Source organism: Bacillus sp. FSL R5-0593 (assembly GCF_038603755.1).
Taxonomy (GTDB): Bacteria; Bacillota; Bacilli; order Bacillales; family Bacillaceae; genus Bacillus; species Bacillus velezensis.
In genome coordinates this window covers 403,186-459,804 of sequence record NZ_CP152011.1, presented here as the reverse complement: position 1 = coordinate 459,804, position 56,619 = coordinate 403,186, and the positions used below count along the sequence as shown (strand labels likewise).

Sequence of the window (56,619 nt, the reverse complement as noted above, 5' to 3'; positions counted from 1 at the left end):
TGGGCTCCGTCTCCGTGAATGCAGACCGTGTCCGCTTTCAGGCTTACAGCTTGTCCCTTACGTGATGTCACCGTGCTGTCTTTCACCATTTGAATCACTTGACCGACCGCTTTTTTGTCATCCTGAATCAGCGCATCCGGCTCTGAACGCGGCGTCAGCGTGCCGTCTTCCTGATAGGTGCGGTCCGCAAACACTTCGCTTGCCGTCCTCAGTCCGATTCGATCTCCCGCTTTAATCAGTTCGCTTCCGGAAAGCCCGAAAAGAATAAGCCCGGGATCAAAATGACAGACCGCCTGAGCGATGGCTTCTGACAGGCCGGGATTGACGGCGGCCATATTATATAAAGCGCCGTGCGGCTTCACATGCTGCATCTCGACACCTTCTGCTTTTAAAAACCCTGACAGCGCGCCGATTTGGTACAGCGTCAGATCATACGCTTCCTCGGGTGTAATCGCGATCTGCCGCCGCCCGAATCCCTGCAGATCGAACAGCCCGGGATGAGCGCCGATTTTCACGCCTTTTTCCGCCGCAAGCGCAACCGTTTTGCGCATCACGCTGGGATCACCCGCATGAAAGCCGCAGGCGATGTTTGCAGATGTCACATAATCCAAAATCTCTTCATCCAGCCCGATTTTATAAGCACCGAAACTCTCTCCTAAATCACAATTGATGTCAATCTGAAACATAAGATCCCTCCTGTATTGTAAACGTTTTATATGATTATCATTCCGCTATTCGGAATGACTATTCCGAATTGTTGGATTTCTCTTCATTATATTTAATTCTGACAGGTTTGAACATCCTTTTGTCAGAAAACCTACCATGGACCTAGTCATAAATCTGACAAAACAAAAAAAAGAGAGCCTCATACTGAGACTCTCTCTTTTTTCTATTATAACACCCAGTGGCGGATCGCTTTGGCGACCCCGTTTTCCGTGTTGACATCAGTCACCCAGTCAGCTGTTTCTTTCACAATGTCCTGCGCATTCCCCATGGCGACGCCGACACCCGCTTTTTCAATCATGGCAATGTCATTCAGACTGTCACCCATGGCCATCACATTTTCCATCGTGAAGCCGAGTTTTTCCGATACCTTCGCCAGCGCAGCCGCTTTGTTGATACCGAGGGCATTGACTTCGATGTTGATCGGACTGGAGTTTGTGATCTCGAGCTCCTTGTATTCCTTGAGCTCTTTCAGCACCTCATTCCGCACTTCGTCATCCTCGATTTCGAATCCGAACTTGAGCCACTGATGATCCGTAATCGTTTCCGGGAATTCCCCTCTCCACACTCTATCGACGGTAGAGGCCCAGAAATTCGTGTTGTGCTTATTCCTCAGATCCCATAATTTTTGAATATGATCGGTATGAAGAAGCTTGCGCTCAACCAGCTCAAAGTCAGAATCCCAGATTTCGCTGCCGTTTGCCGTGATTAAAAAGGATGACAGCTCGAGAGACTCAGCCAGTTCGCGGCAGGTCATCAGCGTGCGTCCTGTGCTGATGACGACGTGAATTCCTTTCGCCTCCGCTTCCTTGATCGCCCGCCGGTTTTCCTCCGGGATGAGCTGCTCGTCATTGAGCAGGGTTCCGTCCATATCAATCGCGATCAGTTTAATATCTGCGTTTTCTCTTTGTATCGGCATATATGTACCTCACTTTTTATAATGTAGTCGTCTCTATTTTAATACATATGACCCACAGGAACAAAAAACCGCTTCCTGCGTTTGGCGGGGAGAACGTTGAGGAAAAGAAATATTGAGGTGATGGAGGATGAAAGAAAGAAAACAAAAGAACAAACCGAATGAAAATCCTGAACATCATGATTTAACCGATCCGATTCCGCTGGAAGAGCTGAAGGAAAACGCCAATGACGAAAAACACAAACATGACCAAAGGGACAATTCACAAAGTGAAAGAGATTATGATACAAAATAACAGGCTTGTCCGAAAGCCGCCGCTGGAGGCGGCTTTTTTTACGATGGCTGGATATATATGCTGAGCTCAGCTTCCGCCACAGGCTTCCCGGCAACGGACGCTTTCGCCCTGCCGAACACAAAACCGCGCCTGATTCGCGTGACCTCAAAAAAAAGATCCAGACGGTCTCCCGGCAAAGCGGCACCTAACCTTTCCGCTTTCTTCACCGCGGATAAGAGACCGAGGCCGTCACCGCCGGTAATTCCCGCGCAAGCCGCCGTTTGGGCCATTGCTTCAACGACGAGCGAAAATGGCATCTCTCTTTGGGATTCAGTTATAAACCAGTCATTTTCACTGATGTTTTTGTAAGCAGCCGCCCATTTTCCGGCTTCACTGTTCGTCGTGCCGTCAATCAAAAGAAACGGAAAACGATGGGGCAATAGCTTCTGACTCATCACGCAGCCTCCCTTCTCTCTCATTATAACGCAAGAAAAAACCCGCGTCCCCCGACGCGGGTTCATTTTTATTGATTGAGCTTTTTGAGCACGATGCCGTGCAGCGGTTCATGCGGCTGAATACCGCAAATGTCTTGAAGAACGCCGCTCGTGCCTTTTTCCGCGATAAGCTTTTGCAGCTCAACCGCTTCCGGATCATCCTGATAGTCAAAGCGCATGGCGGCGGCGATGCCTTCTGCCAGCGCGTTCGGTTCTTTTATTTTTTTGGCCGGCCCTACTAATCTATCATTCGCTCCGAGTTTTCTGAGCGGTGATCTGGCGACTCTTGTCACATCATCCGTGATGTATTCATTTTCAAAGCGGCCGATGATTTTCTTCATGTACTGCTCGTGTTCGGCTTGCTTAAAGCCGTACGCTTTCACCAAGTACTCGCCCGTTTCTGAAAGTGCATCGTACACGACACGCCGGATTTCCGGATGGCCGATGGCCTCTTTGACGGTTTTTAATCCGCGCTGATAGCCGACGTACGCCGTAACGGCATGACCGGTATTGACGGTAAACAGTTTCCGTTCAATGAACGGCGTAAGGTCATCCGTAAACAACGCACCTTCCAGTACCGGCTGGCCGCCGGCAAATCCGGTTCTGTCTATGACCCATTCAAAAAACGGTTCTACGGATACTTTCAGCGGATCTTCATGGTGCTGAATCGGCACGATCCGATCCACCGCAGAATCCGGGAAGCCGACCGTCCGGTTCACGAGTTCCCGTTCCGCTTCCGTCAAATGTCCGAAAACTTCTTTTTTCAGAAAACTGCTGCCGCCGATCATATTTTCACAGGCAATGATATTGAGAGGTTCAGAGGACGTTCTGCGCTTCAGCCCTTCCGCGATGGACGGGGCGATGAGTCTTAGAACGTTCGGGCCCACCGCCGTCGTAATGATCGCCGCTTCATTGATCAGCCTGTACAGCTCTTGTTCTTGCACCGCGCTGTTGATGGCTGAAACGGGGCCGATGATTTCGGTCTGCCGGCCGCCGTCGGCAAGCTCCACGGTATATTCCTTCTTTTCATTGAGAAGGCTGACCATCGTTTCATTCACATCAGCGAAAACTACGTCATAGCCGGAATGATGGAGCAGGGCGCCGATAAAGCCCCGCCCGATGTTTCCCGCTCCGAAATGAAGGGCAATCATGTCAGTTCACCTCGCTGAAAATAGCGGCCAGTTCTTCTTCCGTCTTTGCACTGATCAGCCGTTCGATGTTTTCTTCCTCAGAGCAGGTGATGGCGATGTTTGACAGGATGTCTAAGTGTTCATTGTTTTTTCCGGCAATACCGAAAACGACCTTTGCCGTATTGCCTTCACCGTATTCAACACCGTCCGGAATCTGGATGACGGAAATGCCTGAATGAAGCACCTCATCCTTCGCATCTTCCGTGCCGTGCGGGATCGCGATGAAATTCCCCATAAACGTCGATGATGTTTCTTCACGTTCGAACATTTTTTCCACATAGCCGTTCTTCACGTAGCCGTTATCAATCAATGTCTGTCCCGCGAGGCGGATGGCATCCTCTTTTGAGTTCACCGTCTGGTTCAGTTTGATGTTCGCTTTAGCCAATACTTCCATGATGAAGATCCCTCTTTCTGTTTGATTAGTTTTTAAGCTTTTCAATCAGTTCATCGTATTTCGGGCTGTTCAAGAAATTATCAACCGAAATGTGCACCGCCTGCGGCAGCTTCGCTTTCGCGCGGTCAGTCAGGTCCTTATGCGTAATGACGATATCCGCGTCATTCGGCAGATTATTGATCGACGTATTTGTCACATTAATATCCAGGTCTGCTTTTTTCACTTTGTTTCTTAAAATGGAGGCGCCCATTGCGCTCGATCCCATACCCGCGTCACACGCGAAGATAATGCGGCTGACTTGGTCGGCGGAAATATCAGCGGCGCTGTTTTCCGATTCTTCCTCTTTGTCCGCCAACGCGGCCGCCGCTTCACTTTTCCTGCCTTTCATTTCCTGCATTTTTTCCGCCGCGGCTGTCAAATCTTCTTCGCCCGCTTTAGACGATTTCAGAATAAGCGCCGAAACGATAAACGATACGGCCGCGGCAACGATGACGCCCGCCAGCACGCCGAGATAGCTTCCTTTCGGCGTCAGCGCTAAAATGGCGATGATGCTTCCCGGAGATGATGCGGCGACAAGACCCGCGTTAAAGATCGAGAATGTAAGCAGTCCGCTCGCTCCCCCGGCGATCGCCGCGAGGATCAGCATCGGTTTCATTAAAATGTAAGGGAAATAGATTTCATGAATCCCCCCGAAGAAATGAATGATCGCCGCTCCCGGAGCCGTCGATCTTGAAGAGCCTTTCCCAAAGAACATATATGCCAGTAAAATACCGAGTCCCGGCCCGGGGTTCGCTTCCACTAAGAACAGAATGGATTTACCCGCTTTGGCGGCCTGCTCGATTCCGATCGGACTTAAAATGCCGTGGTTGATCGCGTTATTCAGGAACAGGACTTTCGCCGGTTCTACGAAAACGCTTGCAATCGGCAGCAAATTCGCGTGGACAATGACTTCCACACCCGCCGCCAGCAATTTGTTAAGAGACAGGACGACCGGGCCGATCGCATAAAACGCGATAATCGTGAGCACAGCTCCGATAATTCCCGCCGTGAAGTTGTTGATCAGCATTTCAAAACCCTGTCTGACTTTATCTTTAAATACACGGTCTAATTGTTTAATGAGATAACCGCCCAAAGGCCCCATAATCATTGCCCCTAAGAACATCGGAATGTCCGCTCCGACAATGACTCCGATGGCCGCCGTCGCTCCGACGACTCCCCCGCGGTGATCGTAAATCATTTTTCCGCCCGTATATGCGATTAAAAGCGGCAGAAGATACGTAATCATCGGGGTTACCAATGTATTCAGCTGCGGATTCGGAAACCATCCCGCTGGAATAAACAGCGCGGTGATAATTCCCCATGCGATAAAAGCGCCGATATTCGGCATGATCATACCGCTTAAATAACTGCCGAACCGCTGTATCTTCACTTTCATGCCAGCTTGCTGTTCTTGCTGCATGTTCATTCCCTCCCTGTTTGCTTGCCTTCAGATGAAAATAAATAAGACACGGGGTTTCTCTCTCCCCTGTGTCTTCATCATAAAACGCTTACAATTCCCATTCAATGAAAAGTAAAGAGGAGTTTGGCACAGAGACTGTGACAACTCCTTAACAAAAAAAGACACCTCATCAAAGGTGTCTTACCGCTTTCTGTATATAATGTGTCCTTTTGTGACGACGAGTTTGGCAATGAGCCGCTCACTGACAATAAACACCGGATACGCACATACGAGCGCGAAAATGGCGGCCGGCACATACCGCGCTGCCGGAAACATCGGCATGACGGCGGTTCTGGCCATCTGCACAAGATAAATCAAAAGCACCGTGATCGCAATGGCCGCAGCCATAATCGGAGCTGATACTTTATATTCACGCAATTTCACATGGCAATGCCCGCACTGAAACTGGCACGGGATCATGGATGATCTGACCATGTCGCCTGTAATCGGCTTGCCGCAGTTCGGGCAGGTCGTTTCTTTCATGTTTATTCCTCCATTCAACTCTTCTATTATAACAGAGTCTGACTACGTCTTTTACATTTGTGATTGTTCAACATTTTTTCACATATTTTATCATCAGGCTCTTGTGTGCATTTGTGAAAACATCTACTCTTAGAGGGAGGTTCATCACTCATTCGCATAAAAAGGAGGATGCAGAATTGCTTCCGATTCACAGACAGCAAACCTTGCTTGAATGGCTGAAAGAAGAGGGCGCGCTGAAAATCTCTGACATAAGCGAGAGATTCGGCGTCTCCGAGATGACCGTGTACAGAGACGTCAATCAGCTGGCGGATGCAAACCGGATTATCCGGACACCCGGCGGCATTACGCTCCCTCCCGCTTCAGAACGAAGCGCCAATCAATGCGGCTATTGCCTGCGGCCGATTCAGCATTCGTATTCTGTTCAGCTTATTACCGTTTCACAAGCCGTTGAGCAGATGTGCTGCATTCATTGCGCGATTTTGCGGTATGAGGATAAAAAGGAAGAAGTGTCCCACGTCATTTGTAAAGATTTTCTTCTCCAGACGACGCTGACGGCCGCTTCCGCATACTATTTAGTCCATGCCGATATTGACCTTCACTGCTGCCGGCCTCAGGCGATTCCCTTCTCAACGCTTGATTACGCAGAACGGTTTCAAAAAGGATTCGGCGGGATCATTTGCACCTTTGACGAGGCGGCGGACATCATCTTACACGACAGGCAGAAGGGATGCACCTGCAGCAAGACATAACAACAACCAACCGGAAGGCGGTGTCATCATCCATGAGACAGAACAAACGCTGGCTCGTCTTTTTGCTGTTCCTTGTTTTGATTCCGAAAACAAGCTTCGCCCACGCCTACATCACAAACTCAAATCCGGGTGAGAACAGCGAATTAAAACAAGCGCCGAAGCAGATTGAAATTGAGTTTAATGAACAGATTGAAGAAGGCTTCCACTCCATTAAGGTCTATAATTCATCCGGTGAACGGGTTGACGCGGGCAAAACGGTGATTCAAAAAAATAATGCCCGCATCATGACCGCGGCATTGAAAAAAAATCTGCCGCATGATATTTACAGAGCGGAATGGAACGCGGTATCGGCCGACGGACATCCGGTATCCGGCGTCATCCCTTTCAGTGTCGGAAAAGCCGGCGGAGAACTTCAGGAGCAGACATCATCGCAAGCGGCGCTTCATCCCGAAGCGGCCATCGGCCGCGGTATTTTGTACACCGCTCTCTCCCTGTTTATCGGCACGGCTTTTTTCCATCTGTTTTGGTACAGAAATAATAAAGATTCATCAAAAGCAAAACGAACTGTAAAGCTGCTCGTGATTTCTTTATGTGTAACGGGGCTCGCGCTTATCTGCCAGCTCCCGATCCAGACGAAAGAAAACGCGGGCGGCGCTTGGAGCGCCGCGTTCCAGCCGGACTATGTAAAAGAAACGCTTCTGAAAACGGCAGGCGGGTACGTCTGGATGATCCAGATCAGCTTATTTATCCTGCTCGCCCTGTCCATGATCCCGCTGTTGAAGAAGAAAGCATTCCGGTCATTTGCGTACTGGACGGCGCCGCTGTTGTTCTTCTTCGCTTCGCTTTTGGCAAAAGCATTCGCCGGGCATGCGGCGGTTATCGACGAAAAAGCGGTCGGCATCGCGATGGACTTTCTCCATTTATCGGCCGCGTCTGTATGGATGGGCGGTATCGCCGCGCTTGTGCTGCTTCTTTCATCAGAGTGGAGAAAACCCGATAAAACCATCGCTTGGGAAACGGTCAGACGGTTTTCTCCTTGGGCGTTCGCCTCTGTCGGTGTGCTGTTATTTTCAGGTGTGCTGAACGGATTTTTCATTATCCGCACGTTTGATTCACTCTTTCACACCGCTTACGGTAAGACGCTCCTTTTGAAAATCGGACTGTTTGTCATCATGCTTGTGCTCGGCGCCGTTCACGTATGGATGACGAAGTTCAGCAGAAAAAGGAGCATCAGCGCAACGATAAAGGCCGAATGGGCACTAGGCATTGCGGTGTTATTTACAACCGCCGTCTTCACAAGCCTGCCCAGCCCGCCGCCGCCTGCGCCATTGCCTTTTAACGGCTCAGAAACGATCGGAAACGGGGAAACCCTGTCCTTGCACATTACGCCGAACCAGCCGGGTAAAAATGAATTTCAAGTCATTGTCACCGATCACAACGGCAGCTTGGTAAAAGACATTCAGCAATTTACGGTCACTGTTTACCAGACGGGCTTCAGCGGCAAACAGCATGAAAGCACCTTTGATTTGAAGAAGACGAAGGAAGGCACATTCGAAGCCGCTAACCTGTCCATCACCGAAAAGGGAAACTGGAAGATCAAAGTCCACGGGCTGACAAACGATTTTAATGAAATCAACCAAATATTCTCAACGACAAACTAAGGAGTGTATCTCATGTTGAAAAAAAAGGCTTTATTATTCATATCCGCCGTGACCCTGTCACTCGTCGGTTTTACGGCGACAGCAAGCGCCCACGTCTCAGTCAAACCCGCGGAATCCGCGGCCGGTTCCTGGGAAACCTACACGATGAAAGTGCCTGTAGAAAAGAATGAGCCGACAACGAAAGTCGTGCTGAAAATGCCCGCCGGCGTTGAATTTCAGCAGTATCAGCCGATTCCGGGCTGGAAAACATCCGTATCCAAACATGATGACAAAGCGGTCTCCGTCACTTGGGAAGCAAAGGACGGCGGCATTCAGCCCGGCCAATTCCAGCAGTTCACGTTCGTTGCGAAAAATCCTGAAAAGAGCGGAGATGCCGCTTGGGACGCTTACCAATATTACAAAGACGGCAGCATTGTAGAATGGACGGGTGATGAGAAAGCCGACACGCCTCACTCGATTACGAAAATCACGAAATCGGCCAGCGTGACGGATGCGCACGGAGCTGAACAGTCAAACGAAGAAAGCAAATCCGGCGTATCAGCGCTTGATATTGCAGCCATCGTTCTGTCAGCTGCGGCGATTATCCTTTCCATCGCGGCGCTTGTAAAGAAAAAACGCGCGTAAGCAAAAAGCGATCCGGCTCTAAAGAGCCTGCGATCGCTTTTTTTCTTATCCGCGGCCTGCCTGGAATGACGGATATTTGGTCATTCCCCCGTCAGCAAACAGCGTAATGCCGGTTACGTAGCTTGATTCCTTTGAAGCAAGCCAGACGGCGACAGCCGCGATTTCTTCCGGCTCACCGATATATCCCATCGGAATCATGCTTTCCACATCTTTTTTCTGAACGGGATCCGCAAATTTTTCCGCGTTGATCGGCGTATTGATGGCTCCCGGCCCGATGTTGTTGACACGGATGCGCTTCGGCGCGTACTCCAGCGCCAGCGTTTCCGTCATCAATTTGATGCCGCCTTTACTCGCCGCGTAGTGAACAAACAGAGGCCATGGAATCATTTCATGTACGCTTGACATGTTAATGACGTTTCCTTGAATATCATTCTCTACGTAATATTTAATGGCTTCGCGGCTTCCTAAGAAAGCGCCGGTCAGATTGGTATTGATGACTTTGTTCCAGTCTTTGAGCGGCATTTCATGCGACTGAACCGGATTTTCCATACCGGCGTTATTGATCATGACATCCAATGTGCCGAATTCCTTCACCGCGGTCTGCACGATGTTTTTGACATCTTCTTCTTTTGTGACGTCGCCTTGAATGATGACCGCTTCGCCTCCCGCTTTTTGAATCTCTTCTTTAACGGTTTGGGCGTCTTTTTCATTACTATAGTAGTTAACCACGACTTTCGCCTGCTCCTGTCCGAAGCGGATCGCCATCGCTTTTCCTAATCCTGATGAAGCTCCCGTAATGGCAACGACTTTTCCTTTTAAATCCGTGTACATGTTCAAACCTCCTGCATTTGTTATGAATTTGATTTCGCAACGCCTAAGAATACCGCGGCCACAATGATCAGGATAATCCCGATGGCAATGGCGACCAGCTGACGCTTCGTTTTGCTCTCACGGAGAATGAAGATTCCGCCGAGCGTGCTGATGACGATCCCCATTTGAGAGAGGGAAAAACTTGTCGCAACTCCGACGCGCGGCTGTGAGATGAACAGAAACATATTCCCGAGCGCCCAGATGATTCCCGGCAGAATGTTCTTGAGGGCGTACTTATTAAACGGTTTATGCTTGTACGTCAGGAGCAGTCCGCCGATGACCATCCCGATCGCCTGCGGCAGGAGCGCTGACCATCCGGATACGCCGAACAGCCGGGCCACAACGACATAGACCAAATAACCGAGCGTGGAGATCAGCAGGATGACAATGCCTTTTTTTAAGTTTCCCGGTTCTCCGTCCGCCCGCCCCTTTTTATCTTCTAAAGATGTGAGCACAATCCCGATGATGATAAAAATAAGGGCGAGAATACCCAGCGTAATCGCGATCGGGGTTGACCATTCTTTGAATACGATCACACCGAACAAAGAAGTCGAGACGAGCTGCATTCCCGTTGATATCGGCATCGTTTTTGAAACGCCCATCAGCTGTATGCTTTTAAGCTGATTGCTTTGGCCGAGTGACCAAAACAGCCCCGAGATGATGCCGACAATAAAAATGCGCCCAGACAGCACCGGGTGGACAAACAGATACAACACAAACGAAACGATGAGCGCCCCGATTGTCGTTCCCAGCGTCTGGCTGTAAGGCCCGCCGCCTAATTTGACGTTAAATAACACGATGCTCCCCCAAAATAAAGCCGGGAGAAGAGCCAATAATATATCCATGATGGCGACCTTCTTTCAATCGTATTTGCTGTTATTTTGTCTGGAATCGAACCGATTATTCCCGCAAGATCAAAAAAGCCTGCCGGCGATATTCACCGGCAGACTGCTCAATAAAAACAGCCCCGCTTAGAAGCGGGGCTTTCTTTTCGGCTCATTAAAGTCCGATAGACATGTATTTGGTTTCCAGGTACGGCTCAATGCCTTCCGTACCGCCTTCACGGCCGATGCCGCTTTCTTTCATTCCTCCGAACGGCGCTTGAACCGCGGACGGACCGCCGTCATTCCAGCCGATGATGCCGTATTCAAGCTGTTCAGAAATATAGATGCCGCGGCGGTAGTTTTCTGTGAAGAAATAAGCCGCAAGCCCGAACGGCGTATCGTTCGCAAGCTTGATCGCTTCATCAATATCTGAGAACGTAACGATCGGCGCAACCGGGCCGAATGTTTCTTCATGCATGATGTTCATGGATGTATCTACATTTGACAGCACGGTCGGTGTCACGAAATAGCAGCCTTTTTCATCGTTTTGGTCATACGTTCCGCCCGTCAGCACTTTTGCGCCTTTTTCCACGGCGTCATTAATTTGGCCGACGATTTTATCGAAGCCTTTTTTGTTGATGACAGGGCCGACGTTTACGCCTTTTTCAAGACCGTTTCCGACTTTGAGTTTCGCAGCTTCTTCACTCAGTTTTTTCGCAAACTCGTCTTTTACGGATTCGTGTACGATCAGCCGGTTCGCACAGACGCAGGTTTGGCCGGCATTTCTGAATTTAGAGGCCATTGTTTGGGCTACCGCCAGATCAAGATCAGCGTCTTCATCCACGATCAGCGGCGCATGTCCGCCAAGCTCCATTGACATATGTTTTACGGTGTCGGCGCTGTTTTTCATCAGGATTTTGCCGACAGGCGTTGAGCCGGTAAAGGTAATTTTGCGGATTTTCGGGCTGCTGGTGAAGACGTTTCCGATTTCGGCTCCGTCACCGATCACCACTTGCAGCACGTCCTTCGGAATTCCCGCTTCATATGCGAGACGCGCAAGGGCGTAAGCGGAAAGCGGCGTATCCTCCGCCGGTTTGATGATGAACGTACAGCCTGCCGCCAAAGCGGGCGCGGCTTTTCTTGTAATCATCGCATTCGGGAAATTCCACGGCGTGATCGCGGCTACCGGGCCGACCGCCTGACGGGTGACGACAATCCGTTTGCCCGTTGTCGGCGCAGGTACTGTTCTGCCGTAAATCCGTTTTGCTTCTTCGGCGAACCATTCAATATAGCCGGCGCCGTATAAAACTTCTCCGACCGCTTCTTCGTACGGTTTGCCGTTTTCTTTCGTAATTAATTCCGCAAGTTCTTCTTTATTTTCAACAATCAGCTCATACCATTTTCTCAAAAGTGAGGCACGTTCTCCCGCTGATGTTTTGGACCATGATTGAAACGCTTGATGTGAACGTTCAATCGCTTTTTCAACATCTTCAGCCGTCTGCTGGGGGATGCTTTCGATCGCCTCTCCCGTTGCCGGGTTGTACACTGTTAATTGTTCTGGCATATTGAACATTCCTTTCTTTCCTATAGTAAAGCCATTGAATGCTAGTTGATGTATCTCACACTTTCATGATAGCAGACACATCCGCCGGCATTCCAATAATTGAACTCACAGAGCTGCTTCGATAATGGAAAGGCCTTCTTTGAGCTGCTCATCCGTCACGACAAGCGGCGTCAGGAATCTGATAATGTTGCCGTTAATGCCGGCCGTCAGCAGCAGCAGTCCGTTCTCGTTCGCCGTTTTGGCGATCGCCGCGGCTTTTGCTTTGTCCGGTTCCCGCGTGTCCGGATCTTTGACAATTTCGATGGCCGCCATCGCGCCGAGTCTGCGCACTTCTCCGATACAGGCATGCTCTTTTTTCCACTCAAGCGCTTGATGCTCGATGATCCGGCCGATCACCTCGGAACGCTGATTCAGCCCTTCTTCTTCAATAATATCCAAGACCGCAAGCGCAGCCGCACAGCCGAGCGGGCTTCCCGCATATGTGCCCCCGAGTTCCCCCGGCGCGGCGGCATCAAGCATTTCCGCCCGGCCGATGACGCCGCTCAGCGGCAATCCGGCCGCAAGTGATTTGGAAACGGTGATCAAATCAGGAACGGCCCCGAAATGTTCAATCGCAAAATACGTTCCCGTTCTGGCAAAACCGGTCTGGATCTCATCCGCCACAAAAACGATGCCGTGTTTTTGACAAAAAGCGGCGACGTGCTGGACGAAACGTTTTGACGGAATGATGAAGCCTCCTTCTCCCTGAACCGGCTCCATGACGACACAGGCGACGGTTTCCGGTGCAACTGCGGCGATAAAGAAATCCTCAAAAGCGCTGATGATAAAGTCGTCATACTGCTCGTCGCTCATGCCGGCCGGCTTTTGATAATAGTAAGGAAACGGCGCCTGATACACCTCTGAGGCAAACGGGCCGAAACCGAATTTATAAGGCTTCACCTTGCTCGTCATGCTCATCGTCATGTTCGTGCGGCCGTGGAACCCTCTTGTAAATGACACGACAGCCTGGCGCTTCGTATATTTTCTGGCGATTTTCACGGCGTTTTCCACCGCTTCCGCCCCCGAATTAAGAAAAATCGCTTTTTTCGCATGATCTCCCGGCGCAAGGGCGCAAAGTTTTTCGGCCAGCTCAATATAAGACGGATACATCATGACGTTAAATCCCGGGTGAATCAGATCCTCCGCCTGTTTCTTCACGGCCTCCACCACTTTCGGATGGGAATGGCCGACATTCAGCGTTCCGATCGCTCCGGCAAAATCAATGAATCGTCTGCCGTCCAAATCGTACAAAAGCGCCCCTTCCCCTTTTACCGCCATGCTGCGGTTTCCATTGCCGACCCCCTTGGAAACGAATTGATCCCGTTTTTGCTGCCACTGGGCAGTTGTCACTTCCGATGATGCTGTTCGACTCATAGATTCCATCCCCCTGCATTGTTTTCTTATCATTCTGACTTCTTTTTGGTATGATGAAAAGTACCAAAATCAATTTATCCATGGTATCAGAAAGGGGCATGGTCTGGATGCTGACGATTTCCATTGATCATTCGGAAACGGCGGATTATATCTATCAGCAGATCTATCAGCACATAAAAGCGGCCGTTTTAAAGCGCAGCCTGATGCCTCATACAAAGGTGCCGTCTAAACGGGAGCTTGCCGAGACACTCAAGGTCAGCGTGAATTCAGTGAATTCAGCTTATCAGCAGCTGCTTTCGGAAGGTTATTTATATGCGGTTGAAAGAAAAGGCTTTTTCGTGGAGGAAATTGAAACGTTTGATCATGAAGAAACGCCTTCGCTCTCATTGCCTGAAGATTTAAAAGAGCGGGAGACGGATAAAAGCGGCTGGATTTCGTTTTCTCATATGAGCGTGGATACGGCGCATTTCCCCCTGAAAAGCTGGTTCCGCTGTGAGCATAAAGCAGCCGCCCGTTCATTTCATACACTCGGAGAACTCGTCCACCCGCAAGGTTTATATGAAGTCCGTGAAACAATTTCGCGGCTTATTTCTCTGACAAGGGGCGTTACATGCCGCCCGGAACAAATCGTGCTCGGAGCGGGCACGCAAATGCTGATGCAGCTGCTGACGGAACTGCTGCCAAAAGACGCGCTCTATGCCATGGAGAACCCGGGATATATGAGGATGTACCGGCTGCTGCAAAACCTCGGGAAAAAGGTTGCGACGATCAGCCTTGATGAAAAAGGCATGTCCATGAACGAAATCGAAAAACGCCGGCCCTCTGTATTGATCACCACGCCTTCCCATCAATTCCCCTCAGGCGTGATCATGCCCGCTTCCCGGCGGATTCAGCTTTTAAACTGGGCCGCCGAACAGAACGGCCGCTTCATCATTGAAGATGATTATGACAGTGAATTTAAATATGACGCCGATACGATACCGGCGCTTCAAAGCCTTGACCGGTTTCAAAATGTCATCTACATGGGGACCTTTTCAAAATCCCTTTTCCCAGGTCTGCGCATCAGCTACATGGTTCTGCCGCCCGGGCTTTTGCGGACGTTCAAAGAGAGAACGTATGACCTGCATACGTGCAGCACGCTTGCCCAGCTCGCGCTGAAAGAATTTATCGAATCAGGTGAATATCAGAAACATATTAAAAAGATGAAGCAGCATTATAAGAACATGCGGGAACGCCTCATTTCGGCTTTGGAAGAAACATTCGGAGAAAGAATCAGTGTAAAGGGCGCCAATGCGGGGCTTCATTTTGTCACTGAGTTTGACTGCGCCCGTTCAGAAAAAGAGATATTGGCACGGGCGGATGCAGAACAGCTCGACCTGTTTGCGATGAGCCGGTTCCGTCTGAAAGCAGGAGGCGATTCAAACAAACCGCAGCTTATCCTGGGGTTCGCCCGCCTGAAGGAGAGCGATATTCAAGAAGGCGTCCACAGGCTTTACCGGGCAGTTTCCGGTGCATAAAAAAACCCCCGGAATTCGGGGACTTATTTACCAGCGGTCCGGCTCTGTCTGCAAAATCGCCTCCAGCAGGCCGGGAAACGCCGCTTGTAAATCATCTTTGCGCAGGGAATAATAACGGTGCTTCCCGTCTATACGTACTTGGGCGACCCCCGCTTCCCGCAGCACTTTGAAGTGATGGGACAGCGTTGATTTAGCGACCCGGACATCAGCGCAGGTTCCGCACGTTTTTTCTGTTGTTTCCGCCAATTGTTTGACCAGCTCTAAGCGGAGCGGATCACTCAGAGCATGAAGAACCTTTGTCAGCTGTAAGCGTTCGGTTTCAGGATGGTTTGGAATGTTCATGAGTCAAATGTAACACAGATCATCGGCGGGTGACAATTTAGGCGGTGAGGGTTTTTCCTTTACCATTCACTGCGAAACATGTTACAGTTAGTTCGATGATATTCGAACTATTACAAATAAACCCAATCAGGAGGAATAACAATGATCGTCTTACAGGCTTACATGAAAGTAAAAGCGGATAAACGCGAGGAATTTTTAGGAGAAGCACAATCACTTGTTCAGCATTCACGCGCGGAAGAAGGAAATGTGCAATACGATCTTTTCGAAAAAGTCGGTGAGGAAAATACATTCGTTATGCTTGAGCAATGGAAAGATGAAGAAGCGATGAAATTCCACAACGCAACTGACCATTTCCAAGGATTCGTGGCAAAAGCAAAAGAAGTGCTGAGTGCGCCGCTTGACGTCGTCCGCACAGAACTGTCAGAGTAACGAAAGGATGAATGACATGAACGAAGTCCTTCAAATATTAACAGACCACCGTTCCATCCGCAGCTACACAGATGAACCCGTATCGGATGAACAGCTGGACCTTATCATCCAAGCCGCTCAGGCAGCGCCGACTTCCATTAACGGCCAGCAATTTACCGTTATTGCGGTGAAAGATAAGGAACGGAAGAAAAAAATATCCGAATTGGCCGGCGGCCAGCCGTGGATTGACCAAGCGCCGGTTTTCCTTTTATTCTGCGCTGATTTTAACCGTGCCAAAATTGCGCTTGAAGAGTATAATGATACACCGCTTGAGATCACGAACGGTTTAGAGTCCGTCTTAGTCGGAGCCGTAGATGTCGGGATTGCGCTGGGTACGGCAACGGCTGCGGCTGAATCAATGGGACTCGGCACTGTGCCGATCGGCGCCGTGCGCGGCAAGCCGGACGAACTCATTGAATTGCTGAAACTTCCGAAATACGTTTTCCCGGTTTCCGGTCTCGTCATCGGCCATCCGGCAGACCGCTCCGCGAAAAAACCGCGTCTGCCGCAAGCAGCCGTTCTGCATCATGAAACGTATCAAGAAGAAGATGTAAGAACCCATATCGAGGCCTATGACAAGCAGATGTCCGAATACATGAAAAAACGCACCGACGGACAGGAAACGAGAAACTGGTCACAAGGCATCACCTCCTACTATAAGCAGCTTTATTATCCTCACATTCGTGAAATGCTTGAAAAACAAGGATTTAAGACGGAAAAATAAGCGATCAGCCTGCCGGAACACTCCGGCAGGTTTTTTCTATTTCTCAAACAAAAGCGTTGACACTATGTAAAAATTTTTGTTAATATTTTCATCATATACTCATTGGTTTTCTGTGAACCGGTGGGTTTTCTATTGTGACGAAAGAAGGAATCTGGGCTTATGAATGATAAGAAAACGGATATTCTGCTGGCGGCAAGAAAGCTTTTTTCCGGGAAAAGCTTTTCGTCCGTTTCGATGCAGGCGATCGCAGAGGAGTGCAAAGTCTCCAAAGCGTCTTTATATAAGCTGTTTGAATCAAAGGAAGACCTGCTCCTGGAGCTGCTCGATTTTAACCAGAAACAGATGGTAGCCGCCGCTTCATTATTGAATGAAGAAACAAGCCTCTCCCCTGAGGAACGGTTTGCCAAAAAACTGATGGCTGAGCTTGAAGGCTTCAGGCGCAATCAGCAGTTTTTTAATATGCTGATGTACGGAAGCCCCTCTTCCATTAATGAACGGGTAAAACGGCATATTCACAGGGCCCGCTCCACCTTTATCTGCTGGCATCGCGATTCACTGATTCAGACGTACGGCGAAGACATTATTCCTTATGTATGGGAGCTGGTGATCGTCCTGCAGGGGCTCCTGAGAGAATGCATCACGCTGATTAAGCTGGAAAAAGAACCGCTCGCCCTGGAGCCGCTCACGGAGTTTATCATCCGCCATCTCAATCTCATCGTCGAAAACAGGACAACCGAAACCGCTTTGCCTCAGGAGATGATTGACCTTTATATCGCCTCCGCTTCCTCATTTGAGCCGAAAGACAAAACCGTATTGCTGGCTGAAAGCCTGAAGGAACTGAAAGAAGCCGTCTCAGCCCTTCCGGAGGAAAAATATGACGCCGCAGGACTCGCTTCCGCTGCGGCTATGCTGGAGAAAGAATCAGCGGACAAACAGCCGCGGGATTTTCTCATCAAAGCGCTCATCGGTTATTTGGAGCAGGCCGGACCGCTGCACCAGCCGCTTGCAGCCGTTAAAACATTGCTCAAACTATAAAGAAAGAAGGAATCAGCTTGAATAAGAGTATTAAAACTGCACCATACAACCGCTCTGTCATTGTCGGGATTCTTTTGGCGGGTGCGTTCGTCGCCATTTTGAACCAGACACTGCTTATTACGGCGCTGCCGCACATTATGAATGACTTCAATATAGACGCCAACAAAGCGCAATGGCTGACAACATCGTTTATGCTGACGAACGGGATTTTGATTCCGATTACCGCGTTTTTAATAGAGAAATTCACAAGCCGCACCCTCTTGATTTCCGCCATGAGTATTTTCACGGCGGGCACCATTGTCGGCGCATTCGCCCCGAACTTTCCGGTGCTCTTAACGGCCCGGATTATTCAGGCGGCCGGCGCCGGAATTATGCTGCCGCTCATGCAGACGGTATTTCTCACGATTTTCCCGATGGAAAAGCGCGGCCGCGCCATGGGTATGGTCGGCTTGGTTATTTCGTTCGCGCCGGCGATCGGCCCGACGCTTTCCGGATGGGCGGTCGAAGCATTCTCTTGGCGGTCTTTGTTTTATATTATCTTCCCGATCGCAGTCATCGATTTGCTTTTAGCGATTATTCTGATGAAAAACGTCACGACATTACGAGAAACACAGATTGATATTTTATCTGTGATCTTATCGACCCTCGGATTCGGCGGTCTGCTTTACGGCTTCTCAAGCGCCGGTTCATCAGGGTGGACCAGTACTGAAGTGCTGACTTCGCTGCTTGTCGGAGCGGTCGCGCTGATTTTCTTTATCGCAAGACAGATGAAGCTCAAAAAACCGATGCTGGAATTCCGTGTGTTTTCTTTCGGGATTTTCAGCCTGACCACCCTGCTCGGAACGCTTGTTTTCGCGCTGCTGATCGGAACGGAAACCATTCTCCCGCTTTACACGCAAAAAGTCCGGGGCGTATCCGCGTTTGATACCGGATTAATGCTTTTGCCGGGCGCGATTGTGATGGGGATGATGTCTCCGTTTATCGGCCGGGTGTTTGACAAAATCGGCGGAAAGGGCCTTGCGATGACCGGATTCTTCATCATCCTGCTCACGTCCCTGCCGTTTATGAATCTGACGGACTCGACGTCTCTCATTTGGATTGTCGTCGTTTATACCGCGCGGCTTTTGGGAACAGCCATGATTATGATGCCGGTGACGACAGCGGGTATCAACGCCCTGCCGCGCCACTTAATTCCGCACGGCACAGCCATGAACAATACCGTCCGACAAGTCGGCGGTTCTATCGGTACGGCGCTGCTAGTTTCCGTGATGAGCAGCCAGGCCGCGCACGCAAATGCGACAACTCCGGCAAACGCCGCCCTGCACGGCATGAATGCGGCATTTGTCGTAGCCGCCTGCATCGCGCTGGCCGGCTTCCTCCTATCTTTTATATTGAAGAAAAAACCGCGTCAGCCCGAGCAGCAGCAGGCCGTTACGCGGTAAACCAAAAAGAACCCGATCACGTATGTGACCGGGTTCTTTTTTTACTTCTCGATTCCGTCTTTAACTTCTTTCACCATTTGCGCCATGGATTCCAGGCCGCCTCCTGATAAATACCATGTAGCTGAATCAAGGTAGACAACATGGTTGTTTTTCACCGCTTTCACCGATTTTACATAATCATTTTCAACCACTTGTTTTGTTGAAGATTTTGTGCCGATCGCTGTTCCGCGGTCAACGACAAACATATAATCAGGGTTTGTTTTGGCGATATATTCATAAGAAATGCTTTGTCCGTGCAATGAGGCTTCGATGTTTTTGTCAGCCGGTTTGACGCCGAACACATCATGAATGAAGCCGTATCTTGATTTAGATCCGAACGCGCTGATTTTGCCGTCGTTCGCCATCACCACTAACCCGTTTTTATCCGTGCTGCTTGTCTTTTTCTTCAGATCCGCAATGGATTTGTCAATTTTCGCAAGCTTATCTTTCACTTCATTTTCTTTGTTAAAGATTTTGCCGATCACTTCGGTGTTGTGCTTGAATCTGTCAACGTAGTTTGTATAGTCATCATCAAGGTAAATCGTCGGCGCGATTTTTGAGAACTCTTTATAAGAATCAGATTGTCTGTGAGCGATAATGATTAAATCCGGGTCAATATCCGCGACTTTTTCAAAATCCGGTTCTTTTAAACCGCCTGTATTGGTGTATTTATCACTTTTATATGAAGATAAGTATTTTGGAATGTTTTGTTTCGGAAGCCCCGCCACATGATCCTGTAAACCCAGTTCATCCATCGTGTCCAGCATTCCGAAGTTGAATACGACGACTTTTTTCGGATTCTTCGGCACTTTGACGCCTTCTTTGTTCAGGTCATCTTTGATTGTGATTGTTTCTTTTGATTTGCCTGATGTTTTGTTCCCGTTTCCGCATGCAGAAACAACAAAAATCGTAACGAGCGCAATGAATAGCAATGCGAATTTTTTCATGATTTTCACCTCATCTGGTTTTTAAGAAAAGTACACACCGATCCGCTGACTGTCAATCTCTTGAATCGGGATGGTCATATCATAAATATCTTCAAGCACGGAGGTTTCAATGATCTCCTCCGCCGGCCCTTCTTTGACGATCCGGCCGTTTTTCAGTGCAACGATATGGTCTGAATATACGGATGCGAAGTTGATATCGTGAATCACTACGACGACCGTTTTTCCGAAGTCTTCCACAAGCCGCTTCAACAGCTTCATCATTTCAACGGAATGCTTCATATCTAAATTGTTCAGCGGCTCATCGAGAAAAATATAGTCCGTATCCTGAGCGATGATCATCGCGATAAACGCCCTCTGACACTGGCCCCCGCTGAGCTGATCGAGATATTTATCCTTTAAGTCATCCAGCTTCATATAACTGAGTGCCTGGTTGATATGCACCCAATCTTCATCCGTCAGTTTCCCCTGGGAATACGGAAATCTGCCGAAGCTGACCAGGTCTTTAATCGTCAGCCTGATATTGATTTGGTTCGTCTGCTTCAGGATGCTGATTTTTTTTGCCAGATCATTGCTTTTGCAGGCCCCGATCTCTTGCCCGTCGACCGTGATTTCCCCGGAATCCGTCTTAATCAGCCGGCTCATGATAGACAGCAGCGTGCTTTTTCCCGCGCCGTTCGGACCGATAAATGAGGTGAGCCTGCCCTTTTGAATGGATAGAGACGTTTTCTCAAGGACGGTTTTCCCTCCGTATTGTTTGCTTACATTTTTGACCTCTACCATGATTTATTCTCCTTTAACAGCAGATAGATAAAATAAATCCCGCCGGCAAAATTAATGATGACGCTCAGCGTCGTGGAAAATGTGAACACTTTCTCCACGACGAACTGGCCTCCGACGAGCGCGACGATGCTGATCAGGACAGAACCCGCGATTAAATACGTGTGCCTGTAGGTTTTTAAAAACTCTCTCGCCAGATTGACGACAAGCAGTCCTAAAAACATAATCGGCCCGACAAGAGCCGTAGAGACAGACACAAGAATGGCGACGACAATGAGCATCTGCTTCACAAGCTTATCGTAATCAATCCCCAGGTTGACGGCGTGCTCCCTGCCGAGCGACAGCACGTCAAAAAACCGCGTGAACCGCCAGACATAAATGCCCGTCAGAAGAAAGACAGCACCGGCAAACCATAAAAGATCGGTGTTGATATTGTTAAAGCTGGCAAACATTTTGTCCTGAACAACCTGGAACTCATTCGGATCAATCAGCATCTGCATAAAGGATGACAGACTGTTGAACAGCGTGCCGAACACGACGCCGACAAGCAGAAGGAAAAACACGTTCCGCCCCTCGCCTTTAAACATGAGCTGATACAAAACGAGTGACAAGAGCACCATCAGCCCGACGGAGATGACGAAATTAAGATTTTTGTTCATCATGACGATATTCATTGAACCGAACAGGAACACGATGACGGTCTGAATGAGCATATACAGGGAATCGAGGCCTAAAATGCCCGGTGTCAGTATGCGGTTATTTGTAATCGTCTGGAAGATGACCGTCGAAAACGCGATCGCTCCTCCGGTGAGCATCATGGCAAGCACTTTGAAGCATCGTCTCGGCAGGGAGTATTCCCAATTGCCCAGTCCGTAGAACAGGAAGAATCCGATACATATCATGGCGAGCGCCGCCAGCAGCGTAATTTTTTTATTATGACTCATATGCTTTTCTCCTTAACAGCATATACAGGAAGATGCCGCTGCCGATAACACCGACCATCAGGCCGATGGAAATTTCGTACGGGAAGATAATCACTCTTCCCAAAATGTCGCAAAACAGCACAAAAACAGCGCCCAGCAGAGCGGTGTGAGGCAGGCTGCTCCTCAGGTTGTCCCCTTTGTAAATCGACACCATATTGGGAATGATCAAACCGAGAAACGGCAGCATCCCGACGGTCAGGATCACCAGTGAAGCGATGAGCGACACGATAATCAGACCGATATTGACGACGCGTTTGTATTTCAGGCCGAGATTGACGGAAAAGCTCTCTCCCATTCCCGCCACCGTAAATTTATCCGCATACACATAAGCGATGATCAAAAGCGGGATACTCAGATATAAAAGCTCATACCGGCCTTTGACGACCAGTGAGAAATCTCCCTGCAGCCAAGACGACAGGTTTTGGATCAGGTCATATTTATATGCGATAAACGTGGCGATTGAGCTGACGATGTTCCCAAGCATTAAACCGACGAGAGGAATAAAAATCGCATCATTGAACTTGATTCTCTCGAGAATTTTCATGAAAAGGAAATTTCCCGCCAACGCGAAAACGAAAGCGATAGACATTTTCACAAGCGGACTCGCTGACGTAAAAAGCATTAATGAAATCAAGATTCCGAGCCTTGCCCAATCCATCGTTCCCGCAGTCGTCGGCGATACAAATTTATTCCGGCTGATCTGCTGCATGATTAATCCGCAGATGCTCAGGCTCATGCCGGCGATGATAATGCTCACCAAACGCGGCAGCCGGCTGTCAAACAATGTACCCGCCTGTTCTTTATTTAAATGAAAAATATCCAGCGGCGACAAATCTTCTACACCGATAAATATAGAAGTACACGCCAAAACCGCCAGTAGCAAAAGTAAGTAACGTAGCTTCATGCTGCCTCCCTGCACCCATCACAAACGGTATGACTGATTGCCAAACAACTCCCATATATCCCACTCGTAATGATTATCATTATCAACGACAATTATAATCTTATCATCTTTCCAAGCGCAGTCAATACAGTTTTGCTTTCAAAAGCGGTCATCCGCGGGCCGTACACTAAATTGTCTTACAATCAGTCTATCAAGAATTTGCAGGATTTTCTATAACCTACATTTGGCTGCTTATCATTTTTTGCACATGATGACACGCTTGAGGGAAACAAATCTGACAAACAGCGGCAAAATTCCTCCACGAAAATACAAATGTTCTCCTCACGTAGAAAAAAATCCTTGATTTACATGTTTGAAAGAGAGATAATAAAAATTAAATTTGTGAGAAAATTTAAATATTAGGGGATGTAAATCATGAAAGTTGTAAAATTCGGAGGCAGCTCTCTTGCGTCAGGAGCCCAGCTTGAGAAAGTGTTTCAAATCGTGACGGCTGATCCCGCGCGGAAAGCCGTCGTCGTATCGGCGCCGGGAAAACGCTTCTCGGACGATACAAAGGTGACGGATCTGTTAATCCGCTGTGCGGAGCATTATTTGCAAAAAGGTGCAGCGCCCGAGCTTGCCGAAACGGTCATTGAACGGTACGCCGCCATCGCGCGTGAGCTGAACCTGGATTTCTCTATTATAGAAAGAATCCGCAGTGACCTATTCGATCTCTTAAACAGCTGTAAAACCAATTCCGAACAATATATGGATGCGGTGAAGGCGAGCGGCGAGGACAACAACGCGAAGCTGATCGCAGCCTACTTCCGACGGCAGGGCGTGAAAGCGGAATACGTAAGTCCGAAAGAAGCGGGGCTGTTTGTGACGAATGAACCCGGAAGCGCGCAGGTGCTCCCTGAGTCTTATGATCATTTGTACCGTCTGAGAAACCGGGAAGGCTTGATCATTTTTCCGGGATTTTTCGGTTACACGAAGGAGCATGAGATTGTGACGTTTTCCCGGAGCGGTTCTGATATTACCGGCTCCATTCTCGCCAGCGGCTTAAAAGCCGACCTGTACGAAAACTTTACTGATGTGGACGCCGTCTATTCCGTCAACCCGTCAATCGTGCGGCATCCGAAAGAAATTAACGAACTGACGTATCGGGAAATGCGTGAGCTCTCCTATGCCGGATTTTCCGTTTTTCATGATGAAGCGCTGATTCCCGCATTTCGGGCCGGCATCCCCGTTCAGATTAAGAATACGAATAATCCGGATGCGAAAGGAACACGCGTCGTCAGCAGCCGTGACAATACGAACGGGCCAGTCATCGGCATCGCAAGCGACACGGGCTTTTGCAGCATTTACATAAGCAAATATTTAATGAACCGGGAAATCGGTTTCGGCCGCAAAGCCCTTCACATTTTGGAGGAAGAAGGATTGACGTATGAACACGTTCCATCCGGCATTGACGACATCACGATCATCCTTCGGCACAATCAGATGGACTCAGAACTGGAACACAGGCTCGTCACCCGCCTGAAGCAGGAACTTCAAGCAGATGAAGTCACAGTCAGGCACAATCTGGCGCTGATTATGGTCGTCGGGGAAGCGATGCGCCATAATGTCGGCACAACCGCCAGGGCATCCAAAGCCCTGTCGGAAGCCGGTGTCAACATCGAGATGATCAATCAAGGGTCATCGGAAGTCAGCATGATGTTCGGAGTGAAAGAAGAACAGGAAAAACACGCGGTGCGTGCGCTGTATGACGAATTTTTCGCCGGAGTCTTACTCTCATAGGACACCGCCTCTTTTTTCTCTTGTCCACTAATATCCCTTACAAAGCAGCTTCTTTTACATATTGTATGGTATAGACAATATGGAGGTGAAGCTCATGTCAGGATATTCTGGAGTCAGCTCTTTCGCTTTGATCGTTGTTTTATTTATCCTGTTGATTATTGTAGGTACTGCCTTCGTTGGCGGTTTCTAAACATCACTCCGTCTATATGAGGACGCTGCGGGTTTTGACCTGCGGCGTTTTCTTTTGTTTTCCGCCGCTGTCCAAGTCCGGCCGCGCAAAAAAGACTGCCGAGAACATTCTCGGGCAGTCTTTTCCTTTGTTCAGGTTATTTTCTTCTCACGTCATTCCTCTTTCAGTTACATGGAAGTCAGCCTGATCTGTCTGGCCTGCACCTGTCACTGTAAAAATCGCGGCGGCTGCTAAACAAATAACAAACCATTTAGATTTCAATTTCATACAAACCCTCACTCCTTTGTATTTGTTTCCTTGCCTCTTCGACTTTCAGAAAATAGTCAGAAGAAATTTTAAAGCAATTTTGTTCATAGTAATATTTAGCTGCTTCTAGTGCTAAATCCTCTATATCGGCGTATAAATTTTTATCTTCCAGGTAACGGAAACATGCGCTGATTGTTTCCTCATCCGGTTTCGCCTGATACAGAGCCTGCAGCCATTCGAATTTTACCGTATAAACGGGATCGTCTGTTTCTTTAGCATATTCATATCCCCGCTTGTGATATTCCGACGCTTTTTCTTTTTTTCCGAGTTTAAAGTAAATGAGTGTGATTAGAAAATATGCTTGAGGAAGAGAATTGACGATTCTTTGTGATTCAAATGTATCGACCGCCCGTTCAAAGTACGGAATCGCTTCGCCGATGCGGTCCTGATTGTAGTAGCACAGTCCGAGGTTATACAGCGCCCTCCCGACAAGCTGCGCTTTTTGTTCTTTTTCGGCCATTTGCAGAGCGTGCTGAAAATGTTTGGCCGCCTGTTCAAAGCGCCTTTCATCCATTAAATTGACGCCGAATACAAAATGGCATTGAATGATCCGGACGTTATATGTGTCCTGCTCTACGTAAATTTCATAAGCGTTTTTTATATGTATCAAAGAAAAATACGTTTGTTTCATATGATAATAAGCTTCGGCCACTTTAAAATAAAACTCCGCCCGTTCCACGTGGTCCGATACGAAGGCCAGTTTTTTCTCAGCTTGTTTATAATATGTAATCGCTGAGATAAATTCTCTTTTATCAAATTCAAACATGCCTTTGAAAAAGTTGACGTAATAATCGAGAAGCCCTTTGAGGCCGGCCTGGCTGTTATCAATGTTATCAAGAATTTCCGACAGGGTCGGCTGGTCTTCTATCTTCAGTTTTTCCAACGGCTCCAAGTAGTCCAGCATCAGCTGATGGCGAAATTCCATGAGGGAATAATAAAGCACTAAGTTCGAATCAGGCTCCATATGGTCAAGCTCTTGTTTGATCTCGGCCTTCAAGATCTCCGCATCCGGCACGCTGAATGTTCTGATGTATCGATACCACTCGTTAATTTTCTGCCCGACTGCTGAAGAAGGAATTAACCCGCTCTTCATTCCTTCACCCTCCCCATCCAAGACCTGTTTACCAGTTATTTTATCACGTTTCCGTCTCTTTCCATCCCGAAAAACACGCAAACTTTGTTTCGGCAGAGCGCAATTTTCCGAGTGGAGATAAAACAGACGGCGACCAGACGGGGCCGCCGGTTTCAAGATGATTCATTTTTCGTATTCAGCGGAAGGCGGATTGTAAAGGTCGTGCCTTTTCCTTTTTCGCTGTCAATATCTATCGTGCCCTTGTGCATTTCGACGAGCTGCCTGACGATGGAAAGGCCGAGTCCGTATTCGCCGTATGCCGTATTCGTCCGGGACACGTCCGCCTTATAAAACCGCTCCCATATATGTTCAATTTCCTCTTTGGAGATGCCGATCCCGGTGTCTTCGATTTCAATCACCGTTTCTTTATAGCCTTCATACCCGCGCAGCGTGATGTCTCCCTTTTGCGTAAATTGAATGCTGTTTTTCGTGATGTTGACGAGAATCTGGATCAGCCTGTCATAATCGGCGAATACTTTGACGCCATCCTCCACTTGAATCCGCAGCTGATTTTGTTTTTCCTCCGCCTGCTGATTGAGATGCTCTTTAATAATTTCAAACACCTCGATGAGCGGCAGACTGAGCTTGTCCAGTTTGATTTGCTGGGATCTGATTTTTTCATAATCCAGGTTTTCTTTCACGAGCCTGAGCATCCGCTTCGTTTCTTCGCTGATTAGCGAGAAGCATTTCTCTTTATCTTTTTCCGGGATGGTGTTGCTGTTAAGCCCCTCCACAAGTCCGTTAATGGTCGTCAAAGGCGTTCTCAGCTCATGGGAGACATCGGCGATAAATTGGCGCCTCCGTTTTTCAAGGCGGTCAATCTGCTCTCTCGATTGCTTCAGATTTTTGGCCATGGTGTTGAAATCAGACGCCAGCATGCCGATTTCATCGCCGCCGCTGTTCTTGAGCGAAATATCGTAATCACCGGATGCCACTTTTCCGGTCGCATCCCGCAATGTCTGAATCCGCTTGACGTGAAATTTAGATAAAAGCCAGCTCAGCAGAATCGTGATGATAAGGGTGCTGATGATCGCGTAAATCATATAGCGGTTGACCTGGCTGATCATCTGCTCGACCCCTCTGACGGGAGACACGAGCAGCACCGCGCCTTTAAATTGATCGTTGATAAAAAGCGGTTTTGCGACAAGCGATACTTCCAAGCCTTCCGTATTAAAACGGTTCATCTCCGCTCTGATCTGAACGGTTTTCCCTTGCTTCAGCATGTGCCACTCTTTACTTTTCAGCTTCTCGCGCGGCGGCATATCGTCAGGAAAAAAGTAAGGCCGCTGATGTTCATCGAAAATAATAAACCTGGTCTCGCGCGTTTTTAACATGTCCTGATACGGATACAGGCGGCGCAGATCAAGATCGCGGCCGTTCAGCTCACTTGTGATCTGCTGCGCGTAAGAAGACAGCTCGTCCACTTTATTTTGATACGCAAAATCTTTCACAAAGTGCGAAAACAAGGAAATGATGATGAAAAAGGCCAAAATCAAAATGCTGACATGGCTTAACAGCAGCTGATATAAGTATTTAATCCTCATCAAATTTGTATCCTACCCCCCACACCGTGTATAAAAACGGTTTTTCCTCACTGGACAGTTTTTTGCGCAGCCGTTTAATATGAACATCAACCGTACGTTCATCGCCGTAAAATTGATAGCCCCACACCTGCTCAAGCAGCTGCTCTCTCGAAAAAACCTGGCGCGGGTTTTGTGCGAGATAAAAGAGCAGATCGAATTCCTTCGGCGTCAGATTCTCGACAGGTTTTCCGTGCAGAAACACTTCCCGCGTCTTCTTATTGATTGAAAAACACGCCGTTTCGATCAAGTCGTCGCTTTTTACGGCCTGCCCCGTCGCCCGGTATCTTCTGATCACCGCTTTAATCCGTGCTACTAGTGTCAGCGGACTGAACGGCTTGGTGACATAGTCGTCCGCCCCCATTTCAAACCCGATCACCTGATCAGACTCCGTGTCCTTTGCGGTCAGCATAATAATCGGCACACTGCTCGTCTCTCTTATTTTCCGGCAGATCGTCACTCCGTCCATGGATGGAAGCATAATGTCCAGAATGACCAAATCCCAGTCCTCTTCCGTGAACCGCTGATAGCCTTCCACTCCGTCATGGACAAATTCGGCTTCAAATCCTTCTTTAAAAAAGAACATTTCCGTCATGGTGCATACGCTTATATTGTCTTCTATCATTAATATCTTCATTGGTTCCTCCGCTTATCTTCACGCTTTTTCTTATAATAGCACCATTTTACCCGGGTGTTTTCGGGTTTCACAATTGTTAGTTTTTATTTCATCACCCGGAAATAGTTTGTTCATATTTTTTTCATACATTTCTCCTACTATATACATATCGAATGGCCGGTGCTAAAGAAGGCCGGTTTTACAAGATCTGACACCCACACGGAGGAACAGACATGAACTTTATAAAAAGAGCCTTTTGGAGCATGAAGGCAAAAAAGGGAAAAACATTTTTGCAGCTGGTTGTGTTTTCAGTGATTTGCATTTTTGTCCTGTCCGGTCTTACGATCCAGTCAGCGGCAAAGAAATCAAGCGAACTGGCAAGGCAGCAGCTCGGCGGGAGCGTCACACTCCAGGCTGACCGCCAAAAGCAAATGGCGCAGCAGCAAAAAGACGGTGAAAAGAGGACGTTTGAATCAACGCCGATTTCCGTCTCAGATGCCAAGAAGCTTACATCTTTACAGCATGTTAAAAATTACAACTTCCTCACGACAGCGTCAGCAAATGCAGAAAGCTTTGATGCGATAAAAAGCTCAGGCGAATCAGCCGATAACAGTTCCGGCGCCGGCCGTTTTCAAGGCGGCGGAAGACAGATGATTTCAGCTGATATCTCGATCGAAGGCGTGCTCTCTACGGCATTGCTTGATGATTTCACAGGCGGGAGCTCAAAAATCACTGACGGCCGCGCCATCACAAAAACAGATGCGGACGCAAAAGTCGCCGTGATTAATGAAACGCTGGCAGATCAAAACAAGCTGAAGGTCGGCGGCTCCATTACCGTTTCCTCAGCAGCGGATGATTCTGTGAAAACGAAGCTTAAAATTGTGGGAATCTATAAAACAACATCATCAGGAGACGATCAGGCACAGCATTTTTCATTCTTAAATCCTGACAATAAAATCTATACGCCTTACACTGCCGCGGCGGCGTTAAAAGGGTCTGATAACAAAAACAAAATCAGCTCAGCCGTTTATTATATGGATGATGCCAAATATATTGACTCATTCGTTGCGGCTGCGAAAAAAACATCTATAGATGATAAAACCTACGCGCTGACGACAAATGATCAGGTGTATCAGCAAATGGTCGGCCCGATTGAAAATGTCGCGTCATTTTCTAAAAACGTGGTATACCTTGTATCCATCGCGGGCGCGGTCATTCTCGGGTTGATCGTGATGATGTCGATCAGGGAACGCAAGTATGAAATGGGTGTCTTGATGGCGATCGGCGAAAAGCGCTGGAAGCTCATCGGACAATTCTTAACGGAAATTCTGGTTGTCGCCGTTATTGCCATCGGGATCGCATCCCTCACGGGCAGCCTTGTGGCGAATCAGCTCGGAAATCAGCTTCTTTCCCAGCAGGTCAGCTCAGCCGATGATTCACAGCAGCAAACAAGCGGCTGGGGCGGAGGAGAAATGCCGCGGGGAGGCGGCATGTTCGGTCAGCATTCATCCGGCGCGGATGTCATCAGTACAATGCAGGTAAACGTCTCGCTGAATGACCTTCTGATTCTCGGCGGCATCGGCGTCGCAATTGCCGTCATCGCCACATTACTGCCGTCTGTATCAGTCATGCGGCTTCACCCTAAAACGATCCTGACCAAGCAGGAATAAGAGGAGGCAGCATAATGAGCCTATTAACCTTTCAACAGACCGGCTACTGGTACCAAGATAAATCACAGCCGCTGTTTCAGGATATAACGATCAGCTTTGAAAAAGGGAAGTTTTATACAATTGTCGGCGCCTCCGGGACGGGGAAAACAACGTTTCTGTCTCTGGCGGGCGGCCTTGACACACCTAAAGAGGGAAGCATCCTTTATAACGGAAAAGACATCTCCAAAATCGGATTAACCAAATTCAGAAATCAACATGTCTCTATCGTCTTTCAATCTTATCATCTGATCCCGTATATGACGGCGCTCCAGAATGTCACAACGGCGATGGAGATTACCGGCTCTAAGGAGAACAACAAAGATGCGTTCGCGCTCAGCATGCTGAAAAAAGTCGGCATCACCGAACAGCAGGCCCGTCAGCGGGTGCTGACATTAAGCGGCGGACAACAGCAGCGGGTTTCAATTGCGCGGGCTTTCTGCTGTGACACCGATCTGATTTGCGCGGACGAGCCGACGGGAAACCTCGACGAGGATACGTCAAAGGAAATCGTCCGGCTCTTTCAGGACCTGGCGCATAAAGACGGCAAATGCGTCATCATGGTTACGCACGACGAACAAATTGCCAAAGTGTCTGATATCAACATCCGCTTATCAAGAGGAAGTTTCACGGTAAAAGCAAACGGCTCGGCCGTTTCCTGATACCGCGCCCCTGCCAGCGCAGACAGGGGCGCACCCTATATCCCCCTATTCAATAGAAGTGAACGTAAAAAGAGCGAGGGCTGCATGGGACTGACCCCCGTTTTTGAGACAGGGATCAAAACACCTTTAAGCAGCCAGCTGTCGGTATGTGACCGGCGGCTGGTTGTTTAGTTTCGTTTGAATACGAATGTTGTTATAATAGTATATATAGGTTTCGACAGTTTGCTCTACGATGGTCGTCGTAGTGCTTTCCAACCTGTCGAGGTAGAACGTTTCAGACTTTAGTGAGGAATGAAACGATTCGATGGAGGCATTATCAGCGGGTGTCCCTTTACGGGACATGCTCATGGTAATGCCTTTTGTTTTAACAGCTTTCTGATACTCATAAGATGTATAAACAGAACCTTGGTCACTATGTAACACGCAGTTCTCTGGCAGTACGGGCAGCTGATCAAGTGTGTGTAAGACAAAATCTGTGTCCTGTCTATCGCCAATCGTAAAAGCAATCACTTCTCCATTGTATAAATCCAATATACTGGAAAGATACAATTGTTTCTGCCCATAAGGCAAATATGTGATATCCGTTACCAGTTTTTCAAGAGGGCGATCAGACTGAAAGTTCCGATCTAATATATTCTCGGCCACGGCATATGGCTGCCCATTCTTCTTGCGCTTTTTCACCTTAACCCGGCATTGCCACTGATTTTTCTGCATAATGCGCTGAACCGTTTTATGATTAATACGCATTCCCTTTTTTAATATGGCTGTGATTTTCCGATAGCCATATCGATACTTGTGTTCTCGGCACAACGTGCCGATTTGTTTTTCTAAATGGTATTTAGGGTTATCTTTCATCAGATTCTTCTTCCAACGATAATAAGATGCTCGTGAGATACCTAAATGAATACAGATATCCTGTATGGTCATTGTGCCGCGCAATGCTTCTACAAGCTCGACTGGCGTTTCGCTATCAGCTTCCTTTCCAATTCGTTGTACTTTTTTAACACTTCATTCTGTTGTCTCAGATAACGATTTTCTGCCTGCAGTTTCTCTAATTCGGAAGAATACTCTGGACCTTTTCCATAAGAATATTGCTTTCCGACAGGTTGTTCGAATCGATGTGTGTCCCCAGCTTTATACCACCTGACCCATGTCTGCACCTGCGTCTTATTCTTTATATTCAATTCCTGCATGATCTCCTTCACAGGCACGCCCGCCAATCTCATTTCTACAGCCTTCTGTTTGACTTCAACCGGATAACTCACTCTTGCCCTCATAGAAAAACACCTCCAAGTCTAATTTCGGATAACAACGATCCGTTTTCAAACTTGAAGGTGTTTTTTGTTTTTCTCATATTATGGGGTCAGTCCCGCATCCCCTCGCTCTTTTTATTTATATCAGCTGTAAATAACGGTCCATATTTGATTGTCCGGCTGCTTTGATCAATTCTTCCGCCTTTTTCTCTTCTCCCGGCAAAGCGAGCCGGAGTTTGTCTTCAATGTCTTTTTCAGAAAGACCGTTTCCCGGCGCTCCCTTCGGACAGTCGATACGTGTTTCATAGACATGACCGCCGGAAGCCGTGACCCGTACAATTGTAAAACGGCCCTTCGGAACGGCGTTTTCAGCCGGCTGAATTTGGTCATCGCAGCTGCGGTGAATCCGCTCAAATCCTTTTTGAAGGGATTCCGGAATCGGCTCGGATGTGAAATGTTCAACTGAAAAATCCTTACCGTACAAAGCTAAGGTGATCACATATTCCACGCTGAATCTTCCCGCTTCGCCTGTTTTCGGACGCCGTTCTGTCAATGCAGCGTCCCCGCCCGGCGGATAAATCACGTCGATCCGTTCCGTTTGGCCGAAAGTGAGACCATGTTCGGCCTTCAGCTTGAGAATGGCGTCCGCCGCATGATGAGCCGCCGAGCAAAACGGATAAACCTTAAACCAAAGTCCCGGGCCCACAATCCGCCAAGGTTTTCCCCACCTGTTTACAAGGAGGGTTTCTGCCCGTTCAAGATCGCCGTACAGTCCGAAAAAACCTTTCTCCCCGTCGAGCGCATGAGCTGAGCCGCCGAAACCGGCCTTTGCAAGCTGCACGGCGAACAATCCGGCTTGAGCGGCCAGTCCGGCGTGGAGCGGCTTCATTTCTGTCCCGAATTGCACTCTCATGCCTCCGGAGCGGGCAGCCGCAAACCCGATTGCTTTCTGCAATTGGGTTTGATTCAGATTCTCCGCGAATCCGACGGCGCATGCGGCCGCAATGGCACCTAACGTTCCTGTATTGTGCCAGCCTTTCTCGTAATGATGCCTTCCAGCTGACTCGCCGAGCCGCGCCATCACTTCAATTCCCGTCACATAAGCACCGAGAAAACGGCTTTTGTCTATACGGCCGGCTGATGCGGCTGCAATCAAAGCCGGGAGGATGACTGCGCTCGGATGTCCTCTTACATCAGAATGAACATCGTCAAAATCAAGCGCATGTGCGATGAATCCGTTAATGAGCGCGGATTGGGACGGCGTGGTTTTTTGATTTCTGCCGATAAGCGGCGCTATCGGCACCCCGCCTTCTTCTTCGGCCAGTTTTACCAGCTTTTCAACTCCTTTATCCCGTCTCCCCGCAAAAGCTGCCGCTGTAAAATCAAGCAGTCCTTTGCGCGCTTCTTTCATCGCTTCAGCGGATGTTTCCGGCACAGACGACATGACGGCCTGAGCAAGTCCGGCCGTCAGATTTTCCGTATTCATTCCGTCTGCTCCAATACGTTGACGGCAAGCCGGGCGAAAAACTCAGCCGCTGCCGGGAGCGCTTTTTCGTCGAGTGTGAAGGCGGGATGGTGCCATTCTTCTGTTCCGTTTGTTCCCATCCAGACGAAGAAGCCGGGGATTTTTTCTTGATATAATGCAAAGTCTTCACCGCCGGGCGACTGTTCTGCCCGAACGGTCTGAAGCCCGAGGCTTTCAGCCGTTTGTTCCGCCGCCTGGATGAAACGGGCGTCGTTCATCACTGACGGAAGGTAAGGATACCAGCGGAAATCAGCCTCTGCCCCGAATCCGGCCGCGATTCCTTCGGCAACCCGCTTCATATGTTTCGGAACAGCGTCACGCGCTTCTTTTTGAAACGTCCGGACGGTGCCTTCCATTTCAACATGGTCCGGGATGACATTCCAAGAGCTGCCGCCTTGAACTCTTGTGATGCTGACGACGGCATTATAAAGCGAGCTGATATTTCTGCTGACAACTGATTGCAGGCCGCCGATGATCTGTCCTGCCGCCTGAATCGGATCAATGCTGTTATCAGGGATTCCGGCGTGGCCGCCTTTTCCTTTAACAGTGATTTCAAAGCGGTCGACACTCGCCATCAGCGGGCCTTCTTTCAGACCGACCGTGCCGACGGGGAGGTCAGGTTTGTTATGCATGCCGAATATCGCCGATACACCGTCAAGCGCGCCGGCTTCAATGACCTGTCTTGCTCCGGCGGCGATTTCTTCCGCGGGCTGAAAAATAAACCGCACCGTTCCTTTCAGCTCATGCTTTCTCTCATTTAATAAAAAAGCCGTGCCGAGAATAGATGCCGTATGGAAATCATGGCCGCAGGCGTGCATCACGCCGCTGTTGCGCGAAGCAAACGGAAGGTTTGTTTTCTCTTCGATCGGCAGTGCGTCGATGTCCGCTCTGACGGCGATGACGGGGCCGCTTTTGTCTCCTTTGATTTCAGCGATCACTCCGGTTTGAAGTTTCGGCATATCAAGAACCGTGATTCCTTCTTCCTCCAGCCAGCGGCGGATTTTATTCGTCGTTTCGAATTCCTCGCCTGACAGCTCAGGGTGTTCATGAAGGTCGCGGCGGATATTGATTAAACGTTTGTTTAATGATTCATACGTTTCATTTGCCATTTCTTCTTCTTCCCTTCTTAGACAAGTTCGGCGGGCTCTCCCACTTGCTTAATGAATTTTTTCGTCCGTTCGTTCTGCGGATTGTCAAACAGCTCTTCCGGCGTTCCCTGTTCAACGATGCGTCCGTCCGCCATAAATATGACCTTGTCGGCCACTTCACGAGCAAAAGCCATCTCATGCGTGACGATGATCATGGTTGTCTGTTTTTCGGCAATTGATTTGATGACTTGGAGCACCCCGGCTACAAGCTCAGGGTCAAGGGCCGAAGTCGGTTCATCCAGTAAAATCGCGTGAGGATCAACGGCCAAGGCACGCGCAATCCCGATCCGCTGCTGCTGCCCGCCTGACATCGTAATCGGGTAGCTGTCCGCTTTGTGTTCTAAACCGACTTGCCGCAGCAGATCCATACCGATCTGTTCCGCTTCTTTTTTCGGTTTCTTTTGCGCGGTGATCAGCGCCTCTGTCACATTTTGCAGGGCGGTTTTGTTTTTGAACAGGTTGTAATTCTGAAACACCATCGCCGTCTGCTGGCGAAGCTTATGAACGTCTTTGCGCGAATAGGACGCTGCATTCAGCTTTGCATCACCGATTTCAATGATGCCGTCATCCGGGCGCTCCAGCAGATTCAAACAACGGAGGAGCGTTGATTTTCCCGAGCCTGACGGGCCGATGATGGCCGTGACTTCGCCGCTTTTGATCTCAAGGTCGATCCCGTCAAGTACGGTAAGGTCTTTAAATGCTTTTCGAATATGTCTGACTTGTATCATCCTGAGCCTCCTCCTATGTGCGATAAGGCTTGCTGATCGCCCGTTCGAGCAGATCCTGCAGCACACTGTAAATAATCGTAAGAATCCAGTACATGACCGCGACGGCTAAATACGTCTCAAAATATTTGAGGTTGCCTGATGCGTACATTTTTCCTTGGGCGAACATCTCCATCACTCCTAATGTAAAGGCGAGCGATGTTTCTTTTAACAGACCGATAAACGTATTTCCCGTCGCGGGAAGCGCGTTTCTGATGGCTTGCGGGAAAATGATCCGTCTGTACGCCTGAGATTTTGTCATTCCGACAGACAGACAGGCTTCAAGCTGCCCCTCATCGACTGAGTTGAGCGCCGCGCGGAAGATTTCAGCCAAGTAGGCGGCATTCTTCAGGCTTAACCCGATAATCGCCGCAGTTAACGCCGTCATCTTGCTCATTCCGGGAAACAGCTGAGGCAGGCCGTAATAAATTAAGAAAAGCTGGACGAGCGTCGGCACGCCCCGGAAAAATGAAATATACACCTTTGACAGCTGGTGAAGCACAGGAACACGATTTTTTGTGATAAGCGCTAATATAAGGCCGCCGATCACGGCAAATACCATGGCTGCGACGGCCATTAGTAATGTGATCGGCAAGGCTTCGATTAACGCGGGAAAAGCTGAAAACATAAATCCCCAATCAATGCTGTTCATTCTCGATTTTCACCGCCGTTTCTTAATGCTTTGCTTCTGTTGTGATATCTTCTTTAAAGTACTTTTCAGACAGCTTTTTCAGCGTGCCGTCTTTTCGCAGGTCTTCAATGGCTTTGTTTACTTTTTTGCGGATTTTATCGTGAGCCGCATCTTTCGCAAACGGGAAAGCGACTTTTTCATAGACAATCGGGTCTCCTGCTAATTTCAGAGGCAGACCGGTCTTTTTGATCTGGGCGATCAGGACGCTGCGGCTGTTTACATAAGCGTCAACCCGTCCGTAAGCCACGTCTTTCAGCGTGCCTTCTTGTGTTTCATACGTTTTCATGTTGATTTTTTTATCCGGGTCCTTGCTCTCAAGGTTTTTCGCGTGGTTTGAGCCCAGAACGGCCGCCACTGTTTTTCCTTTTAGATCGTTGACTGATTTGATGTCTTTGTTATCGTTTTTGACGACGATTTGAGTGCCCGCATATGAATACGGTTCTGTGAAGTTATACGTTTTCTTGCGTTCGTCCGTGACAGCGACCTGGTTAGAGATGGTGTCGAGTTTGCCGGTCTGGAGCTCTCCCATCAGTCCGCTGAATTCAAGCAGCTTCCAGTCCAGTTTCATGTTGATTTTTTTCGCGACGGCTTCCATGACATCCACGTCAAAGCCGGTCAGCTTGCCGTTTTCTTTATATGCGAACGGATAGCTTTGTCCCGTGGCGCCTACATGCAGTACGTTATCGCCGCCTTCGCTTTCTTTTCCGTTTCCGCATGCTGATAAGACCGCCAAAAGTGCGGCAGACAGCAGCAAAGCCCATGTTTTCTTCTTCATTGAAATCCCGCCTTTTCCTATTAAAATGTTAATCCTGCAATTGTTTTTTCAAATAAATGGTGATGTGCCCTTTTCCTAAGTCCTTTTCGCCTGCACGGACGTAGCCTTTCCGCTCGTACATGCCGATCAGCCACGGATGCTTATCCGCTGTGCCCAGTGACACGAAAGGCGCTTTTAATGTGTCGCGGAGCACTGTATTCTCCAGCCACTCCAGCATGTCTGAGCCCGTCCCTTTTTTTCCGGTTTCAGGATCGACGGCGAACCACCAAATATGAGGAACACCGTACGGCCCGGGATTCGGCCCCCACGGCATCCGCAGAGAAATCGTCGCCAGAATCCGGCCGTCTTCCTCCAAAACGTAACAGGCGTTTTTCTGTATGTTAGTTAATACGAGTTCTTTATCCGCCGTGGCAGCGGCAAAGTTGATGCCGAGCTTTCGGATCGGTTCATACGCCCGCAGTGTCAGTGAAAGCAGCTCATCAGCGTCTGCCTCCGTTGCGAGCCGGTATTGTCTTAACATGATGAGCCCTCCTTTAGTCGGCATATCGGTTTGCCGGTTTTTCCAGTCCGAAATGTTCTCTGAGCGTCGTTCCTTCATACTCTTTTCTGAACACGCCCCGTTCTTGTAAAATCGGAATCACTTTGTCTACAAAAAGAGTGAGACCTTCAGGCAAAAGCGGCGGCATGATGTTGAAGCCGTCACAAGCTTGTTTTCCGACCCATTCTTCCATCTTATCGGCAAGCTGTTCCGGCGTTCCGACAAAGATATGATGGCCTCTTGAACCCGCCACATATTTGTACAGCTCGCGGATGGTCATGTTATCGCGTTTGGCCATCTCCTGAACGAGCTTGAAGCGGCTTTTAACGGCATTCGACGCATCCGCATCCAATTCAGGCAGCGGGCCGTCAAGCGGGCAGGCGGAAAGATCGACGCCGCCCAGATAGTTTTGCAGAATGTTCAGGCCGACAGACGGAATGATGAGGTCTTGGAGCTCTTCATATTTTGCCTGCGCTTCTTCTTCGGTATCGGCGATAACGGGAAAAATTCCCGGCATGATCGCGATTTTTTCAGGATCACGGCCGAAAGAAGCCGCTTGTTCTTTAATAGATTGATAGAATTCCTGCGCGGATTCCAAATGATTTTGCGCGGTGAAAATGACCTCCGCCGTTTTGGCGGCCAGCGCTTTTCCGTCTCCTGATGATCCGGCCTGAATAATGACCGGGCGCCCTTGAGGTGTGCGGGCGACATTTAACGGCCCTCTCACGGAGAAATATGTTCCTTTATGGTTCAATTCATGCATTTTGCCTTTATCGAAAAATGCTCCTGATTCTTTGTCACGGATAAAGGCGTCTTCCTCCCACGAATCCCATAATCCTTTGACGACTTCAACGAATTCTTCCGCGCGCTGATATCTGAGATGGTGCTCAAGATGCTTTTCGCCGCTGAAATTAAGCGCGGTCGATTCAATCGAAGATGTGACGACATTCCAGCCCGCGCGGCCGTTGGAAAGATGATCAAGTGATGCAAATTGTCTCGCGATATGGAACGGTTCGCTGTATGTGGTAGACGCGGTCGCCGTCAGACCGATGCGGGATGTGACCTGAGCGAGCGCCGACAGAAGCGTAAACGGCTCAAAGCGCGTCAGCACATTCGGATGTGATTTGCCGTCTATTGATAAACTGTCCGCCAAGAACAGCATGTCCAATTTCCCCCGCTCCGCTGTTTTCGCCAGTTCTTTGAAATAATCCAAATTCATGCTCGCGTCCGCCGGTGCCTGAGGATGTCTCCAAGAAGCGACATGATGGCCGGTGCCCGCGAGAAACACACCGAGTTTGATTTCTTTTTTCTTTGTCATGATGGATCTCCTTCTATTCTGAAATACGGTTCGGAACTTATTAACACCACTAAACCTATATTTCCTAGTAATTTTATAAGAATAAATCAAAATGTACAATTGTCAGGCAAGTTTGTCAATGCATTAAGACAAAAATCATGATTTTAAAATAACCCGGCGCACCGGCCGGGTTATTTCTTCGAAACTGTATAGACGGTCCCTTTGACCTTTTTCTTAATAACGGCAATGATAAGCAGCAAAACGGGGAACAGCACTTGAAACGGAAGATGAATATAGATTGGCACAATGTTTAAGCCTTCATTCATATGTTCCGAAAAATTGCTTGCGATGCTGATGGAGAGAATCAGCACCCCCAATCCGACCGGGAAGGCCAGCTGGGACGGATTTTTTTCTTTAAACAGCGTGGACACGCCCACGACAACCGCATATGTAAAAAGGCTGACTTTGAAAAAACCGCCGATGACGAGCACGAGCATGAAAAAGACATCCAGCCGGTCTAAAAACTCTTCCACTTTAATTGTCTGTATGGTGCTCAGCAGCGGAAATTGAGAGCGGAGCATTAAGTTGACGTCCAGCACACAAATATTAATCGCCACTGACATTGCCAAAAACAGCCCGCTGATGATAATCGCCAGAAATCCGGTTTTCTTCACCTTTTTCCGATCTTTTAAATAAGGGAAAATCATGACAAACACGATTAATTCACCGAACGGGATGAACATCGTCTGTTTAAACACGGAATAAATGACCGTTCCTGCACCCTCCGCTAAAACGGGCTGGAGAAATCTGAGGTTTATCGTGCCTGAGCTGATAATGAGGATCAGCCCGACGGCTGTCAGGAAATACATAATGCCAAACAGCAGCTCGCCGGCTCTCGCTATCACTTCAATTCCCTTTCTGACCGCAAATATCGCGGCGATCATCAGCATGGCATTCACAATTAAAATCGGCGTGTCCTGATAGGCGAAGGTGACAAGCATTTCGCCGAAATCCCGCAATACGCGGGCGGCGATATAAGCAAAATAGAGAATATAAAGAAGGGAGACCGCCCAGCTCAGATGTCTGCCGATCAGTTCGTTCATGTAATCTCTCGGAGAAGACTCAGGAAAAAATTGATACAGCGCCTGATAAACGTAGAAAAGTCCGAGACCGATAACGCACCCGAGAAGCACGGACAGCCATGCATCCCGCCCGGCCATCGTGCCCGGCGGGATCAATAACGAACTGCCCAATTCAAACAAAATGATCATAATAAACAGCTGACGCGTGCCGATTTTCGCATTTTCCATACGCTTCGCTCCTTTCTCCTCAAATCAATCATGCTCAAGCTTGTCTGAGAGAGGATTATTCCGCAAGCCCGTTCTTCTGATAATGACTTCCGTTTTGACATCTACGGGGAGATTGGGGAAATATTCTTCATCCCACTTCCCTTTGAACTTTTTCCATTTGTCCGGATGCTTCCGATAGATCAGGTCTCCGAAGCCGACGAAGTCATTCTTATGGGCTTTTATATCTTCAATCGATTTGGTGATATCTTTCTCAAGCTGCACGCTGAGCGCCTTTTGCATCGTCATCAGCACTTGCGGATCAGACAGATGGAAAGGGTATCTGATAGCGTCCACCAGCCCCTCGACCTGAGCATGCACGTGAATATGCGGTTTTCCGTTCGGAAAAGTGGCCGTCACCTTTGTATTCTGGCGGGTGACCTGCAGACTGATTGCATGCTTCACGTTCTTCCAATCCGCATTGATGAACGTATGCTTGATCCTATTGAGCAGCCATACAGCCCCCACACTGTCGTCATCCTCAATCCAGTAATCCAGCCTCCCATCCTTTTTGAACACCGCCAGTCCGTCCGCTGACAGCACTGCTTTCGGTTCAGTTGTCTGCGTATTTTCCATCGTAGGACCGGCTTTATCGTCTCCGTGCATTTCATAACCAGGAATAAACGGCGACCCGGCCGGAGAAGCGAGATCAATCAGAACGTCCTGAAGGCTGGTTTTAATGACTCTGCCGTATTGTTCCTGCGTGAAGCTGAGCGTCTTGTTCACTTTATTGGAAGGGATTTTATCAATCGGCGTCAGCACTTTAATAATGTCTTCAGCCTTGCAATTATGCGCGATCACAACGGTTGCGGTCGTCCTGAATTCAGTGTCGCGGTCAAGATTGTCCAGAATAAAACTGAGCCCTTCCTCTTTCGCCAGTTTTTCACTGAACACCACGAGATTCGTATGCGCAAAATAGAGCCTTCTGGACACTTTCATCGAGCCTTTTCTCAAAGCTTCCGTCATATTGTCTCCGGACACCGAATAGACGGAAACCGGAGGCCGGTCTCCCGCTCCGCCGCCCTGCAGACCGCCGGCCACGTTTCCCGGATTGATAATTTGCAAGTGAAGGACGTATTTTCCCGTTTCGGTTCGGTCAATACCGATGGCGGAGATCACCGCTAGATCGGTAAGCTCCCTTTTATCCCAGCATCCGGATACAAACATAAGGGAAACCATCGTACAAAGGATAAGCATCCATTTACGTCTTTTCATTACCGTCGCCCTCTTCTACATCTTTATTAACCATTCCTCTGGATGTCTTCGGTTTCGGTCTTTGATGTTCCCCTTGGCGCCTGTTGTTTTCCTGCACGAGCAGTCCCGGCCTTTTTTCATCCGCCCATAACGGAGCTCGGAGGAGGGAATCTTTCAGCCCGCCCGGGGTTAAAGGAGCGAGCGGGGACATATACGGAAATCCGAATGAACGCAGGCCGCACAGATGGACAAACATCATGATAATGCCCAGAATCAGCCCGTAAAATCCCATGACCGCCGCCGACAGAATAAAGAGAAACCGGATCAGCCGCGCAGATATCGCCATGTCAAAAGCCGGGGTCGCAAAGCTGGCAATCGCCGTCAGGGCGACGACGATAACCATGGCTGGGGAAACAATGCCGGCCTGCACGGCGGCCTGGCCGATGACAAGCGCTCCGACTATGGAAACGGCGGAGCCGACAACTCTCGGAAGCCGGACACCCGCTTCCCTGAGAATCTCAAAGGCCACTTCCATCGTCAGCGCTTCAATCACGGCCGGGAACGGCACCGTCTCCCGCTGGGCCGCGATGACAATCAGCAGCTGCGTCGGAATCATTTCCTGGTGAAAGGTCGTCGCCGCCACATAAATCCCCGGCGCCACCAGTGAAATGAAGAAGATCAAAACCCGCAGCACCCTGATGCTAGTGGCGATATCAAATCGTGAATAATAATCTTCAACGGATTGAAAAAATTGGATAAATAAGGCCGGCGCGATGAGAACGAACGGCGTTCCGTCCACGATAATCGCAAATCGTCCTTCCAGCAGATTCCCCGCCACGACGTCCGGCCGCTCCGTATGATATACGGTGGGAAACACAGAAAACGGCGCGTCTTCAATGAGCTGTTCAATGTAGCCGGATTCCAGAATGCTGTCGATGTCAATGTGCTTCAGCCGCTTGCGGACTTCCTTAATCAGCTTTTTATCGCAAATTCCGTTAATATACATCAGCGCGACATCCGTATTCGTTTCGTGTCCGATCTCCATTTTTTCAACCCATACATCAGGCGTTTTTACATACCTGCGGATCATGGAAATATTGGTTTGCAGAGATTCAGTGAATCCCTGCCGCGGGCCGCGGAAAGAGACCTGAGTGCTCGGCTCTTGAATGGACCGGTGCTCTCCCCCTTCCGTGCTGGCGATCAGCGCCTTGTCAGCCCCGTCGACAAAAATGAGCGTGCTGCCCGCCACCAGCCCGGCATAAAGACTTTTCCATTTTTCTTCCTCTTTCACCCCGCCGATCGCAAGCGTTTTATCGTATATCAGGCAGACCGCTTGTTCCGGCTGAACGGACGGAATGTCGATTAAATCCTCCAGAAGGGATTGGCTGACGAGCTGTTCGTCTACCAAACCGGCGATATACACAATTGCAGCCGGAAGCTCTTCTTTTCCGATTTTCAGCCGGCGGATGACGACATCGGCACTGTTGCCGAACCTCTCAGACAGCTTCTTCATATTTTGCTTTAAGCTGAGGGAGATCGGCTCATCCCGCTCTTTGTCCGGCTGGCTGTCCGCTTCTTTCCTGCCTTCATTGTCACGGTCGTTTTGATCGGCTTTTTTTTGTTTCTTCTGTTTAAAAAATGGCGGCATATCGCAAAAAACCTTTCCTCGTTTTTTTCATATTCTTCCTGTACGGCAAAAGATTATGCACGGCGGAAAGTCTGTATAAGTTTTGCGTAATCGAAAAGGATAAAAAGGGAGAGTGTTGCTCATGAAAATATTGGGAGTTTCATTTTTTTTGCTGGCTGCCTGTCTGGTGATTTCAATCGCGATGGATATGCTGCAAGGTTTCAGTTTCTATGGAGCGGTCCAAAACAACCTGTCCGCTTTTAAATTGACCACCTTCTCAGAATGGCTGATGCTGTTTTTATTCGCCCTCTTTTTAATCAGAGAAATGATCGCTTTATATAAATCAGGTAAAAAAGATGCCTGACAGGCGCACGGCTGTATTGTGTCAAAAAAGAACACATCCCTCCTTCTTTCGGAGTTCATGTGTTCTTTTTATTTTTCCGATGCAGATTGTTTTCAGATGACGATATTTCCGCTGTCCGTATCTGTCGTGTGTTTCACAATGACGCCTCTGATTATGCGGTTGCCGATGATTTTAGTACTTGCGGAGGAATTGGTTTGGATGGCGGAAGCAAAAGCGGCGGAAAGGTTGTTGATGGTATTGCCCGACACGAGGGAATTGGAGGCTCCGTTCAGATAGATGCCGATCGGGCTGCCCGCCGTTCGGTTGATCGTGAGCGTATTGTCTATGACTTCATGCGTGCCTGAATTCAGATACACGGTAACGATAAGCGGTGATGATTCAAAACGGTTGCTGATGACAGAGGTTCCCGAGGATGTTGAACTGAAAATGGGATAGTTTTTGTAGCTTTTGAAGAGATTTCCCTTGATGACAGCCCTGGCGTCATTTGTCACAGATACGGCATAGGACTCCGCGGCGCCCTGATACGCATTCGGAATGAGCGTATTTCCTTCAATAACGGCATTTCCGCCTGTGACCCATATGCCCCGGCTGAACGATTTCAGCACATTTTGTTTTACGGTGATATTGCCGGCCGACATGCTGATTCCGTCCGTTACCTGATTCAGAGTATTATTCATAAAGACGGCATTTTCCGACAGCGTCGCCCGCATCCCCGTGCTTCGTCTCGTTTCGGAACGTCCGTTTTCAATGACATTGCCGTCAACGGTCACATCTTCCGCCTGATAGACGGAAATGCCCGTATTTTCAAATTGACTGATTTTGTTATGGGTGACGAGGACGCTTTTTCCCCTTACATCTATTCCGGTGGAAAAACCGGTAATCAGATTGTTGGAAATAACGGCATTGCTGCTGTCCTGTCCCTGTGACACACCTTGTCCGGCGACTGCGGTCCTTGAGCCGCCGTCTGACCGAAAGAAGACATTCCCCGAAATGACGGTATGTGCCCCATACCCGTAGCTGATTGTGTTATCGGAATGATTTCCTTCAATTAACACATGATATCCGTTAAAATTGGTGACTGAGCTTGCGGCGTTTCCGGAAAAGAAGTTGTTGCGTACCGTAATATGAAGAGCTTCTTCATAATCAATATCGCCTTCTCCGTACGATTCAATATCGATTCCGAATTTCGGAGCCGTTCCGTTCCCTTGCCCGGCGTCTTCAATCACGCATTCTTCCACCGTAACGGTATTGCAGCCGGTGATTGAAATGTTGTTTCGCCTTGACTGCCTGATCTCACAGCGGCGGATGGTCACCTGTTCTGAAGTTTCGTAATCACTGTTTGTTTTTAACCCGAGCGGGCTGACAATAATGCCGTCTCCCGTAAAATCCGAAATCTTCACATTTTCGATCAGCACATTGCTGCTGCCTTCAATACAGATTCCAAACCCCCATTCATGGGTCGAACGCAAAGGGACATTGGTATACGTGTGTTCATCCCGTTCGCCGATGATCCGGCCGCCGGTGATGGTGACATTTTCCCGCCTGCCTATATAGAAAGCCGAGTAGCCCCAAGAGCTGTTCGGCGCCACTTTAATCGTGCATTCCGGATCTAAAACGATGGTGAGATGGCTCGGCACGTTAATCCCGGCGTTCCGAAACGGCTGGCTGCTGTCCCCGCCAAGCGTGCCGTTGATTTTATACGTTCCCGGCGGAAAAAACACCGTATGACAGCCTTCGCTGACGGCCTTGGCCAAGCATTGGTTGATGGCGCCCGTCACATCGGTTTTTCCGTCTGCCGCCACACCGCAATCCGTAATATCCAATATACGATTCGGCAAGTGATAATCTCCTCCTTCCTCTCTTATTGTCATCTTATTCCGCCATATCCCGCTCCGCCTGTACATACTTTAAATTTTATTAAAAAAGTTTATAAAGATAGTTTAGTCAGATAATATAACAAAATAAGTCATTGGAATCAGGAAAATTCGTCTATATTCAACGTTTTAATATCTTTTCATTCTGGAATTTTTTGAATTCAGTATAAATTATATTGACACAAGTATTATATAAGAATATGATTTTTGTAATACACTTTTTTAAGAAAGGGTTGGCTCAGGTGGCATCTATTGATAAGGACTCTATAACAGAAACTGTGCCGCAACGAGGCTTTTTCGGTCATCCCCGCGGCTTGTTCACACTGTTTTTCACCGAATTTTGGGAGCGTTTCTCCTACTATGGTATGAGAGCCATATTGCTTTACTATTTATATACGGAAGTCGCTCATGGCGGTCTCGGCTTTGATAAAACGACCGCAGTTGCCATCATGTCCATATACGGGTCTCTCGTATACATGTCGAGCGTCATCGGCGGATGGCTGGCCGACCGGGTATTCGGCACGGCAAACACCGTATTTTACGGCGGAATTTTAATTATGTTCGGGCACATCGCTCTTGCCTTCCCTGGCAGCACGGCGGCGTTTTTTACCAGCATGGCTCTGATCATTATCGGAACCGGCCTGCTTAAACCAAACGTATCCAGCGTTGTCGGAGATTTATATACGAAGGAAGACGAGCGCCGCGACTCAGGTTTCAGCATCTTTTACATGGGGATCAACCTCGGCGGATTGCTTGCGCCGCTAATTGTCGGAACACTCGGACAGAAGTACAACTACCACTTAGGCTTCGGATGCGCCGCGGCCGGTATGTTCCTCGGACTGATTGTTTTCGCTCTTACGAGAAAGAAATACCTCGGCAAAGCAGGCTCCAATGTACCGAATCCGATTTCTAAATCATCAGTGATCGGCACGGGAATCGGAGTGGTCATCGCAGCAGCCGTTATCATCGTTCTGATTCAAACCGGCTGGCTGACGATCCAGCGTGTGATTGATACCGTCAGTATCCTCGGCATTGTCATTCCGGTTATTTACTTTATCGTGATGTTCACGAGCAAAAAAGCGACGAAAACGGAAAAATCACGGCTTGCGGCTTATGTTCCGCTGTTTGTTGCAGCGGCAATGTTCTGGGCGATTCAGGAGCAGGGCGCGACGATTCTTGCTTTATATGCGGATCAGCGCACGAGACTTTCCTTTGCGGGCATGCATCTTGAGTCTTCATGGTTCCAGTCTCTGAACCCATTATTCATCGTTATTTTCGCGCCGGTCTTCGCCTGGATCTGGATGAAGCTCGGCAAACGCCAGCCTTCAACACCGATTAAATTCGCGATCGGCATTATCCTTGCCGGATTATCATTTTTAGTCATGGTGCTTCCGGTTATGGGCGGAAGCGGCGAGCTTGTGAGCCCGCTTTGGCTTGTGCTCAGCTTCCTTTTGGTTGTGCTTGGTGAGCTTTGCCTTTCACCGGTCGGTTTATCCGTCACAACGAAACTTGCGCCTGCCGCTTTCTCAGCGCAGACGATGAGCATGTGGTTTTTAACAAACGCCTGCGGTCAAGCCCTGAACGCAAAAGTAGTCGGTTTGTTTGATAAGATTTCTGAAGCGGCCTACTTCGGCTCAATCGGTCTTGTTTCGATCATTCTCGGTATTATTTTGATTCTTCTGTCTCCCGTTATTAAACGGGCGATGAAAGGCGTTCAATAACAGATAAAGAAAAGCCTGCGGAATCGTCCGCAGGCTTTTTTGATGCGTCTATTGTTTTAACTCCTCAAGTGTTTCTCTCCATCTCTTCAAGACATCTTCCGGTTCGTGGAGCTGGATGGCCGGTCCGGATGTCAGATCCGCGTATTTCGCCCGATCTTCCTTGACGGTGATCACGCGGCAGCTGAACCGTTCCCGCTCGTGTTTCGCCTCTTTCAGCGGCGGAAGCGCCTCACATTCCAATGTGACGTAATATGCGGCTCCTCCGTGCCAGGCGATGAAAAGAGCTTGTCCCGAATGCAGAAGGCTGCTTACGGTCGTCGTGTTTTTCCATAAGGCGAGCCGGAGATTTGTTCTGCTCACGGCCACGATTTCACCGGCGCTGATCATGGCCGCGTGCGGACGGCCTTCTTTTGTCACGGATTGGAGCACAAATGCGTCGTGCTGCTTTTTTTCAAGCTCCGTCCCGTCTAAAAGTGTGTAAAGCGCCTCCGGCAAGTGCTCCGTCAGCATTACGCTTTTCTTTCCGGAACAGCGGGAACATGTGCGGCCGTCTCCGTTTCTTTCGGATCAATTTTAAATGCCGGGTTGAATGCCGCCGGATTCGTGATGCTTTCCGGTTCACAGGATCTCCATGTGAAAAAGCAGGTTTGGCATTGGTAAATTTCCCAGGCGCCTTTGACCGGCGATTGGCTGACGGTTTCTCCTTTTTTCGATTCACAGCGCGGGCATGTTTTCATTGCAACCTCATCCTTTCTTATTGATTCATTAAGTCCATCAGTTTTTGTTCCCACTCTTTCGTTGTCAGCGGAGAATCAAGCGGCTGAGAATAATGGCCTCTTGTTTCCGGCGCGACAGGCGTCGTGGCGTCAAGAATCATTTTGTGTGTCATCCCTGCCGGATCAGACCCCGGGTCAAGCGGAAGGACGGACAGGTCAGGAATGATGACTGCATCGTGTTTCGGATGCATTTTCGTTGAGAGCGCCCACATGACTTGCGGCAGGTTAAACGGATCGACATCCTCATCCACGACAATGACCATTTTGCAGTAGCCGAGTCCGTGCGGCGTGGTCAGGGCGCGCATGCCGACCGCCTTGGCAAATCCGCCGTAGCGCGTTTTCGTTGAAATGATGGCGATCAGGCCGTGCGTATACATCGCGTTCACGGCGACAATTTCGTTCGGATAAGCTTCCTTGAGCTGCTGGTAAAGCGGCACGCACGTATTAATGCCGATCATATAATCGCACTCCGTCCACGGCATGCCTAAGTATAAATGTTCAAAAATCGGATTGTTTCTATGATATACCCGTTTGATTTTGATCACCGGCATGCTGCGGCCGCCTGAATAATGGCCCGTGAACTCACCGAAAGGTCCTTCGTATTCCCGTTCTCCCGCAAGGATCTCTCCTTCCAGAACGACTTCAGCGCCCCAAGGGATGTCTAAATCAGACAGTTTAGATTTGACGATTCTGTAGGGCTCCCCTTGAATCGCGCCGGCCATTTCATACTCGGATTGATCGTATAACAGCGGAGTTGAAGCAGCTGTCGTAATCACCGGCTCACAGCCGAGCGCGATCGTAACGGGAAGATTCACGCCGCGTTCTTCAGCTTGGCGAAGATGAATCGCAATATCATGCTGAGGCACGGGCTGAATGCCGAGGCGGTCTTTTCCCTTTACCTGCATTCTGTAAATGCCGACATTCTGCTTGCCGAAATTGTCCGGATCTTCAAGATCGCGGGAAATGACGCACGCTTTATCCAAATAATAGCCGCCGTCCCCCTGGTTGATTCTGAATAGCGGAAGGATGTCAAATAGATTGATATCTTCCGTTATTTCATTTTCATGAAACGGCGCGGTTTCTTCCCGTTTGACCGGCACCGGAAATGCATCGTACCGTTTGGCGAACTCAAAGAATTGTTCTTTAACAGGCGTATCTTTCGGCATGCCGAGCATCATTGCGTGATTCGGCCACGAGCCGATGACATTCAGAGCCACCTGCGCATGGTGATGTCCGTAAATATTGTTAAACAAAAGCGCAGGGGTTTTATCCCCGAGATTGCTGGCTGCACGCGCAGCGGCGCCCAGATCCGGCTCCGGTTTTACCTCTTCGTTGACTGTTAAGAGCTGCCCTTCTTTTTCAAGAGCGGCGAGAAATTCCCTAAAATCCTGATAGGCCATTATCAGATTCCTCCTTTTTGTTTTTCAATTCCGTACCACCGTTTCGCTTCCGGCAGACGGATGCCGAACTGATCGAGCGTCCGGAACACAATATGGTCGATCAATTCATCCATGTCAGCCGGCTTGTTATAAAATGCAGGCATCGGCGGAAGAATGACGGAACCCATTTTTGTAAGCGCTAGCATATTTTCTAAATGGATTTGGCTGAGCGGCGTTTCTCTAGTCAGCAGCACAAGTTTTTTCCGCTCCTTCAGGATGACGTCAGCCGCCCTTGTCAGCAGATTGTCAGCCATTCCGGTGCGGATGCTTGCCAGTGATTTCATGCTGCACGGAGCGATGATCATCCCGTCCGTTTCAAACGAACCGCTTGAAATCGCCGCGGCTTGGTCTTTGTGAGAATACGTATAGGATGCGAGTTTCTCGACATCTTTTAACGTATAATCGGTTTCATGTGTAATGGTGACATTTGCCCAAGGAGACACGACAAGATGGGTTTCGATCTCCGCGGCTTTTAAATATTCTAAAAGCCTGATCCCGAATATGGCTCCCGTTGCCCCGGTCATTCCGATGACGAGCTTCATATCGACCCCTCCCTTACGCTTGAAATGTGGTGTCAAAACCATCATACTCCTGATATATCCATATGAAAAATATTCGTTAAATCTATGTATCATACCTTAAAGGTATAACAGAAAGGAGCGCGTTCTCATGGATATCCGGCAATTGCGTTATTTCATCACCATTGCCCAAGAGCAGAAAATCACGACGGCCGCCAAAAAGCTTCATATGGCACAGCCGCCTTTAAGCAGACAGCTGAAACAGCTCGAAGAAGAATTGGGCGTCATTCTGTTTGACCGCAATAAAAAGAAACACATGACCCTTACATATGAAGGAAATGTCTTTTTGAAAAGAGCGAAAGAGATTCTTCATAAGTTTGAGGATGCCATTATCGAGGTACAAGAGCTGAAGGAGGAGGTGGCCGGGACACTTGCCGTCGGGTCAACCATTTACTGCGCCGCGCTCATGCTTGAGAAAGTGTCACAGATGAAAGAGCGGTTTCCGCATCTCACCTTTAACATTTGGGAAGATGAGCCTGTCTCACTGCTCGAGCTTCTGGAAACCCGGCAGATTGACGCCGCCGTCACCACCACCTTGATTAAAAACGACGGCATTGAATCGAAGGAGCTTGAAGACATTCCGTGTGTATTGGTGCTGTCCGAGCATTCAAAACGACTGTGCGGTGAAACGATTAAACTGAATGACATCGCCTCTTTGCCTTTGATCCTTTTGCGCACCGTCAATGGAAGAGGTGTGTATGACCAAGTCCTCCAAGTTTGTGAACAGTACGGTCTCGACCTTCAGGTTGTCTGTGAATGCCATGACTCCGCGACGCTCTTGAGCCTCGTATCATCAGGGTTCGGCGCCACAATTCTGCCTTTGACGATGATTCCCGTCCATATGCGCTCGCATGTCAAAACGGTTATCATCGAAGACAACCCGTTTGTCATGACACCGGCCGTCATCTGGAGAAAAGACAGCTATCTGCCGAAGCCGGTCAGACAGTTTTTGGAATTATTTTGATCCGGAACACGAAGAATTCCCGCTTATGAAAACCAATTACTTGACTCATACTAAAAAAAAGTTATCCTTTACAATTGGGAGCTATTTTTTCTCAATAAAACTACTCAGAAAAGTGGGGAATAAAGAAGATGAAAAAAGCATTATTCGCTTTGTTCATGATGGTCAGCATCGCAATGCTTGCAGCCTGCGGAAACTCACAGGACAGCGGATCTAAGTCAAAAGACGGCGATCTTTGGGCTTCTGTCAAGAAAAAAGGCGTACTGACCGTCGGCACAGAAGGAACGTACGAACCGTTTACCTTCCATGATAAAAAGAGTGACAAACTGACCGGATATGATGTTGAAGTGATTCAAGAAGTCGCGAAACGCCTCGATCTGAAAGCTGACTTCAAAGAAACGCAATGGGACAGCATGTTTGCCGGATTAAACGCGAAACGGTTTGACGTCGTTGCCAACCAAGTCGGCAAAACGGGCCGTGAGAACCAATATGATTTTTCGGATAAATACACAACGTCAAATGCAGTCGTCGTGACGAAAAAAGACAGCACGATTGCGAAAGAGGCTGATGTCAAAGGAAAAACAGCGGCTCAGTCATTAACAAGCAATTACAATAAATTAGCGAAAGAAGCCGGCGCGAAAATTGAAGGCGTTGAAGGCATGGCGCAATCCCTTCAGCTCATTCAGCAGGGCCGCGCTGATCTGACTTACAACGATAAGCTTGCCGTACTGAACTACTTAAAAACGTCCGGCAATAAAAACGTGAAAATCGCGTTTGAAGCAGGCCAGCCGCAGCAGACGTATTTCGCATTCCGAAAAGGAAGCGGCGAACTTGTGACTCACGTCAACAAGGCGTTAAAAGAAATGAAAGAGGACGGGACTCTTTCTAAAATAGCGAAAAAATGGTTCGGCGAAGATGTTTCTAAGTAACATGCCGGAACCCGTGATTGCAACAGCCATTCCTTGGGATCTGGTGCAGCAGTCATTCTGGCCGATTCTTTCCGGGGGAATCTATTACTCGATTCCCCTTACCATTCTTTCCTTTATTTTCGGGATGATCATCGCGCTGATTACGGCGCTCGCCAGAATGTCAAATATGAAACCATTGAGATGGGTGTTCAGCGTATACGTATCAGCGGTGCGCGGCACTCCTCTTCTCGTTCAATTGTTCATCATTTTTTATCTGTTCCCGACATTTAATATTACGCTGGACCCTTTCCCAAGCGCAGTCATCGCGTTTTCATTAAACGTGGGCGCCTACGCTTCTGAAATCATCCGGGCATCTATTTCATCCGTGCCGAAAGGGCAATGGGAAGCCGGTTATACGATCGGCATGACCTATCGCAAGACATTGTTCCGCGTGATCCTGCCGCAGGCGTTTCGCGTGTCCATTCCGCCATTATCAAATACATTTATCAGCCTGATCAAGGATACATCTCTCGCGTCACAGATTCTCGTCGCGGAGTTGTTCAGAAAAGCGCAGGAAATCGGCGCGCAAAACCTTGATCAAATCTTGGTCATCTATATTGAAGCCGCCTTTATTTATTGGATCATCTGCTTCTTGCTGTCAATCGTACAACACGTGATCGAACGGCGTCTCGACCGTTATGTGGCCAAATAAGGAGGTTTCGATATGCTTTCCGTCAAAGGATTAAATAAATCATTCGGACAGAATGAAATTTTAAAAAAGATAGATATGGAGATAGAAAAAGGGAAAGTCATCGCCATTCTGGGGCCGTCCGGTTCAGGAAAAACGACGCTTCTGCGCTGTCTGAACGCGCTTGAGATTCCCAATCGCGGCGAGCTGGCATTCTCCGATTTTTCAATAGATTTCTCCAAAAAAGTGAAGCAGGCTGATATTCTTCGCCTCCGCCGCAAATCAGGCATGGTCTTTCAGGCGTATCATCTGTTTCCTCACCGCACGGCGCTTGAAAACGTCATGGAAGGACCCGTTCAAGTGCAAAAACGCGACAAGGAGCAAGTCAGAAAAGAAGCGATGGAGCTTCTGGAAAAAGTCGGACTGAAAGACAAAATGGATTTATATCCGTTCCAGCTTTCCGGCGGTCAGCAGCAGCGTGTCGGCATCGCCCGCGCGCTTGCGATTCAGCCCGAGCTGATGCTGTTTGACGAACCGACGTCAGCGCTTGATCCGGAGCTGGTCGGCGAGGTGCTCAAAGTGATTAAGGATCTGGCGAACGAAGGCTGGACGATGGTCGTCGTCACCCATGAAATCAAATTCGCGCAGGAAGTGGCCGATGAAGTCATCTTCATTGACGGCGGCGTCATTGTGGAACAAGGACCGCCGGAGCAAATTTTCTCCGCGCCGAAAGAAGAACGCACGCAGCGGTTTTTAAATCGTATACTGAATCCTTTGTAGGAGCGGGAGAAGAAGCGAAACACTGATTTCGCTTCTTCTTTTTTTTGGCGGTTATGCTACAATGACAATTAATGAAATTTTATGAAAGAAGGGACCTCTTTGAAGCGGGAATTCTTGATGCGCTGGACGTTTTATTTTGCCGGTCTGTTAATTTTGTCTTTCGGGGTATCGTTAACCATTAAAGGAAAAGCTCTCGGCATCAGCCCTTGGGATGCCTTTCATTATGGGCTTTTTCAGCATTTCGGGTTTTCTGTCGGCCAATGGTCCATCGTGGTCGGCGCAGTCATCGTGGCTTTAACCTGCCTGTTCACAAGGACACTCCCGAAAATCGGCGCTATCTTAAACATGGTGCTGATGGGAATGTTTATTGATTTCTTTTCGTTTCTGCTTCCTGAGACGCACGCTTTTTCCTTAGCGGCCGTGTTTTTTTCTATCGGATTGCTGCTGATCGGCTGCGGCGTCGGTATTTACGTATCAGCAGGGCTCGGCGCGGGCCCCCGGGACTCTCTGATGATGCTGATATCTGAAAAAACGGGCTGGAACGTGCAATGGGTGCGGAACGGCATTGAGCTGACGATTCTTGCCGCAGCCTGGATGATGGGCGGACCGATCGGCGCCGGAACCATTATTACGGCTGTTTTGACGGGGCTGATTCTGCGTTTTTCTTTGCCGCAGTCCTCTAAACTGTTAACATACGCGATCTCCGGGCGGGCAACGTCCGTTCATTAAAAACAAAGCCGCAACGGTTTTGTTTTTTTATTTTCGGACAGCTTTCGTCTGATATGATAGGATGGTTTTGACAATATTTTCAGACGGAGGATCTGGACATGAAAATTTACGGAGTATATATGGACCGCCCGCTTTCTGCAGGGGAAGAGGATCGGATGATGGCGGCCGTGTCCGCCGAAAAGCGGGAAAAATGCCGGCGCTTTTACCATAAGGAGGATGCTCACCGCACCTTGATCGGCGACATGCTGATCCGCACCGCTGCGGCGAAGGCTTACGGACTTGATCCGGCCGGGATTTCATTCAGCGTTCAGGAATACGGAAAGCCGTACATCCCCGCGCTTCCGGACATGCACTTTAATATTTCCCACTCCGGTCGCTGGATCGTGTGCGCCGTTGATTCAAAACCGATCGGCATTGATATTGAAAAAATGAAGCCCGGCACGGTTGATATCGCCAAACGGTTTTTTTCGCCGACGGAATACAGTGATCTGCAAGCGAAACACCCCGATCAGCAGACCGATTATTTTTACCACCTGTGGTCGATGAAAGAAAGCTTTATCAAACAGGCCGGAAAAGGGCTTTCCCTGCCGCTTGATTCATTCAGCGTCCGCCTCAAAGACGACGGCCATGTGTCCATTGAACTTCCGGACGGACATGAACCTTGTTTCATCCGCACATATGAGGCGGACGAGGAGTATAAGCTGGCCGTTTGTGCGGCGCATCCCGATTTTTGTGACGGGATTGAGATGAAAACGTATGAAGAGCTGTTATAAGCAATCCGTCAGCATTTTGATGCCTCGCGTGATATCCCCTGTCTTGACGTTGGACACGTTGAGTTTGATGATATTTTCTTTCGGAAAATCCGATAGGTAATGGCTCTCAATCGGCTCCACCAGCACGCCTTGCGCTTTCAGACGCTGCACAACTCTTGAAGCGGAAAGGCTTTTCTCCAGCACGAGATGGGTATGGATCGACGTTTGCTTTACAGAAAAACCGCCGTACTCCTGCAGCGCGTTTTGGAGCAGCTCGGAACGTGCTCTGTAAGAGGCCCGGATTTTTTCTTTATGCCTTTTGAACATGCCGCTTTTGATATACACTTCAAGGGCCGCTTGGGATATCATCGAACAGTCGATATCGCTCAGCTTTTTATACGTATGGAAAACCGGGGCCAGCGAATCCGGGAGCACAGCCGCTCCAACACGCAGCCCCGGAAAAATCATTTTCGAAAAGCTTTTCAAATAAATCACGCGGGAAGACAGATCGTAGGCGTACAGCGGGTCTGCCTTCTGATTGTCCTCTAAATCTCCTAGGAAATCATCCTCAACCAAATAAACGTCATACGCCTCCGCTAATCGGACAAGCTCTCGTTTTTGCCATTCTGTCAGAGAGCTGCCGAGCGGATTATGAAATCGGGGCATCGTGTAAAAAAACTTAATTTCCTCCGTCTGAAACAGCCGCTCGACTTCCGCCATATCAAGCCCCTCAGCCGTCCGTTTAATGCCGCAGGCGGGAAGGCGCAGCGCTTCAAGCTGCTCCACCATCAGATGATAGCCCGGCTGTTCGATTAAAATCTTCTTTTTTCCGTTCGGAAACGGCATCAGAGACAGCAGGGATAACGCCTGCTGCACACCCGAGGTGATAAAAATGTTCCGCTCTTTTGCAAATACCTGATAATCGGATAACAGCCTCTGAAGCACCCGGATTAAAGACGGAAGCCCCTGCGGCGTGCCGTAAATGAACAAATCATTTTTATACATATCAATGGCTTTGTTGATGCAATGCTGAAAGTCGCGGTACGGAAAAATATCAGGGTCCGGCGCCGAGGCTGCAAAATCAATGATACCTGTTTGTTCTCGCTCCTGCTTTTTTTCATTTTTAATAAGATAGTAGCCGCTTTTCGGCACGGCATAAATAATGTGCCGTTTTTCAAGCTCCTGAAGCGCACGGATGACGGTGCTTTTACTGACGTGAAAACGCTCGGCCAGCTGCCTGATAGAAGGCAGCCGCGCCCCTTCCTGAAAAGTGCCGCCTTCAATGAGACTCTCCACTTCTATCATCACGTTCATATACTTTTCCATGCTGAACCTCCATCTGTACCGGTACAGTTTATCATTATTCTCATTGTACTGCTTCTTCCCTTCCCATACAATAAAAGGGAGCGGCCGGCGCTCGATCTCATTAAAGGAGTTCGTAAAGATGATTAATCAAAACCGTTTGGCTGCTGCTTACCTCGCTGCCATTTTAAATGCGCTGATTATCGGTTTTTCCTTTATATTTGTCAAGATTGCGCTTCAATCCGCCAATCCGTTTGATATATTGGCTCATCGGTTCACAGCGGCCTTCATCTGTGCAATGCTTCCTGTTTTATTCGGCTGGATCAAACTGTCCGTCAGCTGGAAAAATGTGCTGGCGATCTTGCCTTTGGCCCTTTTATATCCGGCTTTGTTTTTCAGTTTTCAGGCGTTCGGCCTTTTGTATTCTTCATCATCGGAAGCCGGTATCATTCAAGCCGCCATCCCGATTTTTACGATGCTGTTTTCGTCTTACTTTTTAAAGGAACGTCCGACATGGGCGCAAAAGGGATTCACATGCCTGTCAGTGGCCGGGGTGGTATTTATTTTCACAATGAAAGGGGTGTCCGCGGAATCGGCGAGTTTTAAAGGTGCTTTCCTGATCCTGTTGTCCGCGCTGTCCTCCGCCCTTTACAATACGGCAGCGAGACGCATGACCCAGCGTTTTTCATTGGGTGAGCTGACCTGGTGCATGTCTGCGATCGGCTTTGCTTCCTTCAACTGCATCGCTCTCTTCCGGCACGGA

Annotated in this window: 59 protein-coding genes (2 of these 59 cut by a window edge); 22 read left to right on the top strand and 37 right to left on the bottom strand. The window is 48.8% G+C overall.

What is annotated here, in order from left to right:
• Positions 1-686: the 5' portion of a 5-oxoprolinase subunit PxpA gene (locus NYE36_RS02165; protein ID WP_007410294.1), read on the bottom strand. The gene continues 79 nt to the left of window position 1, outside the view; only the first 686 of its 765 coding nucleotides appear in the window; it begins with the start codon at positions 684-686; its stop codon lies off the left edge, out of view.
• Positions 687-892: 206 nt separating this feature from the next.
• Positions 893-1,642 carry a Cof-type HAD-IIB family hydrolase gene (locus NYE36_RS02160; protein WP_265451321.1) on the bottom strand — a complete coding sequence of 250 codons (750 nt, stop codon included), beginning with the start codon at positions 1,640-1,642 and terminating at the stop codon, positions 893-895.
• A gap of 127 nt (positions 1,643-1,769) precedes the next feature.
• On the opposite strand from NYE36_RS02160, the gene NYE36_RS02155 reads away from it, so the two are divergent.
• Positions 1,770-1,934 (top strand): hypothetical protein, encoded by a 165-nt coding sequence (locus tag NYE36_RS02155; protein ID WP_003156294.1) that lies wholly within the window; start codon positions 1,770-1,772, stop codon positions 1,932-1,934.
• A 38-nt stretch (positions 1,935-1,972) separates the two neighbouring features.
• Here the strand turns inward: NYE36_RS02155 and NYE36_RS02150 are convergent, their stop codons facing one another.
• The 5 genes from NYE36_RS02150 to NYE36_RS02130 form a co-directional block, all read right to left on the bottom strand.
• Complete coding sequence (locus NYE36_RS02150) at positions 1,973-2,368, bottom strand: 3-hydroxyacyl-ACP dehydratase FabZ family protein (RefSeq protein WP_265451320.1); 396 nt, start codon at positions 2,366-2,368, stop codon at positions 1,973-1,975.
• Positions 2,369-2,436: 68 nt separating this feature from the next.
• Positions 2,437-3,558: a mannitol-1-phosphate 5-dehydrogenase gene (locus NYE36_RS02145; protein ID WP_265451319.1), complete on the bottom strand. Its 1,122-nt coding sequence runs from the start codon at positions 3,556-3,558 to the stop codon at positions 2,437-2,439.
• A gap of 1 nt (position 3,559) precedes the next feature.
• On the bottom strand, positions 3,560-3,991 hold the full coding sequence (locus NYE36_RS02140; protein WP_265451318.1) for a PTS sugar transporter subunit IIA: 432 nt from the start codon (positions 3,989-3,991) through the stop codon (positions 3,560-3,562).
• A gap of 25 nt (positions 3,992-4,016) precedes the next feature.
• Complete coding sequence (locus NYE36_RS02135; protein WP_154019557.1) at positions 4,017-5,456, bottom strand: PTS mannitol transporter subunit IICB; 1,440 nt, start codon at positions 5,454-5,456, stop codon at positions 4,017-4,019.
• Positions 5,457-5,630: 174 nt separating this feature from the next.
• Entirely contained in the window at positions 5,631-5,972 is a 342-nt protein-coding gene (locus NYE36_RS02130) for a hypothetical protein (RefSeq protein ID WP_003156306.1), read from the bottom strand.
• A 176-nt stretch (positions 5,973-6,148) separates the two neighbouring features.
• Between NYE36_RS02130 and NYE36_RS02125 the strand changes: the two genes are divergently transcribed.
• From NYE36_RS02125 to NYE36_RS02115, 3 genes are read left to right on the top strand one after another with little or no spacing between them, the layout of a single operon-like run.
• The gene (locus tag NYE36_RS02125) at positions 6,149-6,721 is read left to right on the top strand and encodes a DeoR family transcriptional regulator (protein ID WP_265451317.1); all 573 of its coding nucleotides are present in this window, start codon (positions 6,149-6,151) and stop codon (positions 6,719-6,721) included.
• 32 nt (positions 6,722-6,753) lie between these two features.
• The gene (locus NYE36_RS02120) at positions 6,754-8,382 is read left to right on the top strand and encodes a copper resistance CopC/CopD family protein (RefSeq protein WP_265451316.1); all 1,629 of its coding nucleotides are present in this window, start codon (positions 6,754-6,756) and stop codon (positions 8,380-8,382) included.
• Between the two features lie 12 nt (positions 8,383-8,394).
• Positions 8,395-9,006, top strand: a complete 612-nt coding sequence (locus NYE36_RS02115) for a DUF1775 domain-containing protein (protein WP_007410287.1) — start codon at positions 8,395-8,397, stop codon at positions 9,004-9,006.
• A 45-nt stretch (positions 9,007-9,051) separates the two neighbouring features.
• Here the strand turns inward: NYE36_RS02115 and gdh are convergent, their stop codons facing one another.
• From gdh to gabT, 4 genes are all read right to left on the bottom strand, one after another.
• The gene (gene gdh / locus NYE36_RS02110) at positions 9,052-9,837 is read right to left on the bottom strand and encodes a glucose 1-dehydrogenase (RefSeq protein WP_007410286.1); all 786 of its coding nucleotides are present in this window, start codon (positions 9,835-9,837) and stop codon (positions 9,052-9,054) included.
• A gap of 20 nt (positions 9,838-9,857) precedes the next feature.
• Positions 9,858-10,721, bottom strand: a complete 864-nt coding sequence (locus NYE36_RS02105) for a RhaT/GlcU family sugar-proton symporter (RefSeq protein WP_003156317.1) — start codon at positions 10,719-10,721, stop codon at positions 9,858-9,860.
• Between the two features lie 154 nt (positions 10,722-10,875).
• Positions 10,876-12,264 carry a succinate-semialdehyde dehydrogenase gene (gene gabD, locus NYE36_RS02100; protein WP_007410282.1) on the bottom strand — a complete coding sequence of 463 codons (1,389 nt, stop codon included), beginning with the start codon at positions 12,262-12,264 and terminating at the stop codon, positions 10,876-10,878.
• Between the two features lie 105 nt (positions 12,265-12,369).
• A complete protein-coding gene (gene gabT / locus NYE36_RS02095; protein ID WP_085341733.1) occupies positions 12,370-13,677 on the bottom strand; it encodes a 4-aminobutyrate--2-oxoglutarate transaminase in 1,308 nt (435 codons plus the stop codon).
• A gap of 107 nt (positions 13,678-13,784) precedes the next feature.
• Between gabT and NYE36_RS02090 the strand changes: the two genes are divergently transcribed.
• A complete protein-coding gene (locus tag NYE36_RS02090; RefSeq protein ID WP_265451315.1) occupies positions 13,785-15,194 on the top strand; it encodes a PLP-dependent aminotransferase family protein in 1,410 nt (469 codons plus the stop codon).
• A 27-nt stretch (positions 15,195-15,221) separates the two neighbouring features.
• On the opposite strand, the gene NYE36_RS02085 is transcribed toward NYE36_RS02090, so the two are convergent.
• A complete protein-coding gene (locus NYE36_RS02085; RefSeq protein ID WP_032866940.1) occupies positions 15,222-15,536 on the bottom strand; it encodes a helix-turn-helix transcriptional regulator in 315 nt (104 codons plus the stop codon).
• A gap of 141 nt (positions 15,537-15,677) precedes the next feature.
• Between NYE36_RS02085 and NYE36_RS02080 the strand changes: the two genes are divergently transcribed.
• The 4 genes from NYE36_RS02080 (at position 15,678) to NYE36_RS02065 (ending at position 19,205) form a co-directional block, all read left to right on the top strand.
• Positions 15,678-15,965 (top strand): putative quinol monooxygenase, encoded by a 288-nt coding sequence (locus NYE36_RS02080; protein ID WP_003156323.1) that lies wholly within the window; start codon positions 15,678-15,680, stop codon positions 15,963-15,965.
• 16 nt (positions 15,966-15,981) lie between these two features.
• Positions 15,982-16,728: an oxygen-insensitive NADPH nitroreductase gene (nfsA, locus tag NYE36_RS02075; RefSeq protein ID WP_113766624.1), complete on the top strand. Its 747-nt coding sequence runs from the start codon at positions 15,982-15,984 to the stop codon at positions 16,726-16,728.
• Between the two features lie 159 nt (positions 16,729-16,887).
• Positions 16,888-17,763 (top strand): TetR/AcrR family transcriptional regulator, encoded by an 876-nt coding sequence (locus NYE36_RS02070; RefSeq protein WP_015239157.1) that lies wholly within the window; start codon positions 16,888-16,890, stop codon positions 17,761-17,763.
• A gap of 17 nt (positions 17,764-17,780) precedes the next feature.
• Positions 17,781-19,205 carry an MDR family MFS transporter gene (locus tag NYE36_RS02065; protein WP_007410276.1) on the top strand — a complete coding sequence of 475 codons (1,425 nt, stop codon included), beginning with the start codon at positions 17,781-17,783 and terminating at the stop codon, positions 19,203-19,205.
• 41 nt (positions 19,206-19,246) lie between these two features.
• On the opposite strand, the gene NYE36_RS02060 is transcribed toward NYE36_RS02065, so the two are convergent.
• Genes NYE36_RS02060 through NYE36_RS02045 form a run of 4 tightly spaced genes read right to left on the bottom strand, consistent with a single transcriptional unit; the run spans position 19,247 to position 22,855 of the window.
• Positions 19,247-20,191 (bottom strand): siderophore ABC transporter substrate-binding protein, encoded by a 945-nt coding sequence (locus NYE36_RS02060; RefSeq protein WP_265451314.1) that lies wholly within the window; start codon positions 20,189-20,191, stop codon positions 19,247-19,249.
• 21 nt (positions 20,192-20,212) lie between these two features.
• Entirely contained in the window at positions 20,213-20,971 is a 759-nt protein-coding gene (locus NYE36_RS02055) for an ABC transporter ATP-binding protein (RefSeq protein ID WP_003156330.1), read from the bottom strand.
• Positions 20,965-21,912 (bottom strand): iron chelate uptake ABC transporter family permease subunit, encoded by a 948-nt coding sequence (locus NYE36_RS02050; RefSeq protein WP_014416905.1) that lies wholly within the window; start codon positions 21,910-21,912, stop codon positions 20,965-20,967. Before NYE36_RS02050 ends, NYE36_RS02055 begins: the two co-directional genes overlap by 7 nt.
• Positions 21,902-22,855 (bottom strand): ABC transporter permease, encoded by a 954-nt coding sequence (locus NYE36_RS02045; RefSeq protein WP_059366593.1) that lies wholly within the window; start codon positions 22,853-22,855, stop codon positions 21,902-21,904. Before NYE36_RS02045 ends, NYE36_RS02050 begins: the two co-directional genes overlap by 11 nt.
• Before the next feature lie 414 nt (positions 22,856-23,269).
• On the opposite strand from NYE36_RS02045, the gene NYE36_RS02040 reads away from it, so the two are divergent.
• Together NYE36_RS02040 and NYE36_RS02035 are read left to right on the top strand one after the other, a co-directional pair.
• The gene (locus tag NYE36_RS02040) at positions 23,270-24,634 is read left to right on the top strand and encodes an aspartate kinase (protein WP_095352403.1); all 1,365 of its coding nucleotides are present in this window, start codon (positions 23,270-23,272) and stop codon (positions 24,632-24,634) included.
• A 94-nt stretch (positions 24,635-24,728) separates the two neighbouring features.
• Positions 24,729-24,824 carry a YjcZ family sporulation protein gene (locus tag NYE36_RS02035; protein ID WP_021495118.1) on the top strand — a complete coding sequence of 32 codons (96 nt, stop codon included), beginning with the start codon at positions 24,729-24,731 and terminating at the stop codon, positions 24,822-24,824.
• A 147-nt stretch (positions 24,825-24,971) separates the two neighbouring features.
• Here NYE36_RS02035 and NYE36_RS02030 read toward each other — a convergent pair whose 3' ends face one another.
• The 4 genes from NYE36_RS02030 to NYE36_RS02015 form a co-directional block, all read right to left on the bottom strand.
• Positions 24,972-25,091, bottom strand: a complete 120-nt coding sequence (locus tag NYE36_RS02030; protein ID WP_265451313.1) for a PhrC/PhrF family phosphatase-inhibitory pheromone — start codon at positions 25,089-25,091, stop codon at positions 24,972-24,974.
• Positions 25,075-26,223: a Rap family tetratricopeptide repeat protein gene (locus NYE36_RS02025; protein ID WP_007410270.1), complete on the bottom strand. Its 1,149-nt coding sequence runs from the start codon at positions 26,221-26,223 to the stop codon at positions 25,075-25,077. Before NYE36_RS02025 ends, NYE36_RS02030 begins: the two co-directional genes overlap by 17 nt.
• 152 nt (positions 26,224-26,375) lie before the next feature.
• Complete coding sequence (locus NYE36_RS02020) at positions 26,376-27,809, bottom strand: HAMP domain-containing sensor histidine kinase (RefSeq protein ID WP_165913860.1); 1,434 nt, start codon at positions 27,807-27,809, stop codon at positions 26,376-26,378.
• Positions 27,796-28,479: a response regulator transcription factor gene (locus NYE36_RS02015; protein WP_007410267.1), complete on the bottom strand. Its 684-nt coding sequence runs from the start codon at positions 28,477-28,479 to the stop codon at positions 27,796-27,798. The genes NYE36_RS02020 and NYE36_RS02015 overlap by 14 nt, the downstream gene beginning before the upstream one ends.
• Before the next feature lie 212 nt (positions 28,480-28,691).
• Here NYE36_RS02015 and NYE36_RS02010 point away from each other — a divergent pair, with 212 nt between their 5' ends.
• Complete coding sequence (locus NYE36_RS02010) at positions 28,692-30,128, top strand: ABC transporter permease (protein ID WP_199022337.1); 1,437 nt, start codon at positions 28,692-28,694, stop codon at positions 30,126-30,128.
• A 14-nt stretch (positions 30,129-30,142) separates the two neighbouring features.
• Positions 30,143-30,826, top strand: a complete 684-nt coding sequence (locus NYE36_RS02005) for an ABC transporter ATP-binding protein (protein WP_094032071.1) — start codon at positions 30,143-30,145, stop codon at positions 30,824-30,826.
• 126 nt (positions 30,827-30,952) lie between these two features.
• Here NYE36_RS02005 and NYE36_RS02000 read toward each other — a convergent pair.
• The 11 genes from NYE36_RS02000 to gerKA all read right to left on the bottom strand — a co-directional run bounded on the left by NYE36_RS02000 (position 30,953) and on the right by gerKA (position 43,005).
• Positions 30,953-32,103, bottom strand: a protein-coding gene (locus tag NYE36_RS02000) for an IS3 family transposase (RefSeq protein ID WP_095352997.1) whose coding sequence is annotated in 2 segments (ribosomal slippage) — positions 30,953-31,830 and positions 31,830-32,103 — 1,152 coding nt in all. Because the reading frame shifts where the segments join, the coding sequence is not laid out codon by codon here.
• A 115-nt stretch (positions 32,104-32,218) separates the two neighbouring features.
• Positions 32,219-33,565, bottom strand: a complete 1,347-nt coding sequence (locus NYE36_RS01995) for an MmgE/PrpD family protein (protein ID WP_094032070.1) — start codon at positions 33,563-33,565, stop codon at positions 32,219-32,221.
• Positions 33,562-34,713 (bottom strand): M20 peptidase aminoacylase family protein, encoded by a 1,152-nt coding sequence (locus NYE36_RS01990; RefSeq protein WP_144664500.1) that lies wholly within the window; start codon positions 34,711-34,713, stop codon positions 33,562-33,564. Before NYE36_RS01990 ends, NYE36_RS01995 begins: the two co-directional genes overlap by 4 nt.
• Before the next feature lie 17 nt (positions 34,714-34,730).
• Positions 34,731-35,480 (bottom strand): amino acid ABC transporter ATP-binding protein, encoded by a 750-nt coding sequence (locus tag NYE36_RS01985; RefSeq protein ID WP_094032068.1) that lies wholly within the window; start codon positions 35,478-35,480, stop codon positions 34,731-34,733.
• A gap of 13 nt (positions 35,481-35,493) precedes the next feature.
• A complete protein-coding gene (locus NYE36_RS01980; RefSeq protein WP_199022336.1) occupies positions 35,494-36,168 on the bottom strand; it encodes an amino acid ABC transporter permease in 675 nt (224 codons plus the stop codon).
• Between the two features lie 22 nt (positions 36,169-36,190).
• Positions 36,191-36,982, bottom strand: a complete 792-nt coding sequence (locus NYE36_RS01975; protein ID WP_012116791.1) for an amino acid ABC transporter substrate-binding protein — start codon at positions 36,980-36,982, stop codon at positions 36,191-36,193.
• Between the two features lie 28 nt (positions 36,983-37,010).
• Positions 37,011-37,502, bottom strand: coding sequence for a GNAT family N-acetyltransferase (locus NYE36_RS01970; RefSeq protein ID WP_144664498.1), 492 nt, complete (start codon positions 37,500-37,502; stop codon positions 37,011-37,013).
• A 13-nt stretch (positions 37,503-37,515) separates the two neighbouring features.
• On the bottom strand, positions 37,516-38,841 hold the full coding sequence (locus NYE36_RS01965; RefSeq protein ID WP_094032085.1) for an LLM class flavin-dependent oxidoreductase: 1,326 nt from the start codon (positions 38,839-38,841) through the stop codon (positions 37,516-37,518).
• Between the two features lie 167 nt (positions 38,842-39,008).
• Complete coding sequence (locus NYE36_RS01960) at positions 39,009-40,127, bottom strand: GerAB/ArcD/ProY family transporter (RefSeq protein WP_012116790.1); 1,119 nt, start codon at positions 40,125-40,127, stop codon at positions 39,009-39,011.
• A gap of 24 nt (positions 40,128-40,151) precedes the next feature.
• Positions 40,152-41,378 carry a Ger(x)C family spore germination protein gene (locus tag NYE36_RS01955; RefSeq protein ID WP_094032066.1) on the bottom strand — a complete coding sequence of 409 codons (1,227 nt, stop codon included), beginning with the start codon at positions 41,376-41,378 and terminating at the stop codon, positions 40,152-40,154.
• Positions 41,365-43,005 carry a spore germination protein GerKA gene (gene gerKA / locus NYE36_RS01950; protein WP_265451403.1) on the bottom strand — a complete coding sequence of 547 codons (1,641 nt, stop codon included), beginning with the start codon at positions 43,003-43,005 and terminating at the stop codon, positions 41,365-41,367. The genes NYE36_RS01955 and gerKA overlap by 14 nt, the downstream gene beginning before the upstream one ends.
• Before the next feature lie 121 nt (positions 43,006-43,126).
• Between gerKA and NYE36_RS01945 the strand changes: the two genes are divergently transcribed.
• Positions 43,127-43,348, top strand: coding sequence for a hypothetical protein (locus NYE36_RS01945; protein ID WP_094032064.1), 222 nt, complete (start codon positions 43,127-43,129; stop codon positions 43,346-43,348).
• A gap of 92 nt (positions 43,349-43,440) precedes the next feature.
• Here the strand turns inward: NYE36_RS01945 and NYE36_RS01940 are convergent, their stop codons facing one another.
• Positions 43,441-45,186: a right-handed parallel beta-helix repeat-containing protein gene (locus tag NYE36_RS01940; RefSeq protein ID WP_265451402.1), complete on the bottom strand. Its 1,746-nt coding sequence runs from the start codon at positions 45,184-45,186 to the stop codon at positions 43,441-43,443.
• Positions 45,187-45,464: 278 nt separating this feature from the next.
• Here NYE36_RS01940 and NYE36_RS01935 point away from each other — a divergent pair, with 278 nt between their 5' ends.
• Positions 45,465-46,943 carry a peptide MFS transporter gene (locus NYE36_RS01935; RefSeq protein ID WP_012116786.1) on the top strand — a complete coding sequence of 493 codons (1,479 nt, stop codon included), beginning with the start codon at positions 45,465-45,467 and terminating at the stop codon, positions 46,941-46,943.
• A 48-nt stretch (positions 46,944-46,991) separates the two neighbouring features.
• On the opposite strand, the gene NYE36_RS01930 is transcribed toward NYE36_RS01935, so the two are convergent.
• From NYE36_RS01930 to NYE36_RS01915, 4 genes are read right to left on the bottom strand one after another with little or no spacing between them, the layout of a single operon-like run.
• A complete protein-coding gene (locus NYE36_RS01930) occupies positions 46,992-47,453 on the bottom strand; it encodes a hypothetical protein (RefSeq protein ID WP_007410251.1) in 462 nt (153 codons plus the stop codon).
• Positions 47,453-47,680: a non-oxidative hydroxyarylic acid decarboxylases subunit D gene (locus NYE36_RS01925; protein WP_007410250.1), complete on the bottom strand. Its 228-nt coding sequence runs from the start codon at positions 47,678-47,680 to the stop codon at positions 47,453-47,455. Before NYE36_RS01925 ends, NYE36_RS01930 begins: the two co-directional genes overlap by 1 nt.
• A gap of 17 nt (positions 47,681-47,697) precedes the next feature.
• Positions 47,698-49,119 (bottom strand): phenolic acid decarboxylase BsdC, encoded by a 1,422-nt coding sequence (bsdC, locus tag NYE36_RS01920; RefSeq protein WP_012116784.1) that lies wholly within the window; start codon positions 49,117-49,119, stop codon positions 47,698-47,700.
• Positions 49,120-49,121: 2 nt separating this feature from the next.
• Positions 49,122-49,736, bottom strand: a complete 615-nt coding sequence (locus NYE36_RS01915) for a non-oxidative hydroxyarylic acid decarboxylases subunit B (protein ID WP_094032062.1) — start codon at positions 49,734-49,736, stop codon at positions 49,122-49,124.
• 91 nt (positions 49,737-49,827) lie between these two features.
• Between NYE36_RS01915 and NYE36_RS01910 the strand changes: the two genes are divergently transcribed.
• The 6 genes from NYE36_RS01910 to NYE36_RS01885 all read left to right on the top strand — a co-directional run bounded on the left by NYE36_RS01910 (position 49,828) and on the right by NYE36_RS01885 (position 54,575).
• A complete protein-coding gene (locus NYE36_RS01910; protein ID WP_015416796.1) occupies positions 49,828-50,700 on the top strand; it encodes a LysR family transcriptional regulator in 873 nt (290 codons plus the stop codon).
• A 128-nt stretch (positions 50,701-50,828) separates the two neighbouring features.
• Positions 50,829-51,626: a cystine ABC transporter substrate-binding lipoprotein TcyA gene (gene tcyA, locus NYE36_RS01905; RefSeq protein WP_015416795.1), complete on the top strand. Its 798-nt coding sequence runs from the start codon at positions 50,829-50,831 to the stop codon at positions 51,624-51,626.
• A complete protein-coding gene (locus tag NYE36_RS01900) occupies positions 51,613-52,317 on the top strand; it encodes an amino acid ABC transporter permease (RefSeq protein WP_003156375.1) in 705 nt (234 codons plus the stop codon). Before tcyA ends, NYE36_RS01900 begins: the two co-directional genes overlap by 14 nt.
• Positions 52,318-52,329: 12 nt before the next feature.
• Positions 52,330-53,073, top strand: coding sequence for a cystine ABC transporter ATP-binding protein TcyC (gene tcyC, locus NYE36_RS01895; protein ID WP_007410246.1), 744 nt, complete (start codon positions 52,330-52,332; stop codon positions 53,071-53,073).
• A gap of 99 nt (positions 53,074-53,172) precedes the next feature.
• Positions 53,173-53,802 carry a YitT family protein gene (locus NYE36_RS01890; protein WP_039252812.1) on the top strand — a complete coding sequence of 210 codons (630 nt, stop codon included), beginning with the start codon at positions 53,173-53,175 and terminating at the stop codon, positions 53,800-53,802.
• A gap of 98 nt (positions 53,803-53,900) precedes the next feature.
• Positions 53,901-54,575 carry a 4'-phosphopantetheinyl transferase superfamily protein gene (locus tag NYE36_RS01885; protein WP_039252813.1) on the top strand — a complete coding sequence of 225 codons (675 nt, stop codon included), beginning with the start codon at positions 53,901-53,903 and terminating at the stop codon, positions 54,573-54,575.
• Here NYE36_RS01885 and NYE36_RS01880 read toward each other — a convergent pair.
• A complete protein-coding gene (locus tag NYE36_RS01880; RefSeq protein ID WP_039252814.1) occupies positions 54,570-55,880 on the bottom strand; it encodes a PLP-dependent aminotransferase family protein in 1,311 nt (436 codons plus the stop codon). The genes NYE36_RS01885 and NYE36_RS01880 overlap by 6 nt on opposite strands.
• Before the next feature lie 121 nt (positions 55,881-56,001).
• Here NYE36_RS01880 and NYE36_RS01875 point away from each other — a divergent pair, with 121 nt between their 5' ends.
• On the top strand, positions 56,002-56,619 hold the 5' portion of the coding sequence (locus NYE36_RS01875) for a DMT family transporter (protein ID WP_039062794.1). Its footprint extends 342 nt past the window's final position; only the first 618 of its 960 coding nucleotides appear in the window; it begins with the start codon at positions 56,002-56,004; its stop codon lies beyond the right edge, outside the window.

Bases quoted from the DNA above. Each gene is read 5' to 3' on its own strand.
- NYE36_RS02155 (WP_003156294.1), top strand. From the start codon at position 1,770: ATGAAAGAAAGAAAACAAAAGAACAAACCGAATGAAAATCCTGAACAT.
- NYE36_RS01910 (WP_015416796.1), top strand. From the start codon at position 49,828: ATGGATATCCGGCAATTGCGTTATTTCATCACCATTGCCCAAGAGCAG.
- NYE36_RS01930 (WP_007410251.1), bottom strand. From the start codon at position 47,453: ATGCTGACGGAGCACTTGCCGGAGGCGCTTTACACACTTTTAGACGGG.
- NYE36_RS02085 (WP_032866940.1), bottom strand. From the start codon at position 15,536: ATGAACATTCCAAACCATCCTGAAACCGAACGCTTACAGCTGACAAAG.
- gabD (WP_007410282.1), bottom strand. From the start codon at position 12,264: ATGCCAGAACAATTAACAGTGTACAACCCGGCAACGGGAGAGGCGATC.
- NYE36_RS02145 (WP_265451319.1), bottom strand. From the start codon at position 3,558: ATGATTGCCCTTCATTTCGGAGCGGGAAACATCGGGCGGGGCTTTATC.
- NYE36_RS02115 (WP_007410287.1), top strand. From the start codon at position 8,395: ATGTTGAAAAAAAAGGCTTTATTATTCATATCCGCCGTGACCCTGTCA.
- NYE36_RS02120 (WP_265451316.1), top strand. From the start codon at position 6,754: ATGAGACAGAACAAACGCTGGCTCGTCTTTTTGCTGTTCCTTGTTTTG.
- NYE36_RS02050 (WP_014416905.1), bottom strand. From the start codon at position 21,912: ATGAGTCATAATAAAAAAATTACGCTGCTGGCGGCGCTCGCCATGATA.
- NYE36_RS02040 (WP_095352403.1), top strand. From the start codon at position 23,270: ATGAAAGTTGTAAAATTCGGAGGCAGCTCTCTTGCGTCAGGAGCCCAG.
- NYE36_RS01985 (WP_094032068.1), bottom strand. From the start codon at position 35,480: ATGATACAAGTCAGACATATTCGAAAAGCATTTAAAGACCTTACCGTA.
- NYE36_RS01885 (WP_039252813.1), top strand. From the start codon at position 53,901: ATGAAAATTTACGGAGTATATATGGACCGCCCGCTTTCTGCAGGGGAA.
- NYE36_RS01945 (WP_094032064.1), top strand. From the start codon at position 43,127: ATGAAAATATTGGGAGTTTCATTTTTTTTGCTGGCTGCCTGTCTGGTG.
- NYE36_RS02090 (WP_265451315.1), top strand. From the start codon at position 13,785: ATGCTGACGATTTCCATTGATCATTCGGAAACGGCGGATTATATCTAT.
- NYE36_RS02045 (WP_059366593.1), bottom strand. From the start codon at position 22,855: ATGAAGCTACGTTACTTACTTTTGCTACTGGCGGTTTTGGCGTGTACT.
- NYE36_RS01995 (WP_094032070.1), bottom strand. From the start codon at position 33,565: ATGAATACGGAAAATCTGACGGCCGGACTTGCTCAGGCCGTCATGTCG.
- NYE36_RS02070 (WP_015239157.1), top strand. From the start codon at position 16,888: ATGAATGATAAGAAAACGGATATTCTGCTGGCGGCAAGAAAGCTTTTT.
- tcyA (WP_015416795.1), top strand. From the start codon at position 50,829: ATGAAAAAAGCATTATTCGCTTTGTTCATGATGGTCAGCATCGCAATG.
- NYE36_RS01900 (WP_003156375.1), top strand. From the start codon at position 51,613: ATGTTTCTAAGTAACATGCCGGAACCCGTGATTGCAACAGCCATTCCT.
- NYE36_RS02160 (WP_265451321.1), bottom strand. From the start codon at position 1,642: ATGCCGATACAAAGAGAAAACGCAGATATTAAACTGATCGCGATTGAT.
- NYE36_RS02005 (WP_094032071.1), top strand. From the start codon at position 30,143: ATGAGCCTATTAACCTTTCAACAGACCGGCTACTGGTACCAAGATAAA.
- NYE36_RS02130 (WP_003156306.1), bottom strand. From the start codon at position 5,972: ATGAAAGAAACGACCTGCCCGAACTGCGGCAAGCCGATTACAGGCGAC.
- NYE36_RS02135 (WP_154019557.1), bottom strand. From the start codon at position 5,456: ATGAACATGCAGCAAGAACAGCAAGCTGGCATGAAAGTGAAGATACAG.
- gdh (WP_007410286.1), bottom strand. From the start codon at position 9,837: ATGTACACGGATTTAAAAGGAAAAGTCGTTGCCATTACGGGAGCTTCA.
- NYE36_RS02015 (WP_007410267.1), bottom strand. From the start codon at position 28,479: ATGAAGATATTAATGATAGAAGACAATATAAGCGTATGCACCATGACG.
- NYE36_RS02080 (WP_003156323.1), top strand. From the start codon at position 15,678: ATGATCGTCTTACAGGCTTACATGAAAGTAAAAGCGGATAAACGCGAG.
- nfsA (WP_113766624.1), top strand. From the start codon at position 15,982: ATGAACGAAGTCCTTCAAATATTAACAGACCACCGTTCCATCCGCAGC.
- NYE36_RS01925 (WP_007410250.1), bottom strand. From the start codon at position 47,680: ATGAAAACATGCCCGCGCTGTGAATCGAAAAAAGGAGAAACCGTCAGC.
- NYE36_RS01955 (WP_094032066.1), bottom strand. From the start codon at position 41,378: ATGAAAAGACGTAAATGGATGCTTATCCTTTGTACGATGGTTTCCCTT.
- NYE36_RS02060 (WP_265451314.1), bottom strand. From the start codon at position 20,191: ATGAAAAAATTCGCATTGCTATTCATTGCGCTCGTTACGATTTTTGTT.
- gabT (WP_085341733.1), bottom strand. From the start codon at position 13,677: ATGAGTCGAACAGCATCATCGGAAGTGACAACTGCCCAGTGGCAGCAA.
- NYE36_RS02140 (WP_265451318.1), bottom strand. From the start codon at position 3,991: ATGGAAGTATTGGCTAAAGCGAACATCAAACTGAACCAGACGGTGAAC.
- NYE36_RS01880 (WP_039252814.1), bottom strand. From the start codon at position 55,880: ATGGAAAAGTATATGAACGTGATGATAGAAGTGGAGAGTCTCATTGAA.
- NYE36_RS01960 (WP_012116790.1), bottom strand. From the start codon at position 40,127: ATGGAAAATGCGAAAATCGGCACGCGTCAGCTGTTTATTATGATCATT.
- NYE36_RS01980 (WP_199022336.1), bottom strand. From the start codon at position 36,168: ATGAACAGCATTGATTGGGGATTTATGTTTTCAGCTTTTCCCGCGTTA.
- bsdC (WP_012116784.1), bottom strand. From the start codon at position 49,119: ATGGCCTATCAGGATTTTAGGGAATTTCTCGCCGCTCTTGAAAAAGAA.
- NYE36_RS01990 (WP_144664500.1), bottom strand. From the start codon at position 34,713: ATGGCAAATGAAACGTATGAATCATTAAACAAACGTTTAATCAATATC.
- NYE36_RS02030 (WP_265451313.1), bottom strand. From the start codon at position 25,091: ATGAAATTGAAATCTAAATGGTTTGTTATTTGTTTAGCAGCCGCCGCG.
- NYE36_RS02025 (WP_007410270.1), bottom strand. From the start codon at position 26,223: ATGAAGAGCGGGTTAATTCCTTCTTCAGCAGTCGGGCAGAAAATTAAC.
- gerKA (WP_265451403.1), bottom strand. From the start codon at position 43,005: ATGCCGCCATTTTTTAAACAGAAGAAACAAAAAAAAGCCGATCAAAAC.
- NYE36_RS02150 (WP_265451320.1), bottom strand. From the start codon at position 2,368: ATGAGTCAGAAGCTATTGCCCCATCGTTTTCCGTTTCTTTTGATTGAC.
- NYE36_RS01975 (WP_012116791.1), bottom strand. From the start codon at position 36,982: ATGAAGAAGAAAACATGGGCTTTGCTGCTGTCTGCCGCACTTTTGGCG.
- NYE36_RS02035 (WP_021495118.1), top strand. From the start codon at position 24,729: ATGTCAGGATATTCTGGAGTCAGCTCTTTCGCTTTGATCGTTGTTTTA.
- NYE36_RS01970 (WP_144664498.1), bottom strand. From the start codon at position 37,502: ATGTTAAGACAATACCGGCTCGCAACGGAGGCAGACGCTGATGAGCTG.
- NYE36_RS02105 (WP_003156317.1), bottom strand. From the start codon at position 10,721: ATGGATATATTATTGGCTCTTCTCCCGGCTTTATTTTGGGGGAGCATC.
- NYE36_RS02055 (WP_003156330.1), bottom strand. From the start codon at position 20,971: ATGGTAGAGGTCAAAAATGTAAGCAAACAATACGGAGGGAAAACCGTC.
- NYE36_RS02010 (WP_199022337.1), top strand. From the start codon at position 28,692: ATGAACTTTATAAAAAGAGCCTTTTGGAGCATGAAGGCAAAAAAGGGA.
- tcyC (WP_007410246.1), top strand. From the start codon at position 52,330: ATGCTTTCCGTCAAAGGATTAAATAAATCATTCGGACAGAATGAAATT.